Source organism: Curtobacterium sp. Csp1 (assembly GCF_013347185.1).
Genome location: NZ_CP054594.1, coordinates 3,959,374 through 4,015,621, shown reverse-complemented (window position 1 = coordinate 4,015,621; position 56,248 = coordinate 3,959,374). Strand labels below are relative to the sequence as shown.

53 protein-coding genes, 3 tRNA genes and 9 pseudogenes (2 of these 65 running past the window's edge) are annotated in these 56,248 nt (G+C 73.2%); 30 read left to right on the top strand and 35 right to left on the bottom strand.

Going from position 1 to position 56,248, the window contains the following annotated elements; genetic code table 11:
* Window positions 1-629 (top strand): annotated as a pseudogene (locus tag HUN58_RS19335) (amino acid ABC transporter ATP-binding protein) (it extends 123 nt beyond the left edge of the window).
* 209 nt (window positions 630-838) lie between these two features.
* Window positions 839-1,676, top strand: a pseudogene (locus tag HUN58_RS19330) (transporter substrate-binding domain-containing protein).
* A 396-nt stretch (window positions 1,677-2,072) separates the two neighbouring features.
* Here the strand turns inward: HUN58_RS19330 and HUN58_RS19325 are convergent.
* From HUN58_RS19325 to HUN58_RS19315, 3 genes are read right to left on the bottom strand one after another with little or no spacing between them, the layout of a single operon-like run.
* Window positions 2,073-3,200, bottom strand: coding sequence for an LLM class flavin-dependent oxidoreductase (locus HUN58_RS19325; RefSeq protein WP_180225197.1), 1,128 nt, complete (start codon window positions 3,198-3,200; stop codon window positions 2,073-2,075).
* On the bottom strand, window positions 3,197-4,561 hold the full coding sequence (locus HUN58_RS19320; RefSeq protein ID WP_141861304.1) for an NtaA/DmoA family FMN-dependent monooxygenase: 1,365 nt from the start codon (window positions 4,559-4,561) through the stop codon (window positions 3,197-3,199). The genes HUN58_RS19325 and HUN58_RS19320 overlap by 4 nt, the downstream gene beginning before the upstream one ends.
* Complete coding sequence (locus HUN58_RS19315; protein WP_180225196.1) at window positions 4,558-5,769, bottom strand: LLM class flavin-dependent oxidoreductase; 1,212 nt, start codon at window positions 5,767-5,769, stop codon at window positions 4,558-4,560. Before HUN58_RS19315 ends, HUN58_RS19320 begins: the two co-directional genes overlap by 4 nt.
* 287 nt (window positions 5,770-6,056) lie before the next feature.
* Here HUN58_RS19315 and HUN58_RS20360 point away from each other — a divergent pair.
* Window positions 6,057-6,341: pseudogene (locus HUN58_RS20360) on the top strand (histidine phosphatase family protein); the annotation flags it as partial.
* Between the two features lie 225 nt (window positions 6,342-6,566).
* Here the strand turns inward: HUN58_RS20360 and HUN58_RS21180 are convergent.
* Together HUN58_RS21180 and HUN58_RS19300 are read right to left on the bottom strand one after the other, a co-directional pair.
* Window positions 6,567-6,788, bottom strand: a pseudogene (locus HUN58_RS21180) (DUF1684 domain-containing protein); the annotation flags it as partial.
* Window positions 6,789-7,664: 876 nt separating this feature from the next.
* Complete coding sequence (locus HUN58_RS19300; RefSeq protein ID WP_208745675.1) at window positions 7,665-8,525, bottom strand: SDR family oxidoreductase; 861 nt, start codon at window positions 8,523-8,525, stop codon at window positions 7,665-7,667.
* Window positions 8,526-8,650: 125 nt separating this feature from the next.
* Between HUN58_RS19300 and HUN58_RS19295 the strand changes: the two genes are divergently transcribed.
* The 3 genes from HUN58_RS19295 (at window position 8,651) to HUN58_RS19285 (ending at window position 11,235) form a co-directional block, all read left to right on the top strand.
* Window positions 8,651-8,914 (top strand): hypothetical protein, encoded by a 264-nt coding sequence (locus HUN58_RS19295; protein ID WP_141861294.1) that lies wholly within the window; start codon window positions 8,651-8,653, stop codon window positions 8,912-8,914.
* Window positions 8,915-9,041: 127 nt separating this feature from the next.
* Window positions 9,042-10,280, top strand: coding sequence for a PP2C family protein-serine/threonine phosphatase (locus tag HUN58_RS19290; protein WP_208745674.1), 1,239 nt, complete (start codon window positions 9,042-9,044; stop codon window positions 10,278-10,280).
* Between the two features lie 169 nt (window positions 10,281-10,449).
* Entirely contained in the window at window positions 10,450-11,235 is a 786-nt protein-coding gene (locus tag HUN58_RS19285) for a family 16 glycosylhydrolase (RefSeq protein ID WP_254631557.1), read from the top strand.
* Between the two features lie 61 nt (window positions 11,236-11,296).
* Here the strand turns inward: HUN58_RS19285 and HUN58_RS19280 are convergent, their stop codons facing one another.
* Window positions 11,297-11,506, bottom strand: a complete 210-nt coding sequence (locus HUN58_RS19280) for a hypothetical protein (RefSeq protein ID WP_114850926.1) — start codon at window positions 11,504-11,506, stop codon at window positions 11,297-11,299.
* Window positions 11,507-11,529: 23 nt separating this feature from the next.
* Entirely contained in the window at window positions 11,530-11,871 is a 342-nt protein-coding gene (locus HUN58_RS19275) for a DUF3140 domain-containing protein (protein WP_058743218.1), read from the bottom strand.
* A gap of 151 nt (window positions 11,872-12,022) precedes the next feature.
* Here HUN58_RS19275 and HUN58_RS19270 point away from each other — a divergent pair, with 151 nt between their 5' ends.
* The 3 genes and pseudogenes from HUN58_RS19270 to HUN58_RS19260 all read left to right on the top strand — a co-directional run bounded on the left by HUN58_RS19270 (window position 12,023) and on the right by HUN58_RS19260 (window position 14,167).
* Window positions 12,023-13,246: a zinc-dependent alcohol dehydrogenase gene (locus tag HUN58_RS19270; RefSeq protein WP_058743217.1), complete on the top strand. Its 1,224-nt coding sequence runs from the start codon at window positions 12,023-12,025 to the stop codon at window positions 13,244-13,246.
* Window positions 13,243-13,965: pseudogene (locus HUN58_RS19265) on the top strand (SDR family oxidoreductase). The gene HUN58_RS19270 and the pseudogene HUN58_RS19265 overlap by 4 nt, the downstream one beginning before the upstream one ends.
* Before the next feature lie 61 nt (window positions 13,966-14,026).
* Window positions 14,027-14,167: a hypothetical protein gene (locus HUN58_RS19260; RefSeq protein ID WP_167510052.1), complete on the top strand. Its 141-nt coding sequence runs from the start codon at window positions 14,027-14,029 to the stop codon at window positions 14,165-14,167.
* 130 nt (window positions 14,168-14,297) lie between these two features.
* On the opposite strand, the gene HUN58_RS19255 is transcribed toward HUN58_RS19260, so the two are convergent.
* The 7 genes and pseudogenes from HUN58_RS19255 to HUN58_RS19225 all read right to left on the bottom strand — a co-directional run bounded on the left by HUN58_RS19255 (window position 14,298) and on the right by HUN58_RS19225 (window position 20,060).
* Window positions 14,298-14,711 carry a VOC family protein gene (locus tag HUN58_RS19255; protein WP_208745586.1) on the bottom strand — a complete coding sequence of 138 codons (414 nt, stop codon included), beginning with the start codon at window positions 14,709-14,711 and terminating at the stop codon, window positions 14,298-14,300.
* 98 nt (window positions 14,712-14,809) lie between these two features.
* Entirely contained in the window at window positions 14,810-15,367 is a 558-nt protein-coding gene (locus tag HUN58_RS19250) for an FAD:protein FMN transferase (protein ID WP_208745673.1), read from the bottom strand.
* Window positions 15,368-15,532: 165 nt separating this feature from the next.
* On the bottom strand, window positions 15,533-15,979 hold the full coding sequence (locus HUN58_RS19245) for an FMN-binding protein (RefSeq protein WP_254631556.1): 447 nt from the start codon (window positions 15,977-15,979) through the stop codon (window positions 15,533-15,535).
* The gene (locus HUN58_RS19240) at window positions 15,976-17,415 is read right to left on the bottom strand and encodes a ferric reductase-like transmembrane domain-containing protein (protein WP_208745585.1); all 1,440 of its coding nucleotides are present in this window, start codon (window positions 17,413-17,415) and stop codon (window positions 15,976-15,978) included. The genes HUN58_RS19245 and HUN58_RS19240 overlap by 4 nt, the downstream gene beginning before the upstream one ends.
* 136 nt (window positions 17,416-17,551) lie before the next feature.
* Window positions 17,552-18,898 (bottom strand): HAMP domain-containing sensor histidine kinase, encoded by a 1,347-nt coding sequence (locus HUN58_RS19235; RefSeq protein WP_208745672.1) that lies wholly within the window; start codon window positions 18,896-18,898, stop codon window positions 17,552-17,554.
* On the bottom strand, window positions 18,864-19,157 hold the full coding sequence (locus tag HUN58_RS20755; RefSeq protein ID WP_254631555.1) for a winged helix-turn-helix domain-containing protein: 294 nt from the start codon (window positions 19,155-19,157) through the stop codon (window positions 18,864-18,866). Before HUN58_RS20755 ends, HUN58_RS19235 begins: the two co-directional genes overlap by 35 nt.
* Before the next feature lie 266 nt (window positions 19,158-19,423).
* Window positions 19,424-20,060 (bottom strand): annotated as a pseudogene (locus HUN58_RS19225) (VIT1/CCC1 transporter family protein).
* 160 nt (window positions 20,061-20,220) lie between these two features.
* Between HUN58_RS19225 and HUN58_RS19220 the strand changes: the two are divergent.
* From HUN58_RS19220 to HUN58_RS19210, 3 genes are all read left to right on the top strand, one after another.
* Window positions 20,221-20,685, top strand: coding sequence for a DUF2231 domain-containing protein (locus tag HUN58_RS19220; RefSeq protein WP_058741366.1), 465 nt, complete (start codon window positions 20,221-20,223; stop codon window positions 20,683-20,685).
* 138 nt (window positions 20,686-20,823) lie between these two features.
* Window positions 20,824-23,202: a catalase/peroxidase HPI gene (gene katG, locus HUN58_RS19215; protein ID WP_254631522.1), complete on the top strand. Its 2,379-nt coding sequence runs from the start codon at window positions 20,824-20,826 to the stop codon at window positions 23,200-23,202.
* A 174-nt stretch (window positions 23,203-23,376) separates the two neighbouring features.
* Window positions 23,377-24,342 (top strand): helix-turn-helix domain-containing protein, encoded by a 966-nt coding sequence (locus tag HUN58_RS19210; protein WP_180225193.1) that lies wholly within the window; start codon window positions 23,377-23,379, stop codon window positions 24,340-24,342.
* Here the strand turns inward: HUN58_RS19210 and HUN58_RS19205 are convergent.
* The 5 genes from HUN58_RS19205 to HUN58_RS19185 all read right to left on the bottom strand — a co-directional run bounded on the left by HUN58_RS19205 (window position 24,327) and on the right by HUN58_RS19185 (window position 26,839).
* Window positions 24,327-24,464, bottom strand: coding sequence for a hypothetical protein (locus tag HUN58_RS19205; RefSeq protein WP_167510051.1), 138 nt, complete (start codon window positions 24,462-24,464; stop codon window positions 24,327-24,329). The two genes, HUN58_RS19210 and HUN58_RS19205, sit on opposite strands and share 16 nt — an antisense overlap.
* A 102-nt stretch (window positions 24,465-24,566) precedes the next feature.
* A complete protein-coding gene (locus HUN58_RS19200) occupies window positions 24,567-24,728 on the bottom strand; it encodes a hypothetical protein (RefSeq protein WP_167510050.1) in 162 nt (53 codons plus the stop codon).
* Window positions 24,725-24,871 (bottom strand): hypothetical protein, encoded by a 147-nt coding sequence (locus HUN58_RS19195; protein WP_167510049.1) that lies wholly within the window; start codon window positions 24,869-24,871, stop codon window positions 24,725-24,727. The genes HUN58_RS19200 and HUN58_RS19195 overlap by 4 nt, the downstream gene beginning before the upstream one ends.
* A gap of 257 nt (window positions 24,872-25,128) precedes the next feature.
* Window positions 25,129-25,201: transfer RNA gene (locus HUN58_RS19190), tRNA-Val, on the bottom strand.
* 42 nt (window positions 25,202-25,243) lie between these two features.
* On the bottom strand, window positions 25,244-26,839 hold the full coding sequence (locus HUN58_RS19185; RefSeq protein ID WP_141861267.1) for a long-chain fatty acid--CoA ligase: 1,596 nt from the start codon (window positions 26,837-26,839) through the stop codon (window positions 25,244-25,246).
* Window positions 26,840-27,035: 196 nt separating this feature from the next.
* Between HUN58_RS19185 and HUN58_RS19180 the strand changes: the two genes are divergently transcribed.
* The 3 genes from HUN58_RS19180 to HUN58_RS19170 all read left to right on the top strand — a co-directional run bounded on the left by HUN58_RS19180 (window position 27,036) and on the right by HUN58_RS19170 (window position 27,974).
* Window positions 27,036-27,578: a MarR family winged helix-turn-helix transcriptional regulator gene (locus HUN58_RS19180; RefSeq protein WP_141861265.1), complete on the top strand. Its 543-nt coding sequence runs from the start codon at window positions 27,036-27,038 to the stop codon at window positions 27,576-27,578.
* Window positions 27,579-27,657: 79 nt separating this feature from the next.
* The gene (locus HUN58_RS19175; protein ID WP_167510048.1) at window positions 27,658-27,807 is read left to right on the top strand and encodes a hypothetical protein; all 150 of its coding nucleotides are present in this window, start codon (window positions 27,658-27,660) and stop codon (window positions 27,805-27,807) included.
* A 5-nt stretch (window positions 27,808-27,812) separates the two neighbouring features.
* A complete protein-coding gene (locus HUN58_RS19170; protein WP_167510047.1) occupies window positions 27,813-27,974 on the top strand; it encodes a hypothetical protein in 162 nt (53 codons plus the stop codon).
* 72 nt (window positions 27,975-28,046) lie between these two features.
* On the opposite strand, the gene HUN58_RS19165 is transcribed toward HUN58_RS19170, so the two are convergent.
* Window positions 28,047-29,804 carry an AMP-binding protein gene (locus HUN58_RS19165; protein ID WP_180225192.1) on the bottom strand — a complete coding sequence of 586 codons (1,758 nt, stop codon included), beginning with the start codon at window positions 29,802-29,804 and terminating at the stop codon, window positions 28,047-28,049.
* A 70-nt stretch (window positions 29,805-29,874) separates the two neighbouring features.
* Between HUN58_RS19165 and HUN58_RS19160 the strand changes: the two genes are divergently transcribed.
* From HUN58_RS19160 to HUN58_RS19125, 8 genes are all read left to right on the top strand, one after another.
* Window positions 29,875-30,402: a hypothetical protein gene (locus HUN58_RS19160; protein ID WP_180225191.1), complete on the top strand. Its 528-nt coding sequence runs from the start codon at window positions 29,875-29,877 to the stop codon at window positions 30,400-30,402.
* Between the two features lie 111 nt (window positions 30,403-30,513).
* Entirely contained in the window at window positions 30,514-31,494 is a 981-nt protein-coding gene (locus tag HUN58_RS19155; protein WP_180225190.1) for an aldo/keto reductase, read from the top strand.
* On the top strand, window positions 31,491-32,105 hold the full coding sequence (locus HUN58_RS19150) for a hypothetical protein (RefSeq protein ID WP_180225189.1): 615 nt from the start codon (window positions 31,491-31,493) through the stop codon (window positions 32,103-32,105). Before HUN58_RS19155 ends, HUN58_RS19150 begins: the two co-directional genes overlap by 4 nt.
* A 50-nt stretch (window positions 32,106-32,155) precedes the next feature.
* Window positions 32,156-32,530: a holo-ACP synthase gene (locus tag HUN58_RS19145; protein ID WP_180225188.1), complete on the top strand. Its 375-nt coding sequence runs from the start codon at window positions 32,156-32,158 to the stop codon at window positions 32,528-32,530.
* 103 nt (window positions 32,531-32,633) lie between these two features.
* Window positions 32,634-32,954: an acyl carrier protein gene (locus HUN58_RS19140; RefSeq protein ID WP_180225187.1), complete on the top strand. Its 321-nt coding sequence runs from the start codon at window positions 32,634-32,636 to the stop codon at window positions 32,952-32,954.
* Window positions 32,951-34,207: an acyl-CoA dehydrogenase family protein gene (locus HUN58_RS19135; RefSeq protein WP_217488544.1), complete on the top strand. Its 1,257-nt coding sequence runs from the start codon at window positions 32,951-32,953 to the stop codon at window positions 34,205-34,207. Before HUN58_RS19140 ends, HUN58_RS19135 begins: the two co-directional genes overlap by 4 nt.
* A complete protein-coding gene (locus tag HUN58_RS19130; protein ID WP_217488543.1) occupies window positions 34,204-35,166 on the top strand; it encodes an amino acid--[acyl-carrier-protein] ligase in 963 nt (320 codons plus the stop codon). The genes HUN58_RS19135 and HUN58_RS19130 overlap by 4 nt, the downstream gene beginning before the upstream one ends.
* Complete coding sequence (locus HUN58_RS19125) at window positions 35,163-36,743, top strand: alpha/beta fold hydrolase (RefSeq protein ID WP_180225186.1); 1,581 nt, start codon at window positions 35,163-35,165, stop codon at window positions 36,741-36,743. The genes HUN58_RS19130 and HUN58_RS19125 overlap by 4 nt, the downstream gene beginning before the upstream one ends.
* Before the next feature lie 17 nt (window positions 36,744-36,760).
* Here HUN58_RS19125 and HUN58_RS19120 read toward each other — a convergent pair whose 3' ends face one another.
* Both HUN58_RS19120 and HUN58_RS19115 read right to left on the bottom strand, forming a co-directional pair.
* Window positions 36,761-37,630, bottom strand: coding sequence for an alpha/beta fold hydrolase (locus HUN58_RS19120; RefSeq protein WP_180225185.1), 870 nt, complete (start codon window positions 37,628-37,630; stop codon window positions 36,761-36,763).
* Window positions 37,631-37,673: 43 nt separating this feature from the next.
* Window positions 37,674-38,141, bottom strand: coding sequence for a peroxiredoxin (locus HUN58_RS19115; RefSeq protein ID WP_208745754.1), 468 nt, complete (start codon window positions 38,139-38,141; stop codon window positions 37,674-37,676).
* Between the two features lie 196 nt (window positions 38,142-38,337).
* On the opposite strand from HUN58_RS19115, the pseudogene aceE reads away from it, so the two are divergent.
* The 6 genes and pseudogenes from aceE to HUN58_RS19085 all read left to right on the top strand — a co-directional run bounded on the left by aceE (window position 38,338) and on the right by HUN58_RS19085 (window position 45,834).
* Window positions 38,338-40,919 (top strand): annotated as a pseudogene (gene aceE, locus HUN58_RS19110) (pyruvate dehydrogenase (acetyl-transferring), homodimeric type).
* Between the two features lie 34 nt (window positions 40,920-40,953).
* A pseudogene (locus HUN58_RS19105) lies at window positions 40,954-42,053 on the top strand (PucR family transcriptional regulator).
* A gap of 78 nt (window positions 42,054-42,131) precedes the next feature.
* Window positions 42,132-43,088 (top strand): ACP S-malonyltransferase, encoded by a 957-nt coding sequence (locus tag HUN58_RS19100; protein WP_180225183.1) that lies wholly within the window; start codon window positions 42,132-42,134, stop codon window positions 43,086-43,088.
* Window positions 43,085-44,140 carry a beta-ketoacyl-ACP synthase III gene (locus HUN58_RS19095; protein WP_254631521.1) on the top strand — a complete coding sequence of 352 codons (1,056 nt, stop codon included), beginning with the start codon at window positions 43,085-43,087 and terminating at the stop codon, window positions 44,138-44,140. Before HUN58_RS19100 ends, HUN58_RS19095 begins: the two co-directional genes overlap by 4 nt.
* 83 nt (window positions 44,141-44,223) lie before the next feature.
* Window positions 44,224-44,472, top strand: coding sequence for an acyl carrier protein (locus tag HUN58_RS19090; protein WP_058741348.1), 249 nt, complete (start codon window positions 44,224-44,226; stop codon window positions 44,470-44,472).
* Between the two features lie 117 nt (window positions 44,473-44,589).
* The gene (locus HUN58_RS19085) at window positions 44,590-45,834 is read left to right on the top strand and encodes a beta-ketoacyl synthase (RefSeq protein ID WP_114850950.1); all 1,245 of its coding nucleotides are present in this window, start codon (window positions 44,590-44,592) and stop codon (window positions 45,832-45,834) included.
* A 172-nt stretch (window positions 45,835-46,006) separates the two neighbouring features.
* On the opposite strand, the gene HUN58_RS19080 is transcribed toward HUN58_RS19085, so the two are convergent.
* The 8 genes from HUN58_RS19080 to HUN58_RS19055 all read right to left on the bottom strand — a co-directional run bounded on the left by HUN58_RS19080 (window position 46,007) and on the right by HUN58_RS19055 (window position 50,985).
* Complete coding sequence (locus tag HUN58_RS19080) at window positions 46,007-46,510, bottom strand: DUF3145 domain-containing protein (protein ID WP_231050759.1); 504 nt, start codon at window positions 46,508-46,510, stop codon at window positions 46,007-46,009.
* Between the two features lie 156 nt (window positions 46,511-46,666).
* Window positions 46,667-47,500: a DUF1684 domain-containing protein gene (locus tag HUN58_RS19075; protein ID WP_180225182.1), complete on the bottom strand. Its 834-nt coding sequence runs from the start codon at window positions 47,498-47,500 to the stop codon at window positions 46,667-46,669.
* The gene (locus tag HUN58_RS21175) at window positions 47,497-48,153 is read right to left on the bottom strand and encodes an AI-2E family transporter (protein ID WP_368075773.1); all 657 of its coding nucleotides are present in this window, start codon (window positions 48,151-48,153) and stop codon (window positions 47,497-47,499) included. Before HUN58_RS21175 ends, HUN58_RS19075 begins: the two co-directional genes overlap by 4 nt.
* On the bottom strand, window positions 48,066-48,578 hold the full coding sequence (locus HUN58_RS21170; RefSeq protein WP_368075772.1) for an AI-2E family transporter: 513 nt from the start codon (window positions 48,576-48,578) through the stop codon (window positions 48,066-48,068). The genes HUN58_RS21175 and HUN58_RS21170 overlap by 88 nt, the downstream gene beginning before the upstream one ends.
* A gap of 34 nt (window positions 48,579-48,612) precedes the next feature.
* Window positions 48,613-48,687 (bottom strand) — tRNA-Ile (locus tag HUN58_RS19065).
* 11 nt (window positions 48,688-48,698) lie between these two features.
* On the bottom strand, window positions 48,699-49,112 hold the full coding sequence (locus HUN58_RS21165) for a glycosyltransferase (protein ID WP_368075771.1): 414 nt from the start codon (window positions 49,110-49,112) through the stop codon (window positions 48,699-48,701).
* A 20-nt stretch (window positions 49,113-49,132) separates the two neighbouring features.
* Window positions 49,133-49,864 (bottom strand): glycosyltransferase, encoded by a 732-nt coding sequence (locus tag HUN58_RS21160; RefSeq protein WP_368075770.1) that lies wholly within the window; start codon window positions 49,862-49,864, stop codon window positions 49,133-49,135.
* Between the two features lie 209 nt (window positions 49,865-50,073).
* On the bottom strand, window positions 50,074-50,985 hold the full coding sequence (locus tag HUN58_RS19055) for a multidrug DMT transporter permease (RefSeq protein WP_180225180.1): 912 nt from the start codon (window positions 50,983-50,985) through the stop codon (window positions 50,074-50,076).
* Window positions 50,986-51,024: 39 nt separating this feature from the next.
* On the opposite strand from HUN58_RS19055, the gene def reads away from it, so the two are divergent.
* A complete protein-coding gene (gene def, locus HUN58_RS19050; protein WP_180225179.1) occupies window positions 51,025-51,600 on the top strand; it encodes a peptide deformylase in 576 nt (191 codons plus the stop codon).
* A 66-nt stretch (window positions 51,601-51,666) separates the two neighbouring features.
* Here def and HUN58_RS19045 read toward each other — a convergent pair whose 3' ends face one another.
* The 5 genes and pseudogenes from HUN58_RS19045 to HUN58_RS19025 form a co-directional block, all read right to left on the bottom strand.
* Window positions 51,667-52,155 carry a hypothetical protein gene (locus tag HUN58_RS19045; protein WP_180225178.1) on the bottom strand — a complete coding sequence of 163 codons (489 nt, stop codon included), beginning with the start codon at window positions 52,153-52,155 and terminating at the stop codon, window positions 51,667-51,669.
* Between the two features lie 257 nt (window positions 52,156-52,412).
* Window positions 52,413-52,485: transfer RNA gene (locus HUN58_RS19040), tRNA-Asn, on the bottom strand.
* Window positions 52,486-52,558: 73 nt separating this feature from the next.
* Window positions 52,559-53,572, bottom strand: coding sequence for a D-isomer specific 2-hydroxyacid dehydrogenase family protein (locus HUN58_RS19035; protein WP_180225177.1), 1,014 nt, complete (start codon window positions 53,570-53,572; stop codon window positions 52,559-52,561).
* A gap of 304 nt (window positions 53,573-53,876) precedes the next feature.
* Window positions 53,877-54,452: pseudogene (locus HUN58_RS19030) on the bottom strand (ATP-binding cassette domain-containing protein); the annotation flags it as partial.
* Window positions 54,453-54,598: 146 nt separating this feature from the next.
* Window positions 54,599-56,248, bottom strand: the 3' portion of a protein-coding gene (locus tag HUN58_RS19025) for an ABC transporter ATP-binding protein (RefSeq protein WP_180225176.1). It continues 36 nt past the right edge of the window; the window shows 1,650 of its 1,686 coding nt (coding positions 37-1,686); its start codon lies beyond the right edge, outside the window — the gene reads right to left on this strand; it ends in the stop codon at window positions 54,599-54,601.

The window sequence follows — 56,248 nt, the reverse complement described above, 5'->3', positions numbered from 1 at the left end:
GGCAAGTCCACGCTGCTGCGCGCGATCAACCACCTCGAACCGCTCGACCGCGGCGTCGTGACGGTCGGCGGCGAGCCCGTCGGCGTGCGGTTGCGGACCGGGCGGGACGGTACGACCCGCTGGAAGGAGCTGCCAGAACGGGTGATCCTGCGGCAGCGGTCCCGGATCGGCTAGCGATTCGAGCTGTTCCCGCACCTGACCGCGCCGAGGGGCCGATCGCCGCCGGAGTGGCTCGCCCGGTCGCGCTCCGTCGTGCCCAGGAGCTGCTCGAGCGCGTCGGGCTCGGCGACCGAGGGGCGTCCCGTCCACGGCAGTTGTCCGGCGGGCAGCAGCAGCGAGTGGCGATCGCCCGGGCGCTGGCGCTGGAGCCCGCGGTCGTGCTGCTCGACGAGCCGACCTCCGCGCTCGACCCCGAGCTCGTCGGCGAGGTCCTCGGCGTCATCCGGTCCCTGGCCGAGTCCGGCACGACCCTCGTCATCGTCACGCACGAGGTCGCGTTCGCCCGCGAGGTCGCCGACCACGTCGTCTTCCTCGACCACGGGCGCGTCGTCGAGCAGGGGCCGCCGCGCCAGGTCATCGATGCCCCGCAGCACCCCCGCACGCGCGACTTCCTGTCCCGCGTCCGCTGAGCCCTTCCTCCCGTTCCCCACCGTTCCCACCAGTCCCACCGTTCTCATCCGAGGAGTCCGCCTTGCCCACCACCGCTCTCTCCCGCTGGCGTCACCGCGCCGGAGCCCTCGTCCTCGCGGCCGGCGTCGTCGTCGCCCTGGCCGGGTGCGCCGCGAACGCCTCCGCCGCCGACGGCGCTGCCGGGTCCGCCGGGTCCGCTGACGGCACCGTGACGATCGGCGCCGCGTCCAACGGCGCCGCGACCGAGACGAAGGTCCGGGTCTCCGAGGACACGAAGCTGCACGACGCGCTCCCCGCCGACGTGAAGTCGTCCGGGAAGCTCACGATCGGCATCGGCGCGCTGCCTGCCGGATTCCCGCCGCTGGCCTTCACCGGGGACGACCAGAAGACGCTGACCGGTTCCGAGCCCGACCTCGGCCGGCTCGTCGCCGCGAAGCTCGGACTCCGGGCGGACGTGCAGAACGCCACCTGGGACAACCTGTTCGTCGGCATCGACGGCGGGAAGTACGACGCCGGGTTCTCGAACGTCACCGTGACCGAGCAGCGCAAGGAGAAGTACGACTTCGCGTCGTACCGGCAGGACAACCTCGCGCTTGCTCGCCGGCAAGACGATCGCCGTGAGCTCCGGCACGAACCAGGAGAAGATCCTGCTCGAGTGGAAGGCCGACCTCGAGAAGGACGGCAAGACCATCGGCGTCAAGTACTACCCGGACGGCAACGCCGTGAAGCTCGCGCTCGACTCCGGCAAGATCGACGGCTACTTCGGCCCGAACCCGACCATCGCGTACGCGAACAAGCAGAGCGTGGAGAGCGCGCACCCGACGAGGACCGCGGGGACGTACTCCGGTGCCGGCTCGACCCTGCAGGGACTCATCGCGGCGACCACGAAGAAGGACAGCGGTCTCGCGAAGCCGATCGCCGACGCGATCAACGAGCTCATCGCGGACGGGACGTACGCGAAGTGGCTCAAGGCGTACAACCTGTCGAACGAGGCCGTGCAGACCTCGCAGGTGAACCCGGAGGGGCTGCCGCTCGACAACAGCTGAGCACGTCCCCTGTCCGTCGACACCCCTGTGACCGTCGTGGTCGCGGGGGTGTCCGGCGTGCGCGGTGCGGCTCGGTCGGCCGCGGACGCCCAGAGCGCAGGACACGCCGCGCGTCGCTCGCGGCGAGGGCACGACACTCCGTCCGGCAGCGCCGAGGGTGCCAGATGTCGGCAACTCGGCGGGGCAACGCCGGCGCGCCCGACGCAGCGGGTCGCGTCGGCGCCTCCCCGCCCGACACGCCCGACCGCGGACGCCGAGAGCGCAGGACATGCCGCGCATCGCTCGCCCCGGGTGCACGACACGTCGTCCGGCAGCGCCGAGGGTGCCAGATGTCGGCATCTCGGCGAGGCGGCGCAGGCGGGGGCGGGCGCAGCGCGGCAGTGCGGCACGCCCGGGTCAGGCGGCCGGCGCCAGCGCCCGGCGCGCCCACTCGGCGGCGAGCAGCTCGTAGGAGCGGACGCGGGCGGCGTGGTCGTGCGTGATGGTCGTGACGAGCAGCTCGTCCGCCCCGGTCACACGGCGGAGCACCTCGAGCCGGTCGGCCACGTGCGCCGCGTCGCCGACGAACCGCGACACGAGCCGGTCCCGCACGGCGGCGGCCGCCTCGTCGGGGAGCGGTGTCGCACGGGCCGCGTCGGGCGTCGGGTACGGGATCGCCCCGACACCGGAGCGGATCGAGTGCACCCACTGGCCGTACCCGAGGGCGAGCTCCTCGGCCTCGGCAGCGGACCGCCCGACGACGACGTCGGCCGAGACCACCACCCGCGGCGCATCGAGCACCCCCGGGCGGAACGACGCACGGTACGCCTCGACCGACGCCAGCACGGTGCCCGGCGACGAGTGGTAGTTCGCGCCGTACGGCAGCCCGAGGGACCCGCCGACGCGGGCGCTCTCGCCGCCGGTCGACCCGTGGATCCACAGTTCGACTTCGGCGCCGGTCGCGGGCGGCGCCTCGACGACCTTCCCGCCGCGGGTCCAGGTGCCGGCGAAGAGGGCCCGGACGAGCGCGAGGTCGTCGTCGAAGCGCTCGACGTCGCCCGGCACGCGACCGAGCAGCTCGCCCTGCAGCGCGAACGTCGACCCCGGAGCGACCCGGAAGTCGAACGGTGCGGGGAGGAGCAGGCCGTCGACGACCTGGTCGGCACGAGGCGCGAGCGACGGCGGCTTCGGTGTCCCCGGCGCCGGGGCCCCGGACCGGCCGAGCCCGAGGTCGAACCGCGGTCCGTACAGCCCGGTGAGCGTCCCGAAGGTCTCCGCGATCTGCAAGCCGCGGACGTTCCCGACGAGCGTCGCGGCACTGCCGACCCGGATGCTGGACGTGACCGCGGCCACGGCACCGATCACCACGGTCGGCGCGCTGCCCGCGACGCCCGGGTTCAGGTGGTGCTCGGCGAGCCAGTAGCGGGCGTACCCGGCACGCTCGGCGGCGCGGGCCAGGTCGAGGGTGCGGTGCAGTGCGGTCGCCGACGACGACCCGGAGACGACCGGGACCAGGTCGAGGACCGAGAGCGGGACGGCGGTCACGCGGACACCGCCTGCCGGTCGCGGACGGCCCCGGAGAGGCCGAGGGTGTCGCGGAGCGTGGCGCCCTCGTCGTAGGACTCGCGGTACACCCCGCGCTCCTGCAGCAGCGGGACGACGCGGTCGACGAACTCGTCGAGGCCGTACGGGTTGGTGTGCGGGACGACGACGAACCCGTCCGACGCCCGCTCCTGCACGTACCGGTCGATCTCGGCGGCGATCGACGACGGCGTGCCGACGAACCCGCCGCGCGTCGAGACCTGGATGACGAGCTCGCGGATGGACAGGTGCTCGGCCGCGGCACGGTCGCGCCAGTCCTGCACCAGAGCGCGGGGGTCACGGACGTGGCGCACCCGTCCCCTGGTGATCGTCTCGGCGTCGACGTCCGGCTCGACGTCGGGCAGCGGACCGTCGACGTCGTACGACGACAGGTCCCGGTTCCAGACCTGCTCGAGGAACGCGATCGCCGTCGCCGGGCTGACCTGGGCGCGGCGGATCGCCCGCGAGTGCTCCTCGGCCTCGGCCTGGGTGTCCCCGAGCGTGAAGGTCGCCCCGGGCATCACGAGCAGTTCGGCCTCGGACCGTCCGACGCGCTCGAGCCGGGCGGTGACGTCGTCGTAGAAGGTGCGCGCGTCCTCGAACTCGGTGTGGAGCGAGAACACCACCTCGGCGTGCCGGGCGGCCAGGTCGCGGCCCTCGTCGGAGTCCCCGGCCTGGACGACCACCGGGTGTCGCTGCGGGCTCCGCGGGACGGGGAAGGTCCCGGTGACGTCGAACTGCGGTCCGTGGTGGTCGACGTCCCGGATGCGCGAGCGGTCGGCGAACCGTCCGGACGCCGGGTCCGCGACGACCGCGTCGGCTTCCCAGGAGTCCCAGAGCTCCCTCGCCGTCTCGACGAACTCCGCCGCCCGCGTGTACCGGTCGGCGTGGTCGAGGAACCCACCTCGGCGGAAGTTCGCCCCGTGGAACGCGTCCGAGCTCGTCACGACGTTCCAGCCCGCGCGGCCGTCGGTCAGGTGGTCGAGCGTGGCGAGCTGCTTCGCGAGCTCCACGGGCTCGTTGAAGGTGGTCTGCAGGGTGCCGACGAGACCGATGTGCGACGTGACCCCCGCCAGGGCAGCGAGGATCGCGAGGGTGTTCGGCCGCCCGACGACGTCGAGGTCGTGGATCCGCCCCTTCTGCTCGCGGAGCCGCAGTCCCTCGGCGAGGAACAGGTAGTCGAAGCACCCGCGCTCGGCGTTCCGGGCGAAGTGCTCGAAGGACGAGAACGCGATCTGGCTCTCGGCCCGCTCGTCGCTCCAGATCGTCGTGTTGTTGACGCCCGGGAAGTGGGCGGCGAGGTGGACCTGACGCTTCGTGCTCATGACGGGACCCCCTGGGTCGGGACGGCGTACCGGCTGACCGCCGGCGCGATGCCGAGCCGCGTGCGAAGGTCGACGGTGGGACGGGACGGCGGGTCGGCGCGCAGGCCGGCGGTGACGAGGGCGGGGACGAGCTGCCGGGCGACGGCCGTGCTGTCGGCGGACGTCCGCAGCGGGCGGAGCCGGACCCCGGCGTAGCCGATCGCACGGAGGTCCGCGATCCGGTCGACGAGGCCCGTCGCGGTGGTGACGAGCACGGCGGCGTCCGACGCAGCCGAGTACGGCGACCCGGACGCGGCGTCGAGAGCGGCGAGCTCGTCCTCGGCCTCGGCGACCGAGGACCCGAGGAGCACCGCGAGGTCCGCGAGGACCGGACGGACCGTGGCTGACCCGGCCGCCTGCTCGACGTGACGGACGCGTGCCAGCGCGCCCCGCGCCTCCAGGCCGACACCGCCGACTCCAGCCGACGGACCCGACGCGCCCGGTGTGACGAGCACCACGTCGGCCGTGTCGACCGCCAGGCGAGCCGCGTCGTCGTCGTGCGCGAGCGCGAACACGGGCGGCCGCCCCTGCGGCGACCGCGGGACGATCGACGCGCCGTGCACCGAGACGTGCTCGCCCACGAAACGGGCGTCGTGGATCCGGTCGCGGTCGATGAAGCGGCCCGTCGCGACGTCGCGGATGATCGCGTCGTCGTCCCAGCTGTCCCAGAGACGGGAGACGACCTCGGCGACCTCGCGGGCCTCCGCGGCGAGCGTCGCCGGGTCGTCACGGCCGGACCGACGGCCGAAGAGCGCGGCCTCGCGGGTCGTCGGGCTCACCTGGATCCGCCACCCGGCTCGCCCCGCGGAGACGTGGTCCAGGGTCTGGAGGCCCGTGGCCACGTGGAACGGCTCGGTGTGCGTGACCGAGACGGTCGGCACCAACCCCACCGAGCGGGTCGCGGGTGCGACCGCGCTCGCGACCAGGAGGGCGTCGAGCCGCCCCACGACGGTCCGGGTGTCGAGGTCGCCGTCGGCGTCGAGAGGACCCGCGGTGAAGGCGTCCTCGAGCGTGACGGCGTCGACGCCGGCGCGGTCCTGCTCGACGACGACGCGGCGCCAGTGCGCGAGACGCGTGGTGTCGCGGGCGGCTGCGGGGTCGGCGCGCCAGGCGGCCGGGTGCCAGCCGGCGCCGTGGAGGGCCGTGACGAGGATGGTTCGGTCGGGCATGGAGCCGACGCTACGGCCGCGACGGTCAGGCGACGACGGGTGTTGCGGAGGATGACCGGGCGTTGCGTCGTGTGACGTCTGCCAGGCTCGTCGGATGGTGTCCTGCTTCCTGACCCACGCCGAGGTGGTCGTCGACCCGGAGGTCCCGATCGAGTCGTGGGGGCTGTCCGCCGCCGGTCGACGCCGAGCCGCCGTGGCCCACCGCGTCGCGTGGTCGCCCGAGGTCCGACGGATCGTCTCGAGCGCGGAGCGGAAGGCCGAGGAGACCGCAGCGGTGCGAGCCCGCGCTCGGCGAGATCGACCGCAGCGCGACGGGCTACCTGCCACCGGCCGAGTTCGAGGCCGTCGTCGACGCGTTCTTCGCCCGTCCGGACGAGTCCGTCCGGGGGTGGGAGCGTGCGGTGGACGCGCAGGCCCGGATCGTCGCGGCCGTCCGGGCGCTGACCAGGACCGGGGACGTGACGATCGTGTCGCACGGTGCGGTCGGCGCGCTGCTCCTCGCCGACCTCCGCGGCGTGCCGATCAGTCGGGCGCTCGACCAGCCGGGGATGGGCAGCGTGTTCACGTTCGACCCGCGGCGGTGGCGCGCGACCCCGGCAGCGCGGGCGGCTCCGGCGGCGGTGACCTCGCGCCCGCCGTGGTGCGCACTGCCCCCGCACAACCGGAAGCTTGCCGCACCACGCGTTTCCGCGGTACGACGTGCTTCCCGTTGTGCAGAGCGCACCGCATCGCTCCCGCTCCCTCGCCTCGATCGCGACGTCGAGCCGGTTCTCCCGCGGGGGCAGCGGGCAGGTCGCGTGCGCGGTGTAGGCGCACGGCAGGTTCGTCGCCCGGGTGAAGTCGAGCCGCACGCGGCCGTCCGCACCGGGTGCTGGCACGTCGAGGCTCCGCGTGGCAGCGGTCGTCGTGCCGCTCGTCCGGTCGGTGAACAGCACGTGCAGCCCGTCGCCGTGCCCGTTGAACGCCAGGAGCGTCCGCGGTCCGTCGAGGTCGAACGACAGCGCGGACCCGACCGTCACCTCGCGCTGCACGTCGAAGGGCTCGAAGCGGGCCCCGACGACGAGCGTCCCGCGGTACGCCGTGCGCGTCGGGGTGGCCGGGTCGCGCGGACGGAGGAGGTCGCTGCCGCCGCGCCGGGCGATCTCGACGACGACGTCGCGGCCCTCCACGTGCCAGACGACGCGGGGCTCGGGACGGTCCTGCAGCCTGCCGAAGCGGTGGGTCCCGGTGACGGTCGCGCCGTCGACCTCGAGACCACGCCCCGGGGAGGTCGTCGAACCGCTCGGGCGTGGGCGTGAGCCAGCGCAGGCTCGTGATCGCGAGGAACCCGTGCTCGCTCGCCCGAGCGGCTTCGTGGGCGGCGTGCCACTCGGCCCACTCGGCCCAATCGGCGGCGGTGCTGGCGGCTGTCCCGGTCGTCGTGCTCATGCTCCGACCGTACGGTCTCGACGCAGGAGGCTGGACGCGGCCGGACGCGCGCGGTAACACGAGCGGGCGGAACACGTCGTGCGGACGCGACAGGAGTGACCGAGACGGCCCGTTCGCGGCGCGGGCGGCCGGGACGGCCCGCTCGCGACGGTGGCGACGGGTACCAGGGTGGCCACGGTCCGGACGGGAGCCGCGGAGCGGGCTGGTGCCGTGCCTCCCGTCCGGCTCTGCCGCCGACGCGACGTTCCTGCCCATCGCACGCGCGATGAGAGGCGGGACCGCGCATGGCAGGCCCGGAGGAACGACACACCACGAGCGGAACGGCTTCGCATGCGCGGATCGGCAAAGTACGCGCGGATGGGCAGGCGGACGGAACGGGTGAGCGGGCGGACTGCGCGAGCGAGCGGACGGGGCGGGGCCGGCTCAGCGGCGGCGGAGCAGCACCGTGCCGACGACCGCGACGACGCCTACCCAGAGCAGCGGGCGCGTGACCCGGCGGCGCTTCGCGACCCACCCGCCGTCGGTGGCGTTCGCGTGGTCCGCCGGGGCGTAGAGGTTGCCGTCGGTGGGGTCCTGGCGGCCGCGGAGGGCGAAGACCTCGACTGCGGGCCGGGTGATGCGGTGGAACAGGCCCGGCACGACGAACTCGGCAGGGCCTGGGCGACGACGGCCTTCGCAGCGCGCTGCACGGAGACGGTCGGCGGCAGCGGGTGCGAGGCCTTGCCGGTGTAGTTCGCGCCGTTCTGGTAGATCGGGGTGTCGATCGTCGAGGGCAGCACGGCGCCGAAACGGATCCGCGTGCCCTGGTGCTCGTCGGCGAGCACGTCCATCAGGCCGAGGGCCGCGTGCTTGCTCGTGACGTACGCCGACTGGTACGGCGCGGACAGGAGCGACTGGATCGACCCGACGAGGACGTAGGTGCCCTCGCCCCGCTGCTGCCAGTGCGGGAGCAGGGCCTTCACGGCGTGGACGTGCCCGTGCAGGTTCGTGTCGACGACGCGCTTGAAGGCCTCGGTGGGCGTCTGCTCGAACAGGCCGTAGACGAACAGCGCCGCGTTGCCGACGAAGACGTCGATCCGGCCGTACCGTGCGGTCGTGGTCGCGACGAGGTCGGCGACCTGGTGCTCCTCGGCGACGTCGGTGGGGATGGCGACGGCCTCGGCGCCGAGGTCCCGGCACTCCTGCGCCGCGTCCTCCAGGCTCTGCCGGCCCCGGGCGGCGAGCACGAGGGTCGCGCCCTGCCGGGCGAACTCGTGGGCGGCGGCCCTCCCGATGCCGCTCGATGCACCCGTGACGACGACGATCTTCCCGCGGAACCTGTGTGCCATGACCCTGGTCGTACCCGGTCACCGCTCCACCGTCCCCCAGGCGTCGCGGTCTGCGAGCACACGGACACCGGTCGGACGGCGGCACCACGCTTCCGCACGTCGGAGGGAGGTGCCACGATGGGCGCATGCCCCGTGACGACCTGACCGTCGAGGAAGCGACCGCGATCGCCGAGCACGCCCGCTCCGGGTCGCTGCCGCTCGACGACCCCGAGGTCCGCAAGGTCGTCGACCAGGCCAACCGGACCCTCGTGCGCGCGCAGATGTGGGGCGAGGACCGCAGCCCGAAGCTCCGACGCCGTCGTCGGTTCGTCGCGTTCGCGGCCCTGGCGATGGTCCTGGTCTGGGTCGTCGGGTTGCTCGGGCCGCTGCTGCTCCGTCTCGGCGTCTGACGGCGCACCATGCCCCGGACGACGTGGGCGGCGCAGCGGACGGGACGGTCGCCCTACCAGTCCGACCTGCACGACACCCCGGCACCAGGAGTTGCCGAGTGATGCTCGAACCGGTTGACTCGGGCGGGTGACGAGCACCACCGACCGGAACGGCGTGACGTCGTGGACGACATCCGTCCGTGACGACACCGGACCGATCGTGCTGACCGGCGTGCGGGCCTCGTGGGAACCCCTCGTCAAGCAGACCGTCGTCGCGGTCCTCGTCGTGGGGGCCGCGGTCGCGAGCGTCCTGACGCCCTGGCTCGAGGTCACCGACGCACCGCTGATGTGGGCCGCCGTCGGGCTGGTCCTCGTCGGGCTGCTCGGCGGTGGGCTGATGGCCCGCTGGCCGGCCGTGACCCGGGTGGAGCTCGTGCTCCCGGCCCTCGACTTCCTGGCCGTCGGCCTGCTCCGCTACGGCACCGGCGAGGCGCGGTCGGTGTTCCTGGCGATCGTCGTCCTGCCGGTGATCTGGATGGCGACGAACCCCGGACGCCGACACGTGGTCTACCCACTGCTCGGCACCGCCGCGACGCTGCTCCTGCCCTACGTCCTGGACCCCGAGGCCCCGCAGCCGAGCGAGCTGGTCCGGCTGGTGGTCGCGCTCCTCGTCTACGCCGCGGCCGCCGCGGTGACGAACGAGCTCGCCCGCCGTGCCGACCTGCAACTGAGCGCCGTGCAGCGGAAGCGCCGGGTGGCCGAGGGCGAGATCGACCGAGCAGCACTCGTCCAGCGTTCCCTCCGCCGGGCTGCCGGCGCGGTCGGGGTCTGCCTGCCGTCCCGCACGGTCGGCGGTGACTTCTACGACTGGTTCCCCACGGGAGAGGGCGCCGCGTTCACCCTCGGCGACGTGATGGGCAAGGGCGTCGGTGCCGGGATGATCGCCGCCGCCGTGCGGTCCCTGATCCGGAGCACCGTCGACGAGACGGACTCCGGGCTCGCGACCGGCGGCTCGGACCTGACGAGCGGCCAGTTCACGACCTGCCGGGACGGGCACGCGCGCTGGGTCGACGCCGGTCACGGACTGACCGTCCTGCGTCGGGCGGGCGGCTCCGTGCACCCGCTGCGCGCCGGGCACCTGCCGATCGGCGTGGGCACGATGTGGACCGCCGACACGACGTCCCTCGACCCCGGCGACGTGGTGGTGGCGGTGAGCGACGGCGTGCTCGACCTGTTCGGCGGCGACCTCGACGCGCTCGACCGGTTCGAGACCTGGGTGGCCTCGCGCTCGCACGCACAGGAGATCGTCGACGGGATCGCGGAACTCGCCGCGTCGGGCGACCACCCGGACGACGTCACCGTCCTCTGCGTCGCGTACCGCCCCTGACCGCGAGCACGGCAGCGCAGGACACAGCACCGCCGGCCGCCACGCGCCCACACGCGCACGCGGCGGGCCGTCCCCCGCAGGAGGGTCCGTCGAAGTGCGGACTGGTGTACCGTCCGCGTCCGGGCGATGATCCAGCGACCCGATCCGCCCGAACCCCAGGGACCCCGCGATGCCCCAGCACCAGACCCCCGCTGCTGCGCGCGCGCTCGACCGGCGCGGCGACCGCAGCCTTCGCCGCACCGGACGCTGCCGACGCAGCCACCCGCACCGCGGCCACCACGAGCACGACCACCCCGACCGAGCTGCTCGCCGCCGACGAGTTCGACGGCCCCGCCGGCAGCGCCCCGAACCCTGCCATCTGGCGCTTCGACACCGGCGCCGGCAGGAGCTCGAGACCTACACCGATTCCCGCCGCGAGCCCGACGGCACCTTCACCTCGGCCCGGCTGAAGACCGAGGGCACCTTCACCGCGCAGTACGGCCGCGTCGAGGCGCGCATCAAGATCCCCCGCGGGCAGGGCATCTGGCCCGCGTTCTGGATGCTCGGGGCCGACATCGGCCAGGTCGGCTGGCCCGCGTGCGGCGAGATCGACGTCATGGAGAACGTCGGGTACGAGCCGACGATCGTGCACGCCACGGTGCACGGCCCGGGGTACTCGGGCGCGAACGGCCTGTCCGCCGCGTGCACGAACCCGACCGGCGCCGCCTTCGCCGACGACTTCCACGTCTTCGGCGTCGACTGGCGCCCCGACTCGATCACCTGGCTGGTGGACGGCGTCGAACGCGGCACCGTCACCCGGGCCGCCGTGGGCACGAACCCGTGGGTCTTCGACAAGCCGTTCTTCGTCGTGCTCAACGTCGCCGTCGGTGGCACCTGGCCCGGGTCGCCGGACGCGACCACGCGGTTCCCGCAGCAGATGCTGGTCGACTGGGTGCGCGTCTGGCAGCTGGGCTGACGCCGGACAGCAGGCCCGTGGCGGGCGCCGCCACCTTCCTGGTGTCCGGTGGGTGGTCGCGTCAGCGACGCTGGCGCGCCAGCAACCAGAGATAGGTGCTGTGGCCCGCGAGGGCCAGGCCGAAGAACACGGCGGCGACTGCGTAGACGCGGTCGAGCTTGCCCTGGCCGATCACGAGCATGACGACGCAGAAGACGACCGCGGCGGCGAGCACGCCCACCTGGATGGTCGACCAGATGCGGCGGAAACGGGGCATGCCGGAGTCGCTCACGCCTCCATCCTGCCCCAGTCCGGTCACTTCTCGGGGTCGTGGCCCCAGTTCATGAGCGAGTACCGCCACTTCGAGTCGTGCGTGTCGCCCTTCGGCTCCTGCTTGCCGTGTCGGGCGACGTACCCGACGACCTTCCGCATGTGGGCGTAGTCGTCGTCGGTGTAGTCGGCCTGCTTCTTCTCGAGGATCCGGACGATGTGCCGGCCGCTCTCGTGCCCAGTCGACTCGCCGCCGCTCGCGGGCTTCTGGCCGACCTCCTTCGACTCGTCGGAGTCGAGCCACCGCTTCAGCTCCGACGCGGTCATGTTGACGGCGTCGGCGAAGTCGTCCCTTGTCTGCTGCTCGTCGTGCTGGTCATCGCTCATGGCCGTCACGCAACCCGCGCCGCCTGGGCGACGACGCAGGAGCGGTTGTCCCCCGATCCGGTGCGCACATCGGACGCCGCTGCAGGTGCTTCCAGGGCCGAACGGGTTGTGTGTCCCCCGAACCCACCACCGAGAAGGAAGCGAGAGCAGCATGCGCGCAGTGGTCTGGCACGGGATCGGCGACATCCGACTCGACGACGTCCCCGAGCCCACCATCCAGCACCCGGAGGACGCGATCGTCCGGATCACCCGGAGTGCGATCTGCGGCACGGACCTGCACTTCGTCCGCGGGACCATGGCCCCGATGGAGGAGGGCACGATCCTCGGCCACGAGGCCGTCGGCGTCGTCACCGAGGTCGGCGACGCGGTGCGCGGCTTCAGCCCCGGTGACCGCGTCGTGATCAACTCGACGATCTCCTGCGGCGCCTGCCGGTACTGCCGGATGGGCAAGACCGCCCAGTGCGACGTCGCGAACCCGAACGGTCCGCAGGCCGGCACGAGCTTCTTCGGCGGCCCGCAGTCGACCGGCCCGGTGAACGGTCTGCAGGCCGAGTACGTCCGGGTCCCGTACGCGCGGAACACCATGCACCCGCTGCCCGAGAACGTCAGCGACGAGCAGGCCATCCTGCTGTCGGACATCTTCCCGACCGGCTGGTTCGGCGCCGAGCTCGCCGGGGTCACCCGCGGGGACGTCGTCGTGGTCTTCGGCGCCGGCATCGTCGGGCAGTTCGCCGCGGCGTCGGCGTACAAGCTCGGCGCCGGTCGCGTGATCGTCGTCGACGGGGACGAGACCCGACTCGCGGCGGCCCTGGCGCAGCACTGCGAAGTGGTCGACTACAACCGCGAGGACCCCGTGCAGGCGATCATGGACCTGACCAACGGCATCGGCGCGGACGCCGTGATCGACGCCGTCGGGGTCGACGCCGAGCGCCCGAAGCGCGGCCCGGCGGCGGTGTCCGACGAGCAGGCCGCGCAGTTCGACGCCGAGGTCCAGCAGGTCGCGCCGGACGCGTCCCCGGACGGCTTCGGCGACCTCGAGCAGTGGAAGCCCGGCGACGGTCCGTCGCAGGTCGCGCAGTGGGCCGTGGCCTCGGTCGCGAAGTACGGCCGGATCGGCATCATCGGCGTGTACGGCCCGACGGCGGAGCGCTACCCGATCGGGCAGGCGATGAACAAGAACCTGACGATCCGGATGGGCAACTGCGACCACCACTCGGTGACGCCGCCGCTCATCGACCTCGTGGCGTCGGGGCAGTTCGACCCGACGGCGCTCATCACCGAGCACGAGCCGGTCGGTTCGGCGATCGAGGCGTACGAGGCCTTCGACCGTCGCGAGCCGGGCTGGGTCAAGGTCGAGCTGGAGGTCGCGGAGTGACCGGGCCGATCGACCAGTACGCGTTCGGGGACCCGCGGACGCGCTACCCGGACGTCTCGCCGGAGCCGCAGACCCAGGACGAGCCGGGCCTGCAGTCCGCGATGACGCCCGTGCCGGACCTCGGTGAGGACTCCTACCGGGGCACCGGACGCCTGGAGGGTCGCCGTGCGGTGCATCGGCCGACGTCGTCCTGGCCTACCTGCCCGAGGAGCAGTCGGACGCCGACCACGTGGTCGAGCAGGTCGAGGCGGCCGGTCGTCGTGCCGTGACGGTGCCCGGTGACCTCCGGGACAAGGCGTACGCCGCGCAGCTCGTCGAGCGGGCGGTCGCGGAGCTCGGCGGCATCGACACCGTCGTCAGCGTCGCGGGCAAGCAGCGCTGGCAGCCGGACCTGCTCGACATCACCGACGAGCAGTTCGAGGCGACGTTCGACGTCAACGTGTTCGGGTTGTTCCGGCTCGTCCCTCGAGCCCGGGTCGACGCCGCGCCGGACCGGCTCGACTACGCCGCGTCGAAGGGCGCGATCAACAACTTCTCGAAGGGGCTCTCGCAGCTCCTCGTGGAGCGCGGGATCCGCGTGAACGTCGTCGCTCCGGGGCCCACCTGGACCGTCCTGCAGCCGAGCGGTGGTGTCCGCCTACGTGTTCCTCGCCTCGCAGGAGTCGAGCTACGTCGTCGGCGAGACCCTCAACGTCAACGGCGGCATGGTCACCCCCTGACCGGGAATGCCGGAGCCCCCTCCGGCGTCGAACCACCCACCGACATGCGAAGGAGCACATCATGACCCTCGACCTCCACAAGGGGAACGGCGTCGACACCGAGCGCCGCTGGAACCCGACCACCACCACGCTGCGCGTGCTGCACGACGAGCCGCAGACGACCTTCGGTCGCTGGCTCGGCCAGATCAACGGACAGCACTGATCAACAGGCAGCACTGATCAAGGGCCAGCACTGACCGGCGGTCGGTACTGGACGACGGACGGGAGGCGCGGTGCCAGCTGGCACCGCGCCTCCCGTCCGTCTGCCGGTACCGCCTGCGGACCGGCGCGCGTCAGGCGGGGACGCCGCTGATGTTGACGAGCCAGGTGACCCCGAAGCGGTCGGTGAGCATCCCGAAGGTGTCGCCCCACGGGGCCTTCGTCAGCGGCTCGATGACGGTCGCGCCGTCCGACAGGCCCTCCCAGTAGCCGGTGAGCCGGGCCTCGTCGTCGCCGCTCAGCGAGACCGAGATGTTGCTCTCGGTCGGGGCGGGCATGCTCGACGGCGAGTCCGACGCCATGAGCGTCAGGTCGTCCGCCTCGATCTGGCCGTGCATGACCTTGTCGGCGTCCGCCGGGTCCTGGACCATGCCGCCCTCGGCGAAGGTCATCGTCTTGAGCTCGCCGCCGAAGACCGCGTGGTAGAAGCCGAGGGCGTCGCGGGCCTGGTCGCGGAAGCCGATGTACGGGTTGAGCGTGACGGACACGGGTGGTTCCCTCCGGGTCGGGCGGACGTCGTCGTCCGGTGGGCACCATGCTGGCAGGTCAGGGCCCGCGACGGAAGCCTCTCGGGCAGCGCCGTCGGTCAGGCTTCGGCGCCGGTGACGTACGCGGAGGCGCCGGGGGTCGCCCACACACAGCCGTCCACCCCGAAGGCCAGGACGTCGACCGAGCCGTCGGCGGTCACCGCGGCGAGGTCCTGCTCGTCGCCCGCGAGGACCGCGGTGGCCAGGACGTCCGCGGTGACGACGTCCGGCGCGACGACGGTGACCTGCCGGAACACCGGGTCGGCCCGGCGCCAGACGTGCTCGCCGCGCTCGGCCGTGCCGGAGGTCGCGACCGCCCGACGGTCGTCACCGAGCGGGACCACGCCGACGACCCGCTCGCGGTCGAGCGGGTCGACGATGCCGACCTGCCAGGGATCGTCCCCACAGGTCCCCCGCGCGAGCACGTCGCCGCCGGCCGCGAGCATCCAAGCGGCGGACCCCGCCCGGCACGCGCGGTCGAGGACGGCACCGGCGTCGCGGATCGCGAGGGCCTTCACGACCCCGGACAGGTCGAGCACGCGGTCCGGCCGGTGCGGGGTGAAGGCACCGTGCGTGCGCTCGCGCCATTCGAGGGCGAGCGCGTAGGTGTCGCGCACCTCCTGCGGCGCGTCCGCGAGCCGGAGCGTCCCGGCGGCGATGCGGCTGAGGTCGGAGTCGGACGGCCAAGGCGGTCGGGGCGTCGGCGCCGCGGAGGCTGACGACCGTGCCCATCGTCTCGAAGGTCCGCACGGCGGTCTCGGCCGCGGGACCGTCGACGCGGCTCACAGGCCCGCCTGGTCGAGGGCGGACTGCAGCGAGGTCGTGTAGCCCTCGCTCGTGTAGGTCGCACCGCTGACCGCCTGGATCGTCGCGGACTGCGCCTGCAGGGCCTCCTGCCGGAGGATCGGCGCGGCCTGGACGTCGGTCAGCTTCCCTCCGCTGACGGTCACCTGGACCTGTACGGGGCCGTAGCGGGTCGCGGCGGCGGTGCCGGTGAACGTGCCGGACGCGCTGCTGCCACCGGACGTGCTGCCGCCGGCGGACGGGGCGGTGGTGGCCGGGCTGGTCGCAGTCGTGCCGCCGGTCCCGGTGCTCCCGCCGGCCGTCCCGGCCGTGGTGCCCGAGGCGGCGACCTGGGCGGGCTGGCCGCCGAGCTGCCACCCGATGGCGAGCACCGCGACGGAGGACAGTGCGCCGATGACGACCCCGCGGGTCCGCACGGCGGTCACGAGGCGAACCGTTCCTGGTGGATGCGGTGCTCGGGGACGCCGGCCGCGCGGGCCTCGGCCACGACGAGGTCCGTCCAGACCTGCGGGCCGCAGACGTACAGGTCGGAGTCGAGCAGGTCGGGGAACACGCTGCGCAAGTGCACCCCGCGACGCAGGTCGTCCTCGGTCATCCAGCTCTCGGCCGACCGGGCACGCGGCCCGACCATGCCGTACACACGACTGCCGGTGCGACGGGCGAGCTCGGCGGTCTCGTCCCACAGGTACTGCTGGTCGCTGTCGGAGCCGCGGAGGAGCACCGTCGCCTCGCCCGGACGCAGGTCGGCGTCCTCGAGCAGGGCGCGGATCGGGGTGATGCCGATGCCCGAGGCCACGAGCGCGAGCTTCGGCGCGGACCGGGCCTGCTTCGTGAAGAGTCCGTACGGCCCCTCGAGCGAGACGGCCGTGCCCGGACGGATCCGACCGAGCCGCGCGGACCCCGCGCCGAGGTCGCGCACCGTGATGCGGGCGCCGTTCCGTCTCGGGACCGCGGAGAACGACACCGGGTGGGCGTGCCACCAGGTCTGCCGGCTCCAGAAGCGCCAGACGCCGTACTGACCACCGTGGGCACCGAGCACGTCGAGGTCGCGGCCGGCCATGTGGATGGAGACGACCCCCGGGGCGATCGGTTCGACGCCGACCACCCGGATGCGGTGCCGGAGGGTCACGACGACGGGCAGCACGAACCGGTACAGGGCGACGAGTCCGAACGCGGCGACGTACAGCGCGATCCAGTAGGCCCGCTGCCAGCTGCCCGCACCGAGGACGCTGCCGGTGGTCATGTGCGGGAACGCGACGAGCACCGCCGCGTAGCTGAGCAGGTGGATCACGTGCCAGGCCTCGTACGGCAGCCGACGGCGGACCGCGACGATCGAGGTGCCGACCACGACGACGAACAGGCCGATCGACAGGTAGGCCAGCGGCATGTCCTGCGAGCCGAACAGCGCGACGGTCTCGGCGATCGGGCCCGTGCCGTCGCCGATGCCGTAGCCGAGCGTCAGCAGTGCACCGTGCGCGAGCAGCAGGTACAGGACCGGCTTGCCGAGCGCCCGGTGGTGCGCGATCGCCACGTCCTGCCCGATCAGGCGGTCGATGGCCGGCACCCGTGCGGCCAGGACCAGCATGACGAGCACGAGGTCGGTCCCGATCAGTCCCGCGACGATCCCGCCGGCCTCGAGCCAGCCACCGATGCCGGCGACGGTGTGCGACCCCGGGGTCGCGAGCCAGAGCGTGACCGCCACGGCTGCGGACAGCCAGGTCAGCACGGTCAGCAGGTCGACCCCGCGCAGGCGTCGACGGGTGGCGGCACGGCGGCGCTCGGCCGCGACGGGCAGCGGTTCGGGGGCCGGCGGCCGGTCGAGCGGGGTGCGGCGGGTGGTCGGCCGCGCGGTGTCGATCATCGGGTCGCTCCTGTCCAGCGGGGGTTCGGGTCCCTCACAGCATCGGAGCGCGACCTCGCAGGGACCTCGGAACGGGACCCGGACTTCGTTCGAGATCTCGAGTGCTCTGAGAACGGCTGCGGGTCGGAGCTCCTGGTCAGCGCCGCGGCAGCCGCACCTCGGCCTCGGCACCGCCGGTCTCCCGGTTGCGCAGCGTCGCCGAACCGCCGGCGCGCTCGGCGGTGCCCCGGACGAGCGCGAGCCCGAGACCGCTGCCGCCCAGGGCGCTGTTCCGCGACGCGTCCGCCCGGGCGAACCGCTCGAAGGCGTGCGGCAGGAACGCGTCCGGCACACCGGGTCCGTCGTCGAGCACCCGGAGCACGAGCTCGTCGTCGCGCTGCGCGAGGTCGACCTGCACCGAGCCGCCCGTCGCCGCGGCGAGGGCGTTCGCGGTCAGGTTGTCGACCACCCGGGCGAACGCCGACCGACCGATGGCGTACCGGGCGTCGCCGTCCGGCACCGCGGTGACGAAGTCGACCTCGGTGGTGACCGCCTCGGGCAGGGCGCGGGCGCGGTCGACGGACGCCATCAGCTCGGAGACCAGCTCGTCCGCCGTCGAGGTCACGTGCTCATCGGCCCCGTCGTCGAGCCGGCTGAGCTCGAGGAGCGACGCGGCGAGCGCCGACAGTCGGGCGGCGTCGCGTTCGGCGGCGGTCAGGTCGCCCTCGAGGGCGGGCGCGTCCCCGCTGTGCCGGTGGGCGAGCTCGAGTCGCGCGGTGAGGGCGGCGAGCGGTGTGCGGAGCTCGTGGGCGGCATCGGAGACCATGCGGCGTTCCCGGGCGGCGTTCTCGTGCTGCCGGTCGACGAAGCGGTTGAGGGTCCGGGCGAGGGCGGCGAGTTCGTCCTCGGCGGGTCCGACGGGCAGGTGTCCGTCCGCTCCCCCGTCGCCGAGGTCCTCGGCGCGGCGGCGCATCCGGGCGACCGGACGGAGGGCGAGCCCGGTGAGGACCCAGGCGGTGCCGGCGAACGCGGCGACGGCGAGCAGGGTGCCGACGACGAGTGAGCGGTCGACGCGGCGGATGGTCTCCTGCCCGGGCGTGTCACCGACCTGCTGCCCGGCGACGACGTACGTGCGGCCGTCGGCGCGGACCTCGCGGGTCGCCACGCGGTCCCCGTCGCCCTGGGGCCGGCCGTCCGTGGGACCAGACGTGCCCGCGGTGGTGGGCAGTGCCTCCCGGACGCCACGCGGGAGCGTGTCGACCACCCAGCGGCCGTCGGCTCGGATGCCGACCAGCACGCCGCGTGTGGGTTCGTCGGGGAGTTCGTCCGGGTTCTGCCGGAGGTCCTGGACGAACGGTGCGAGGTCGCTCGCGGCGAGCGAGCGGTCGGTGTCCTCGGTGGCGGTCCGGACCTGGTGGTGCAGCGCGACGGAGGCGGCGGACAGGACGACGAGGCCGACCGCGAGCGCCTCACGGGTGGTGCACGTCCAGGGCGTAGCCGACACCGCGCACCGTGCGGATGGCGACGTCCGCATCGGCGGCGGCGGTCGGGTCGAAGTGCTCGGCGCTCCCCCAGACCTCCTCGAGCACGGCCGTACGGCTCCGGGGTTCCGGGCTGCCCTGGATGAGGAACCGGAGCAGGGAGAACTCCTTGACGCTGAGGGGCAGGTCGCGGCCGCGGACCGTCGCGCGCACGGCGACGGTGTCGAGCCGGACGGTGCCGGCCTGCGCCACGGTGGGGGTGCCGGCGGCGCGGCGGCGCATCGTCCGCGCCGGAGTCGAGCCCGAAGACGCGGTCGTCGACGGCGTCGCGGGCGGTGACGAGCACGACGGGCAGGTCCTTGCCGAGCTCGCGCAGTCGTCGGCAGACCTCGAAGCCGCTCATCTCGGGGCGGCGTTGCCGTCGCGGACCAGGGTGACGTCGTGGCCCTCGTCGGTGAGGCCGCGTTCGACGAGGGAGCCCATCTCGGGGTCGTCCTCGACCACCAGGATCTTCGCCATCGTGTGTCCTCTCCTGGGCGGTCCTGGGGTCAGACGACGCCGCTCGTGCCCAGGAGCGATCCGATCAGGAACGTGGCCGCCAGGGCGAGCGCCCCGCCGAGTGCCCCGGTGAGCGCGAGGGCGAGGAGCACGACGACGAAGGTGACCGGGACGCGGACGGCGTCGGGCGGCAGCAGGATCGCCAGGAGCGGCAGCAGGGCGCCGATCGAGAAGGCCGCGGCCGAGGCGCCGGCGGCGTGCCATGGGCTCACGACCTCGTCCTCGTCGATGCCGAGCTCCGTCGTCAGGTGCGCACGCAGGGCGTCCCGGTCGGTCAGCTCCGCGGCGACGCGCTCGGCGGTGTCCCGCTGGAGCCCGCGGTCCTGCCACAGGCGCGTGAGCTCCTCGAGCTCGGCGTCCGGGTCCTCGGCGAGCTTACTCGCCGAGGGCCATCGACACCGCACCGCCGACCAGGGCCGCGATGCCCGCGGTGGCGATCGCCGGCACGGACGTCGACGCACCGGCGACGCCCACGACGATCGACGCGGTGGACACGATGCCGTCGTTCGCGCCGAGGACACCGGCGCGGAGCCAGTTCAGCCGCGAGGACAGGTCACCGGTGTGGGCCTCGCCGGGGTGCGGCTCGGCGGCCGACGGCTCTGCAGCGCGGGGCTCGGGTTCGCTCATGGGTCCGAGTGAACCAGGTCCGGCGGCCCGCGTTCGTGTGTGGTTTCGAGTGATCGCGGAGTGCGCTGATCGGCCCGTCGGGCGGGCGGTGGGCGGACCCAGCCGGTTGCCTGAGAGCGAGGCGTCGGACGGCCCGGCGCGCGAACCGGAAGGCCCCCTCGTGAACTGGCAGTTCGACGGCGTCCCGCTGCACCCCCTCCTCGTCCACCTGACCACCGTCTCGGTCCCGGTCGCCGCCCTGAGCGCCATCGTGGTCGCCGCGTGGCCCGCCGCCCGACGGTGGCTCGCGGTCGGTGCGCCGATCATCGCGCTCGTCGCCCTGGTGTCGGTGCCCCTGGCGACGTCGTCCGGCGAGTGGCTCGAGCACCGCGAGAAGGAGACCGCCCTGCTCGAACGGCACACCGAGCTCGCGGACGGACTGCTGCCGTGGTCGATCGCGGTGTTCGTGCTCGTGACGCTGTGGTGGGGGTGGCACCGGTTCGCCGCACCGCGCGTGACGAACACCGGGCTCGTGCGGGCCGTCGGCGTCGTCGGTCCGGTGCTGCTCGTCGCCGCCGGGATCGGCTCGATCATCGAGGTCGTCGTGATCGGCCACGCCGGCGCCGTGTCGGTCTGGAAGGGCTGACAGCCACACGGCACGACCGGGGCGGTCTGGACGGGCTGACAGCCTCCGACCGCACCCCTCCCGTGCTCCTCCCAGGCGGGGAGCGAAGCGTGACCACCGGCCCCCGCGTTCCGCGGACAGCATCGAACAGGAGCAGCGTTGAGCGAGAACAGCACGACCAGCAGCAACGGCGACCCGGACCACCGCGACGCCGGGCACGGCGGCGCGGACCACCGCGACGCCGACGGCACCGACACCTGCAGCTTCCACATGGCCGGCTCCCTGCCGGCCGGCGGCGACCACCTGGGCGGCTCCTTCGGGCAGTCGCCGACCCTGGAGGCCTGGTACCCCCAGCGCCTCCGCGTCGAGCTCCTGCACCGCAACGGTGTCGACGCCGACCCGCTCGGTCCCGACTTCGACTACGCCGCGGCCTTCGCGACGATCGACCTCGAGGAACTCAAGCGCGACATCAAGACCCTCCTCACGACCTCGGTGGACTGGTGGCCCGCCGACTACGGCAACTACGGCCCGCAGATGATCCGGATGGCGTGGCACGCCGCCGGCACCTACCGCATCGCGGACGGCCGCGGCGGTGCGGGCACCGCGATGCAGCGGTTCGCCCCGATCGGCAGCTGGTGGGACAACGGCAACACCGACAAGTCCCGCCGCCTGCTCCAGCCGATCAAGCACAAGTACGGCAACGCCCTGTCCTGGGCGGACCTCATGGTCCTGACCGGCAACTGCTCCCTCGAGCTGATGGGTCTGCCGACGTACGGCTTCGGCGGCGGACGCCTCGACGCGTGGGAGCCGGACGACGGCACCTGGTGGGGCCCCGAGGTCTGGGACCCGCACGCCGTGACGAGCATGGACGAGATGGTCAGCCGTGACGAGCGCTGGCACGGGCAGAACGGCGACGCAGACTACGACCTGCAGAGCCCGCTGGCCGCGTCGCACCAGGCGCTCATCTACGTGAACCCCGAGGGCCCGTACGCGAACGGCGACCCGCTCGGCTCCGCCCGGGACATCCGGATCACGTTCACCCGGATGGCGATGAACGACGAGGAGACCGTCGCCCTGATCGCCGGTGGCCACGCCTTCGGCAAGAGTCACGGCATGGTGCCCGCTGCGAAGATCGGGCCGTCGCCGGAACTCGCACCCATCGAGTCGATGGGGCTCGGCTGGCACAACCCGCAGGGCGCCGGCAACGGCAACGACACCTCGACGAACGGCATCGAGGGCAGCTGGACGCAGGACCCCACCCGCTGGGACAACAGCTACCTCGAGAACCTGTTCGGCCACGAGTGGGAGCAGACCCGCAGCCCCGCCGGTGCCCTCCAGTGGACGCCCGTCGACGCGGACGCCCCGCGCACGCCGGACGCCCACGTGCCCGGCGAGACCCACGCGCTCATGATGATGACGTCGGACCTCGCGCTGAAGGTCGACCCGGCCTACCGCGAGGTCTGCGAGCGGTTCCTCGCCGACTTCGACCTGTTCACGACCGCGTTCTCGAAGGCCTGGTACAAGCTGACGCACCGCGACATGGGGCCGAAGCACCGCTACCTCGGCCCGGAGACGACGATCTCCGACGAGCTGCTCTGGCAGGACCCGCTCCCCGACGCGACGGGCGCGCCCCTCGGCGAGGCCGACCTCGACACGCTCCGCCAGGCGGTCCGCGACACCGGGATCTCCGCCTCGGACCTCGTCGTCACCGCGTACTCCGCCGCGTCGACCTACCGCGACAGCGACAAGCGCGGCGGTGCGAACGGCGGCCGGATCGCCCTCGCGCCGCAGAAGGACTGGCCGGTGAACCGCCGGACCGTCCCCGTCGTCGAGGCGCTCCGCGGCGTCCAGGCCGACTTCGCCCGCGGCGGTGGCCACGTGTCCCTCGCCGACCTCGTCGTCCTCGCCGGCTGCGTCGGTGTCGAGGACGCCGCACGCGCCGCCGGCGTCGAGGTCACCGTGCCCTTCACCCCGGGCCGGGTGGACGCGACGCAGGAGCAGACCGACGTCGAGATGTTCGAGTGGCTCCGCCCGGTCGCCGACGGGTTCCGCAACCACGTCTCGGAACGCTTCGCGGACTTCGCCCCCGGGGTCGCACCGGAGGCCGTCTTCCTCGACCGCGCGAACCTCATGACGCTCACCGCACCCGAGTGGACGGTCCTGACGGGCGGGCTCCGCGTCCTCGGGGCGAACTGGGACGGCTCGTCGACCGGTGTCCTGACCGACCGGGTCGGGGCGCTCACGACGGACTTCTTCGTGAACCTGACGGACACCGACCTGGTGTGGACGAAGACCGACGACACCGAGACGACGTTCACCGGCACGGTGCAGGGCACCGGTGAGGAGCGCTGGACGGCGTCCCGCGCCGACCTGCTCTTCGGCTCGAACGCGCAGCTGCGCTCGATCGTCGACGCCTACGCGGGCAGCGACGGGCACGAGCGGTTCGTCCGCGACTTCGTCGCGGCGTGGGACAAGGTCATGATGCTCGACCGGTACGACGTCAAGGGGCACCGCCGGTACGGACCGATGGCGGCGTGAGCCGTCGACGCAGCGGCGCGAGCCGGGCACGTGGCGCGACCGCGTGACGGACGGGAGGCGCGGTGCCAGCCGGCACCGCGCCTCCCGTCCGTCAGCCGGTCACCATCCACCGTCCGCACTCGCCCCCGGTGTGGGGCATCGACCGTCGGTGGAGACCGGCAGAATGTGGAGGGCATGCCCACCGATGCCGCGCTCCCGCACGACGTCGACCGCCGCAGTACCTCCATCGACGAGGCGGTCGCGTTCTACGAGCGCGTCTACGACAGCCCGGACATCAACGTGGGGCGCGCGGTGCCCGACGGGTTCTCCTGGCGCTACCGAGCCGTCGGCGACGACGAGGTCACGGTCGGCACCTCGTCCGTGGGCGCGAACCGCTGGGGCACGGTCGGGCAGGGCACTGGGTACGTGCTCGCCTGGGCGACGGCTCCCGGGCTGACGCTCGACTCGGCGTCCCGCGATCCCCTGCAGATGCAGCCCGGCGTCCCGGTGATGTACCCGGTCGGACGCGACTTCGCGTTCGAGGCGCTCCCCACCACGCAGCACCTCATCCGGTTCGACAGCGGCTTCCTCGAGTCCGTCGCCGCGGCCCGTCGCGCCACCGTGCCCGGCCCCCTGACGTTCACCAGCACGACGGACGCCGCGCACCTCGAACACCTCCGTGGCCTCATCCGTGCCGCCGCGCCGGAGCTCCTCGACCCCGGCACCGACCGGGACCGCCGTGCGGCCCTCAACATGCTCGTCGCCGAGTCGGTCGTCGACGCGTACGACGCCGCCCCGACGGTCGACGTCGCCCTGTTCGAGGGCCCGGCGACGATGCGGTTCGCACAGGAGTGGATGATCGCGAACGCACACCGTCCGATCACCGGGACCGACGTGGCCCGCGCTGCCGGGGTCAAGGCCCGCGCCCTGCAGGCGACCTTCCAACGGCACGCCGACACCACACCGATGGCGTTCCTCCGCCAGGTCCGGCTGCACCGGGTGCGGGCGCAGCTGGTGGCCGGCGACCCGACGTCCACGACGGTCGCGGCCACGGCGGGCGCGTGGGGGTTCGCGCACCTGGGCCGGTTCGCCGCGTTCTACGCGGAGTCGTTCGGGGAGCGACCGTCCGAGACGCTCCGACGGGTTCAGCGCTTCGGCTGACCGGGCTCCGCGTCCACCGGTCGGTCGTCCTCGAGGGCCTCGACCGGGGCGAGCGAGTTGACGAACTCGTCCACGAACCGCTGGTGGTCGTGGTCGTTCGGTCCGGGCTGCTGTGAGGGCACCGTGCCACCCTAGGCGAATTCGCTAGAGCGCCTAGCGATCGATCCGGTCCGCGCGGCGCGCGTGCTGCGCGTCGGGCGCGCCGTGCGTCGGGCGCGCTGCGTTCAGGGCGCGACGAAGAAGTCGCCGTAGGTCGGCTCCCGCGGGACGTCCTCACCGACCCGGCGGAGCACCATCGCCGCGATCTCGTCCGGGTGGCTCATCCCGCGGCGGTGCCACTCGACGGCCTGCGTCCGGGGGTCCTCGGCGTGCTCGTGTCCGGTCACGCCGGCACCAGGACGACGACGAGGACCGAGGCGGCAGCGGTGGCCAGGGCGAGCCCGAGCGCTGTGGCACCCGCGGCGACCAGACGCAGCCGTGGCAGGTCGCGGGGTGCGACGTGGATCGCGGGGATCGTCGTCGGTTCCATGTCGGGCCGCCTCACTGGTGCGCCGGGGAGCGCTCGTCACCAGCATGACGCCTCGAGGTTAGTTTGCCTAACTACGTTCGGGAACCGGATGGCGCCCGAGGCGGAGCGCAGGACGCGGACGGATCGGTGTCCCGCATCGCCGCCCACCGATCGGCCGGTTCCCGCACCGAGTCTCAGCCCCGGCGACGAGTTCCGCGTGCCCGGGTACGAGACTCGTCGCACCGCCCGAGACTCGGCCGGCGCCGGTCGCGCACCAGTGGGCCCTGCCGGGATCGAACCGACGACATCCACGGTGTAAACGTGGCGCTCTACCAGCTGAGCTAAAGGCCCCTGCCGTCGATCCTACCGGCACCGGTCGGCGCTGCCGATCCGTCAGGCGTCCCCGAACCGGTCGACGAGCTCCCGCTTGAGCACCTTCCCGCTCGGCCCGAGCGGCAGCGCTTCGAGGACGTGTACGACCCGCGGGTACTTGTAGACGGCGATCTCGTCAGCGACGAAGTGGATGAGCTCCTCCGGCGTGACGGTCGCCCCGTCGCGCAGGACCACGGCCGCGGCGACCTCCTGCCCGTGCACCTCGTGCGGGATCCCGAACACGGCGGCCATGGTCACGTCGGGGTGCGACGCGAGGACCTCCTCGACCTGCCGCGGGTACACGTTGTAGCCGTTCCGGATGATCATGTCCTTGGTGCGGTCGACGATCGTCAGGTACCCGTCGTCGCCCTTCGTGCCGAGGTCTCCGGTGCGGAACCATCCGTCCACCATCACGGCGGCGGTGTCCTCGGGGCGGTTCAGGTACCCGTTCATCAGGTTGTGCCCGCGGATCACGAGCTCGCCGATCTCGCCGTTCGGCAGGAACCGGACGGCGTCGGTGACCTCGGGGTCGGCGATCTCGATGTCGACGCCCCAGATCGGCGTCCCGATCGTCCCGGGGTGCGGCGCGGTGCCGACGTGGTTGAAGGACGCGACGGGCGAGGTCTCGGTCAGGCCGTAGCCCTCGTGGATCGGCGCGTCGTACACCTGCTGGAACTTCTCGAGCACGGCGAGCGGGAGCGACGCGCCCCCGGAGATCGCGTAGCGCAGGGCCGGGCGACCCTCGCTGCGGGTCGCCGCGTCGAGGAGCGCCATGTACATCGTGGGGACGCCCATGAAGATCTCGCAGCCGTGCTCGACCATGGCGGCGAGTGCGGCGTCACCGTCGAACTTCGGCAGCATCACGATCGTCGCGCCGGTGCGGAAGCCGGTGTTCATGGTGCAGGTCTGCCCGAAGGTGTGGAACAGCGGGAGCGCACCGAGCAGGACGTCGCCGCGGTGCATGTCGAACGTGCTCATCAGGTTCGTGTTGACCTGCTCGAGGAGCGCGAAGTGCGATCCCTCGGCGCCCTTGGGGCGCCCGGTCGTGCCGCTCGTGTACAGGATCGTGGCCGTGTCGAACGGGTCCCGGGGCACGTACGTGGTGAGGGGCTCGCTCGACCCGGCCAGTGCCTCCAGTCGGTCGTGGCCGTCCGCGGAGTCCGCCGGTGCGAGCACGGTGACCACGTCGACACCGGCGAGGTCGGCGCCGGCGGCGCCCTCGCCGAGGAGCGGGGCGGCGCAGACCAGCAGTCGCGCGCCGCTGTCGCGGAGCACGTACTCGATCTCCTTCCGCTTGAGCAGTGCGTGCACGGGGACGACGACCGCGCCGAGCGCGAGCGTGGCGTAGTAGACGCGGGCGAAGTCGGCGACGTTCGGGACGAGCATGGCGACGCGGTCGCCCTCGGCGACCCCGCGGGCACGGAGCGCACCGGCGTAGCCGAGCGTCTCAGCCCACAGCTCGGCGTAGGTGGTGCGGCGGTCGCCCACGATGACGGCGACGTCGTCGGGGTAGCGGCTCGCGGACTCGGCCAGGATCGCGGCGACGGACGCGGTCGCCTGCGTGGTGCGCGCTCCGGCGACGGTGCTGGACGCGGGGTGCTCGGTGGTGCTGGTCATGCCGACCTTCCGTCTCGTGTGACGACTGCTCACGACGGAGCCTACGTCCCGGCCGCGGGCGGCGTCCGTGCGCCCCGCCGCGAGGGCACGCCCGGCTCGGTCGGTGCCTGCCGGCTCCGACGGGGCCGTGCGCCTGTACCCCGGTGCAGGCGTGTCCCCCGGTATTGTTCGGCGCACCGCAACAGGAGGTTTGCTCGTGGCCGAAGGCGACACGTACGACGCGACGGGGTACTGGTACCCCGATCGGCCGTCCCGGTCCGGCGTCGAGGTCCTGACCCTGATGCGGCGATACCGCGCCGCCGAGGTCGCGATGCGCGAGCGGACGCGGCGGTCGATGAAGATGAACGCGACGGACATGGAGGCGGTCCGCTTCCTCCTGCGCGCCGGCGAGCGTGACGAGCAGGTCCGCCCAGGCGACCTCGCGACCCACCTCGGCATCACGTCCGCGTCGACCACCGCGGTGGTGAAGCGCCTCGTCGCCTCCGGGCACGCCGAGCGCCGCCCGGACCCCACGGACGGCCGGGGCGCGCTGCTCGTCGCGACGGGGCACACCGACGAGGAGGTCCGGACCGAGCTCACCGACGTGCACGCCCGGATGATCGCCGCCGCCGAGCGGCTGTCGCCGCAGACCGTCGACGAGATGGCCGGGTTCTTCACGGAGCTGATCGCCGCGATGGAGGACGACGGATCAGAGGCGCGTGACCCGCTGTCCCATATGCGTACGCATTCAGATCAGTAGTTAGACAAACTAGAGAAACCAGCGCATGCTGGACCCAGCCACCGAGACGGTGGTCTCCGACGACACGGAAGGGCCGGCCATGAGCACCATCGACGCGACGCACTCGCAGTTCTCCGAGGTCCGCGAGGCAGCAAGGGGCCGCCTGCTCGCCGCCGTCGCGACGAGCCTCGGCATCGTCGCCGTGACGGTCGCCACCGCCGCCGTGACCGTCGTCACCCTGGGGGCCTGAGCACGATGGGCCACCTCCGCGAACTCAGCGAACTCCAGCGCCACCCGCACGAGTGGCACCGCCGCGGCATGCGCCACCCGGACGAGATCGACGCCCTCGTGCACCACCGCACCATCGGCGACGTGCCGCAGGAACCGTCGTACGGGGACTTCTTCCGCGCGGTCTGAGGCCGCGACTGACCGACGCCGCGCGGTTCGGCACCGCGCAGCGGTCTGCTCGGCTCAGCGCCTCGCGTCGGCTCAGCTCCGCCGGTCGTCCGCCCGACGGCCCACCGAACGCAGCTCCGGGAACTGCTCGTCCCGCCACTCCCCCGCCACCGGCACCCCGTCTGCCACCGCGCGCTCCTCGCGCTCCCGCAGCTCGACCCGCCGGATCTTCCCCGAGATCGTCTTCGGCAGCTCTGCGAACTCGACCCGACGCACCCGGGCGTAGGCCGGCAGCGACGTCCGGGCGTGCCCGAGCACCGCGCGGGCGGTCTCGGCGGACGGCTCCCATCCCGCGGCGAGCGCCACGTAGGCCTTCACCACGTTGAGGCGGGCGTCGTCAGGAGCCGGCACGACCGCGCTCTCGGCCACGGCGGGGTGCTGCAGCAGGGCGCTCTCGACCTCGAACGGTGACACCTTGTAGTCCGAGGACTTGAACACGTCGTCGGTCCGCCCGATGAACGTCAACTGCCCGTCGGCGTCCCGGCTCGCGATGTCGCCGGTGTGGAAGGAACCGTCGCGCATCGCGTCGTCCGTGCGGGCCGGGTCGCCGAGGTACCCCGACATCAGGTTCGTCGGACGCTCGGTCAGGTCGAGGCAGACCTCGCCCTCGTCACCCGGCTCCCCGGTGAGCGGGTCGAGCAGCACGACGGAGACGCCGGGCAGCGGCTGCCCCATCGCCCCCGGGGTGACCGGGGAGCCGGGGACGTTGCCGATGATCGCGGTCGTCTCGGTCTGCCCGTAGCCGTCGCGGATGGTGAGCCCCCACGCCGCCTGGACCCGCGCGATGACCTCGGGGTTGAGCGGCTCGCCCGCCGAGACGACCTCGCGCAGCACCCGCGGCTTCGGTCCGAGGTCCGACTGCAGCAGCATCCGCCACGCGGTCGGCGGCGCGCAGAAGGTGTCGACGCCGTCCTGGTCGAGCCGGGCGAGGAGCCCCGCCGGGTCGAACCGCGGGGTGTCGTACACGTAGACGGTGGCCTCGGCGATCCACGGCGAGAAGAAGCAGCTCCACGCGTGCTTGCCCCATCCGGGCGAGCTGATCGCCAGGTGCACGTCACCGGGGCGGAGCCCCAGCCAGTGCATGGTGCTGAGGTGTCCGACCGGGTACGAGGTCTGCGAGTGCACGACCATCTTCGGCTTGGACGTCGTGCCCGAGGTGAAGTACACCAGGCACGGGTCGGTGGTCAGGGTCGTGACGACCGGTCGCTGCTCGTCGGCCGGTGCGGGCTCGCCGAGGTCCGTCGGGTACGAGCGCCACCCCTCCACGTCGCCGCCGATCACGATGCGGGACTCCGCCCCGGTCACGCCGTCGAACTTCGGCGTCTCGCCGCGGTTCGTCACGACGTGCGCGACGGCGCCGCGGTCGACGCGGTCCTGCAGGTCCGCGGTGTCGAGCATGGTGGAGGTCGGCAGGATCACGGCGCCGAGCTTGATGACGGCGAGCATGGTCTCCCACAGCTCGAGCTGGTTGCCGAGCATGACGAGCACGTGGTCGCCCTTCCGGACGCCCCACCGGTCCAGGTGCACCGCGAGCCGATCCGACCGCGCGGCCATCTCGGCGTAGGTCGTGCGGGATCCGCCGTCCCCGTCCACGATCCACAGCGCCACCCGGTCGTTGTCCCGCGCGACCACGTCGAACCAGTCGGTCGCCCAGTTGAAGGTCGGGCCGAGGTCCGGCCACCGGAACGTACGGCGAGCGGCGTCGGCGCGGACGGGGTCCTGCTCGTCGAGGACGGCGAGGAGCTCGTCCCGGGCGGCACGGTAGGCGGTGGTCGGGTTCGTGGAGGGCACCGGTCGATCATGCCCGATGCGGGCGGGGATGCGCAGCGCTCCCGCACCGGACGGGGGTACGGTCGCACGCGTGGACGGTGTCGGTGTGGTCGACGAGGCCGGGCGGCTGCGGCTGCTCGGCGCCGCCGTGGCGGGTGCCGCGTTCGGCGGGGTGCTCGCCGTGCTCCTCGCGTCGTCGTGGACGGCCGCGACCACCGGTCTGCTCGTCGGGGTCGGCGTCCCCGCCGGCGCGGTCGGCGCCGGGATCGGCGTGTGGTCGCAGCTCCGGAACTGGCGCACCGCCGGCGGCTACGAGCAGAGCGTCCGTGCCCAGCGGTGGGTCGCCGACGGCGCCGTGCCGCCCGGCGTCCCCGCCGAGACCTGGGTGCCGCTCCTGCAGGCGCAGGCGGACCGCGAGGGGGCCGGCTGGAGCAAGATCGTGCTCTGCGTCCTGTGGGGCCTCATGACGTGGTCGGCCGAGCCGCAGCACGGACCGGTCCTGACGGTCCTGCTCGTCGGCCTGTGGGTCGGGATCGGCGCCTGGTCGGCGCTCTGGGTGATCCCCCGGGCCCGCGCTGCGCGCGTGGTCCTCCGACGCGGGGTCACCACCGTCCCCTGACCAGGACGGCCTGGAGGCACGCCCCACTCCGCCCCGCTCGTCGCGGACACCGCGGGGCGGGGGACGGACAGACCGCGGCGACCCCACGGTGGCGTGACTACGCTCGGCCGCATGCAGAGTCGCACCCTCGGCCGTACCGGCCGCTCCGTGTCCGTCGTCGGTCTCGGCACCTGGCAGTTCGGCGGTGACTGGGGTCCCGTCAGCGAGCAGGACGCGAACGCCGTGATGGACGCCTCCGTCGAGGCCGGCGTGACCCTGTTCGACACCGCCGACGTGTACGGCGACGGGCGGAGCGAGCAGCTCATCGGCGCCTGGCGCCAGGACCACCCCGACGTCCCGCTGACCGTCACGACGAAGATGGGCCGCCGTGCCGAGCAGGTCCCGTCGAACTACGTCGCCGCGCACTTCCGCGAGTGGGTCGACCGCTCCCGGGAGAACCTGCGGCAGGACACCCTCGACCTGGTCCAGCTGCACTGCCCGCCGACGCCTGTCTACGAGGACGACGCCGTGTACGACGCCCTCGACGCCCTCGTCGCCGACGGGTCCGTCGCCGCCTACGGTGTCTCGGTCGAGACCGCCGACCAGGCGCTCACGGCGATCGCCCGACCGAACGTGGCGACCGTGCAGGTCATCCTCAACGCCTTCCGCCTGAAGCCGCTGGACCGGGTGCTCCCCGCGGCGCGCGGAGCGGGTGTCGGCATCCTCGCCCGCGTCCCGCTCGCGTCGGGACTGCTCTCCGGCAAGTACACGACGGACACGACCTTCCCGGAGCAGGACCACCGCAACTACAACCGGCACGGCGAGGCCTTCGACCAGGGCGAGACCTTCAGCGGCGTCGACTTCGCCGACGGGGTGCAGGCCGCGCAGGCCTTCGCCGCGGCGCTCCCGGAGGGCATGTCGGTCCCGCAGGCCGCGCTCGCGTGGATCATCGCGCAGGAGGGTGTCACGGCAGCGATCCCCGGGGCGCGCAACCCGGAGCAGGCCCGCTCGAACGCCGGCGCGGCGGACCTCGGCGAGGTGCCGGGGCTCGACGCCACGGTGCACGAGCTCTACGACCGGTGGTTCCGCGCCGCCGTGCACGACCGGTGGTGACGACCACACGACCCGGCCGGGCCGGGGACCGCGCCCGAGGCGCCCGGCCGACGGCGCCCCGCGCCGTCGTCGTGACGCTCGTCGCGGCGGTCGCCGTCCTGCTGCTGGCCGTCTGCACGGCGCCGGCGGCGGGGACGACCCGCACCGTGCCTCCCTGGCCGGCGCCCACCGACCTGCAGACGCGAGCCGACGCGGCGGGCCTGCACGACGTGTGGGGCGAGCCGCTGGCGGAGCACGTGCACACCCACCTCACCATCCTGGACGGCGACGTGCCGGTGACGGTGCCGGCGAACGTCGGCCACTCCGACCGCGAACGGTTCGCCGCGGAGCTGCACACCCACGACACGTCGGGCATCCTGCACGTCGAGTCCCCCGAGCGACGGACGTTCACGCTCGGCCAGTTCTTCGACGAGTGGGACGTGTCGCTCGGCGCCGGGCACGTCGGCGGGCTGCGGGGTGAACTCACCGTCTGGGTCGACGGCCACCGGTACCTCGGCAACCCGCGCTCGATCGCGCTGACCGACCGCCGGCAGATCGTTCTCGCCGTGACCGGGATCGGGCAGGTCCCGCACCTGCCGCAACCGTTCGACTGGCCGCCGCAGTACCGCTGAGCCGTGCGGACGACCAGGGGCGCGCCCCCACGCCGTACGCTCGCACCGTGATGGCCATCCGCACCGGCACCGACCTCGCCGCCGTCGACGACGTCGTCGCGGCCGTCGCCGCACACGGCGAGCGCTACCTGTCCCGCGTCTTCACCGACCGGGAACGTGCCGACGCCGGGGACGACCCGGAACGCCTGACCGCCCGGTTCGCCGGGAAGGAGGCGGTGCTCAAGCTGCTCCGCCCCGCTCGCGACGAGGCGGTCCCGCTCCGCGACGTCGCGATCGTGCTCGACGCGGACGGCGCCCCCACGGTGGAGCTGTCCGGCCGGGCCGCAGCGCTCGCGGACGCCATCGACTGCGGTGCGATCGCGGTGTCGCTGTCCCACGAACGGGGACTCGCGGTCGCGACCGCGGTCGCGCTGACCCAGCGCTGACGACGGCCGGTCCCGCGTCGGGGCTGGTCGGGCCCGGAGGCGTGCGGTTTCCCGCACCCGCACGGCGGCTTCCCGAGGCCCGGTCGTCCCTATGGTGGCGGGCATGGACCAGGACCCGAACCCCGTCGCCACCGCTGTCGCACCCGACGCCAGCGAGGTCGAGCAGGTCGTGCGCGGCGCCCTGGCGGACCACGGCCGGCTCGCCGTGGACGCCCGGGACGTCGCCTCGATCGCGGACCTCTACACGCTCGGTCTGACCTCGCACGCATCGGTGACCGTGATGCTCGCGATCGAGGACGACCTCGACACCGAGTTCCCGGACGCGCTGCTGCACCGCTCCACCTTCGCCACGGTCGAGGCCCTCGTCGCCGCGGCCACCACGGCACTCGTCGGCGCCGGCACCCCGACGGGGGCGGCAGCGTGAGCGCCCCCGTGCTCGACCGCCCCGCCGGGTCCGGCCCGGGTGTTCCGGCCGTCGCGAGCGCACCGGCCGTCGCGGCTGCACCCGCCGCCGCGGCCGAAGGGGCTCCCGCGGACCGCTTCGCCGAACGTGCTGCCCGGGTCGCCGAGGTCGCCGCCCGCCACGCGGACGAGGTCGACCGGGACGCCCGACCCCCGCGCGAGGCCATCGCCGCGATGCGCGAGCACGGCCTGCTCGCCGCCGCGGTGCCCGTCCGGCTCGGTGGCGAGGGCGCGACCCTCGCCGAGCTCTCCCGCGTCGCGACCACCCTCGGCCGCTCGTGCGCCGCCACCGGCATGGTGTTCGCGATGCACCACGGCCAGGCGATGGCCCTCTGGCGGCACGGCGGCCCCTCGGCCGGGATCGCCCGCACGGTCGACGCCGTCCGCGACGGGGCGCTCGTCGCGTCCGCGACCACCGAGCGCGGCGTCGGCGGCGACACCCGCCGCAGCACCTGCGCCGTCGAGACCACCGCTGACGGCCGCGTGCACCTGCACAAGGACGCGCCGGTGATCTCCTACGCCACCGAGGCCGACGCGGTCCTCGTCACCGCGCGCCGCTCCCCCGACGCGGCACCGTCCGACCAGCGTCTCGTCGTCTGCCTGCCGTCGGACACCACGCTGACGCAGACGTCGACGTGGGACACCCTCGGCCTCCGCGGGACCTGCAGCCACGGCTGGGTGCTCGACGCCGACACGGACGCCGACCTCGTGCTCCCCGAGGACTACGCCACGATCTCCGCGACGACGGTCCTGCCGGTGTCGCACGTCCTCTGGGCCTCGGTCTGGCTCGGCATCGCCGCCGACGCCGCCGACCGTGCCCGCGCCGCCGTCCGGAAGCAGGCCCGCGCCTCGCTCGGCACGACCCCGCCGTCCGCCCTCCGCCTCGCCGAGCTGCTCGTCGACCTGCAGGCGCTCGGCGACACCGTCCGCCGGTCGGCCGACCGCTTCGACGAGGCCGCCGACGACCCGGAGACCCTCGGGTCGCCCGCCCACGCCCTCGCCGCGAACGCCCTCAAGGTGGGCGCCTCCGAGCGCGCCACCGACCTCGTCACCCGGGCGCTCCGCATCGTCGGGATCGCCGGGTACGCCGCGAGCGGCCAGACCAGCCTCGGCCGCCACCTCCGCGACGCGCACGGCGCCGCGGTGATGGTGGCCAACGACCGACTCCTCGCCGCCGACGCCGACCTCGCCCTCATGACGGGAGCACTGCTGTGACCATCACCCAGCCCGGGACCCAGCCCGACACCGACCAGGACCTCTCCGCGCTCGACGCGGCCCGCGCCGACCTCCGCGGGCGGCTGCTCGCCGACGGGGTCCTGCTCGACCTCGGCTCCCCCGGTCTCTACGGCCGCACGGGCGTCTTCGAGCGCGTGTACGCCGCCGTCGACGCAGCGGCGGTCCGGAGCCAGGCCGACCTCGACGCCGATGTCCTGCGCTTCCCGCCCGTCGAGCCCCTCGCCGCCTTCGAGCGCACCGACTACATCGCGTCCTTCCCCGACCTCGCCGCCGCCGTGTCCGGCTTCACGGGCGACGACCGCGCCCACCGCGCACTCCTGGCGGCCCGCGACCGCGGCGAGCGCTGGGAGTCGTTCCTCGAGCCCGCCGACCTCATGCTGACCCCGGCGGTCTGCCACCCCGTCTACGGGCTGATCGGCGACGTCGTGCCCGCCGGCGGCCGGAACCTCGACGTCCTCGGTGACTCGTTCCGCCGCGAACCGTCCCTCGACCCGATGCGGCTGCAGGCCTTCCACATGCACGAGTTCGTGCACGTCGGCACGCCCGCGTCCGCCCGGGCGCACCGTGACGACCGCATCCCGGGCATGCGCGCGCTGCTCGAGTCCTTCGGTCTCGGCATCGACGTCGTCCCCGCGAACGACCCGTTCTTCGGACGGGTGGGGCAGGTCCTCGCCCGCAACCAGGTCGAGCAGTCGCTCAAGTTCGAGTTCGTCACGCACGTGTACGGCCCGGACCTGCCCGAGACGGCGATCAGCTCGGCGAACCTGCACGAGGACCACTTCGGCACGTCGTTCGGCCTCCGCACCGAGGACGGCGCGGTCGCGCACAGCGCCTGCCTGGCCTTCGGCCTCGAGCGCATCACGATCGCCCTGTTCGCGCTGCACGGCACCGCCCCGGACCGTTGGGACGGCGACGTCCGCGCGGCCCTCGGCCTGTGAGCACGCACCACGGCTGGTCCGGTCGCCCCGCGATGCGGGTCGCCGTCCAGCTCCCCGACGCCGCGCGCGCTGGCGTCGTCCTCTGCCCGCCGCTCGGCCAGGAGGGCGTGATCGCGTACCGCACGCTCCGCCTGCTGGCGGACGGCCTGGAGGATCGTGGCGTGGCCTCGGTGCGCTACGACCCGTCCGGACGTGGCGACTCCGCCGACGACGCGGCTCCGGACGCGCAGGTGCGTTCCGCCCGGTGCGCGGCGGCGCTGCTCCGCCGCGCGGGCGTCGAGCGCATCGCCTTCGTGGGACTGGCGTCGGCCGCGCTCGTCGCGGCGGCCGCCGCGACGGACGACGACGCGCTCGTCGTCTGGGACGCCCCGGCATCCGGCCGAGCATGGCTCCGGGGCCAGCGTGCCCTCGCGGCCGTGTCGGTCAGCGGCGCACTCACGGTGGACGGGGTCGAGTCGCTCGTCGGCATCGACCTCCCGCCGGCCGAGGTCGCGGTCGTCGAGGCACTGACCTACTCGGCGCGCAGCGGTCCGACGATCGCGGTCGTCCGGCCGGGCTCCCGCGCACCCCGGGCCCTCGGGTCGGCCGAGGTGCTCGAGGTTCCGGGCACCGCGGAGCTGCTCGACGGCACGAGCATCGACGCGCGGATCCCCGGGGCAGCGGTCGCCAGGATCGTCGACCGGCTGGACGCCTGGGCACCCGCGGTCGCGACGTCGACCACGGCGCCGGCGCTCGACGAGGTCCTCGACGTCGACGACCGCGTCGCCGAGCGCATCCTCCGGATCGGCCCGCACGGGCTGTTCGCCGTCGAGACGGTGTCGTCGGCGCAGGACGAGGACGCCCCCGTCGTCGTCCTGCACAACGGCGGTGCCGAACACCGCACGGGCGCCACCGACTACCAGGTCGACCTCGCCCGGGCCCTGGCCCGCGACGGCGTCCGGGTGGTCCGGGTCGACCGCCGTGGCACGGGCGAGAGCTCACCGGTGCACGCGGACGAGCAGGCGTTCCTGTTCGCCCAGGAGTGGCTGGACGACCAGCGAGCCGTCGTGGCCGCGTTGCGCGTGCCCGCCGAGCGACTGGCGATCGTCGGGATGTGCGCCGGCGCCTGGCTCGCCGGCCGGGCGGTCGAGGAGCACCCGCGGCTCGTCGTCGAGATCAGCCCGAACGACTACCGCCGCACCCCGGCCGCGCCGGGGTCGTACGCCGAGACCGCACAGGGGGTCGCGGACGCCTCCCCGCTTCGCCGTTGGCTGCGTGGTCCGTACAACCGCTGGGTCCCGGCCGGTCTCCGTGACCGCATCGCCCGTCGGGGTGCCCTGGGCAGCGTGGTCGGTCACCTCGGACCCGTCCTCGACCGCGGCACCGACGTCGTGGTCGTGGCCACCCCCGAGGACGTCGCACTGTTCGACCGGTTCGGCGGGCGCCGTGCGGTCCGACGGTGGGGCGCCCGGCTGACCGTCGTCGAGGTCCCGGACGGCGACCACGCGCTCTTCTCCCCCGGGATGCGCCGGACCGTCGTCGCCGAGGTGCGGTCGCGGGTCGCCGAGACGTTCCCCGCACGGGCGCTGTCCCGCTGAACGCGTCAGGACGTCCGTCAGGGAGTCGGCAGCAGCCCGGTGAACCGCGCGACGGCCGCGGGGTGCTCGACGTGCGCGAAGTGCCCGCAGTCCTCGAGCACCGCCGTGCGCACGGCGGGCAGGAGTGCGCGCAGGTCGTCGAGGTCGGACGGTCGGGCGAACACGTCCCCGCGCCCGACGACCGCCGCGACCGGCACGGTGACCGTCCGCCAGCCGTCGACGTCGTACCCCGCGGCGGCTCGGGCGGTCAGGGCGAACAGCTCCGGGCGGAACTCCTGCACGAACGCGTCGAGCACGCTCCGGTCGAGCCGCCGCACGTGGGCGAACACCGGGGCGGCCAGCAGCGGCAGCAGCCCGACCCGGGCGAGCCCGCGGAGCATGCCGCGTGCTGCTCCACCCGTGACGAGCACCCCCGCGCGGAGCAGCGTGAACGCCGGCAGGGTCCGGAGCGCGCGGAACGGGTGGGCGGCGGCCCGGACCGTCGCCGTCGTGGTCCCGGAGACCAGCCCGAGCGAGCGCACGCGGTCCGGGGCCGTCCGGGCCAGGTGGAGCCCGACGAACGCGCCCATCGAGTGCCCGACGACGTCCGCGGCGGCCACCCCGAGCGCGTCGAGCACGTCCACGACCACCCGGGCTCCCGCGTCGACGTCCACCGGGCGCTCCGGCGGCGGCGACGCACCCCAGCCCGGCAGGTCGAGGAGCACGAGCCCCCGGCCGTCGACGCCGTCAGCGGCCCGGAGCACCGGCGTCCAGGTCGTCCACGACCCCGCGACGCCGTGCAGCAGCACGACGGGACGCGGACCCGGTCGGTGGTGCACCACGACCGGTCCGACGCCGGTCCGGACGACCGTACGACGCAGCGACCACGTGGTCGGGTCGGCCGTCACCGGGTACGGCGCGTAGTCCTCGTCCAGTCGACCGGGGACGGGGTCAGCCGACCGGGACGGGCGCGGTACAGGCGGCGAGCCGGTCGAGCGCCGCGCGGTACTCGGCGACGTCGCGCTGCAGACCGGGCTCGGTGATGATCGACGCCTTGATGCGGCCCTGCACGTCGATGACGAAGGTCGCGCGGGTGGCGAAGCCCTTCTTCTCGAGGAAGACGCCGTACTCCTTCGACACGGCGCCGTGCGGCCAGAAGTCGGCGAGCAGCTCGAAGTCGTAGCCGTGCTGCTCCGCGAACGACCGCAGCGTGGCCTTCGAGTCGACGGAGACCCCGATGAGCTCGACCCGCTGGTCCTCGAACATCGCGATGTTGTCCTGCAGGGTGCACAGCTCGTTGGTGCAGCCCGACGAGAACGCGAGGGGGAAGAAGACGAGGGCGACCGGGCGGACGCCGCGGAAGTCGCTGAGGCGGACGTGCTCACCGAACTGGTTCGGGAGTTCGAAGTCCGGCGCGATCGGTGGGGTGTGCCCGTGTCGCGTGTGCAGGCGCGGGTCGCGCGTGCACGATCGGCAATGGTACGCCGACGGCACCCGAATGCAAGCGCGTGTCCACCTGCGCGTCACCATCAGGCTGCCGGTCGGTGGTGGGGCCTAGAGTGGTGTGGGTTTCCCCGCCGGTCGTGACCCGATCCGAACGGGAACCACCATGTCCGTGACGGTGAACGACCAGGACCCGCGCAGCACCGCAGGGACCGACCAGGACCCGTGAATCGCTCGACGGTCTCGTCGCGACGCACGGCCACCAGCGGGCCCGCGAGATCATGCAGAGCCTGCTGAAGCGCTCGAACGAGCTGCACCTCGGCGTGCCGATGGTCCCGACGACCGACTACGTCAACACGATCGCGCCGGACCGGTGGATCCGCTGGAACGCCGCGATCACCGTGCACCGCGCGCAGCGCCCCGGCATCGCCGTCGGCGGCCACATCTCGACGTACGCGTCGAGCGCCGCGATGTACGAGGTCGGCTACAACCACTTCTTCCGCGCGCAGGACCACGCGTCCGGCGGCGACCAGGTGTTCTTCCAGGGCCACGCCTCCCCCGGCATGTACGCCCGCGCCTACATGGAAGGCCGCCTCAGCGAGGACCAGCTCGACGGCTTCCGCCAGGAGAAGTCGCACGCCGGTGGCGGCCTGTCGTCGTACCCGCACCCGCGCCTCATGCCGCACTTCTGGCAGTTCCCGACCGTGTCGATGGGCATCGGCCCGATCAACGCGATCTACCAGGCCCAGCAGGCCAAGTACCTCACCAACCGCGGCATCAAGGACGCCGGCGACCAGCAGGTCTGGGCGTTCCTCGGCGACGGCGAGATGGACGAGGTCGAGTCGCGCGGTCAGCTGCAGGTCGCGGCGAACGACGGGCTCGACAACCTGAACTTCGTCATCAACTGCAACCTCCAGCGCCTCGACGGCCCGGTGCGCGGCAACGGCAAGATCATCCAGGAGCTCGAGGCGTTCTTCCGCGGTGCCGGCTGGAACGTCATCAAGGTCGTGTGGGGCCGCGAGTGGGACGACCTGCTCGCGCGTGACACCGACGGCGCGCTGCTCAACCTGATGAACGCCACGCCGGACGGCGACTACCAGACGTACAAGGCCGAGAACGGCGCCTACGTCCGCGAGAACTTCTTCGGGCGCGACCCGAAGGCGCTCGAGCTGGTCAAGGACTACTCGGACGACCAGATCTGGAACCTCAAGCGCGGTGGCCACGACTACCGCAAGGTCTACGCCGCGTTCAAGGCCGCGACCGAGCACAAGGGCCAGCCGACCGTCATCCTCGCGAAGACCGTCAAGGGCTACGGCCTCGGCCCGAGCTTCGAGGGCCGCAACGCGACCCACCAGATGAAGAAGCTCACGCTCGACAACCTCAAGCAGTTCCGCGACGAGATGCGCATCCCGATCTCCGACGCGCAGCTCGAGGAGAACCCCTACACGCCGCCGTACTACCACCCGGGCAACGACGACGAGGCGATCCAGTACATGCACGAGCGTCGCCGCGAGCTCGGCGGCTACGTGCCGGAGCGCCGGACGAAGTACACGCAGTTCACCCTCCCCGAGGACGCGAAGTACCAGGTCGTGAAGAAGGGCTCCGGCAAGCAGGAGGTCGCCACGACCATGGCGTTCGCGCGCCTGCTCAAGGACCTGCTCCGTTCCCCGGACTTCGGCGACCGCGTGGTCCCGATCATCCCGGACGAAGCACGCACGTTCGGCATGGACGCGTACTTCCCGACCGCCAACTCCTCCTGGCCTACAAGGAGAGCCCGCAGGGCCAGATCGTCCACGTCGGCATCAACGAGGCGGGCGCACTCGCGGCGTTCACCGCGATCGGCACCTCGTACTCGACGCAGGGCGAACCGCTCATCCCGGTCTACGTCTTCTACTCGCAGTTCGGGTTCCAGCGCACCGGCGACGCCATTTGGGCGGCGGGCGACCAGATGGCGAGGGCCTGCAGCACGCCGACGGCCACTCGCTGCTCCTCGCGGCGACGAACCCGGCGGTCGTGTCCTACGACCCGGCGTACGGCTACGAGATCGGGCACATCGTCCGCTCCGGTCTCGAGCGCATGTACGGCACGAACGAGGACGGCTCGCCGAAGCACGCCGACCCGAACGTCATGTACTACCTGACGGTCTACAACGAGCCGCTCGTGCAGCCGGCCGAGCCCGAGGGCGTCGACGTCGAGGGCATCGTCAAGGGCATGTACCTGCTCAAGCCGAGCGAGCACGACGGCCCCAAGGCCCAGCTGCTCGCGTCCGGTGTCGCGGTGCCGTGGATCCTCGAGGCGCAGCAGCTCCTCGCCGAGGACTGGGGCGTGTCCGCCGACGTCTGGAGCGTCACGAGCTGGGGTGAGCTGTACCGCGACGGTCTCGACGCGGAGCAGCACGCGTTCCTCAACCCGAACGAGCAGCCGCGCACCCCGTACGTGACCGAGCGCCTGCTCGGCACCGAGGGTCCGGTCGTCGCCGTGAGCGACTTCATGCACCAGGTGCAGGAGCAGATCCGCCCGTTCGTGCCGACCGACTACGCGACCCTCGGCGCCGACGGCTTCGGCTTTTCGGACACGCGTCCGGCCGCCCGCCGCTTCTTCCACATCGACGGCCCCTCGGTCGTCGTGCGGACGCTGCAGCAGCTCGCCCGCCAGGGCAAGGTCGACCAGGCCGTCGTCCAGCAGGCGATCGACCGCTACCGCCTGCACGACGTCACCGCCGGCACGACCGGCAGCGCTGGCGGCGAGAGCTGATCAGCAGGTGAGCACCCCCCGCACCGACACCGCCGTGGGCCGGGAGAGCGATCGTGACCGCGCGCTCTCCTGGCTCCGGCAGGTGTCGGGCGAACTCTCGACCGCGACGATCAAGCGGCTCGAGGACACCCTCCCGTGGTACAGCGAGATGCCCCCTGGGCGCTGGCTCGAGGGCAGCGCGTCGACGCCGTGGATCGCGGCCGCCGACGTCTTCGGCTCCGCGCCGCGCGAGCTCCTGCGCTCGGTGAGCCTGCAGCAGACCCTGCAGCTCATCCGCGTGGTGGTCACCGTCGTCGAGGAACGTGCCAAGGACGACGAGATGCTGCAGGAGGCGATCCTGAAGTACTCGCGGGACATCGGGACGCCCGGCTCGAGGCCCTCGTCGTCGACTCCATCCTGTCCGGCGAGTACGACGACGAACTCCCCTCCCGCATCGCGGCGCTCGGCTGGCACGGCCACGGCGAGGTCGCGGTCCTGGTCGGCAACGCCCCGAAGCAGCTCGAGGTCGACCAGATCCGGCGGACCGCACGGCACATGGACGCCGACGTGCTCATCGGCGTCCAGGGATCGCGGCTCGTGGTCGTCATCGGCCGCGCCACCCCGCGGGACGACGTCCCCGAGGGCGAGGAGCCCGTCTCCTTCACCGCCATCGCGCAGGCCCTCGAACCGTCCTTCGGCGAGGGCCACCTGGTCCTCGGCAACGAGGTCCCCGGGGTCGTCGACGCCTCGACCAGCGCGAAGGGCGCCCTCGCCGGGTTCGCCGTCGCGCGGGCCTGGCGCGGCGCCCCACGCCCGGCGCTGGCGGACGACCTGCTGCCCGAACGGGCCCTCGCCGGCGACCCGCTGGCCCGGTCCGCCCTCGTCCAGCGCATCTACGTGCCGCTCAAGGACCAGTCCACCGAGCTCCTCCAGACGCTCTGGTGCTACCTGGACACCGGCCGGTCGCTCGAGGCCACGGCCCGCGAGCTCTTCGTGCACCCGAACACCGTGCGCTACCGGCTCCGCCGCGTCGCCGACGTCATCGGGTGGGACGCCACGCACGCCCGCGACGCCCTCATCGTGCAGTCGGCGCTCATCCTCGGCGCCATGTCCGAGTCGAACACCGGCCGCCGGCGGCCTGCCGCGCGACGATAGGGATCGCACAAGGTCTCCGGCGGATCGCTGTCGGAAGTCCACACGCTCCTCGGCCGCCGCGGCAGGAAGGATCGATGGGTGATCGTCGTCGTCGCGCCCGGACAGGGCTCCCAGACCCCCGGCTTCCTCGCTCCCTGGCTCGAGGACGCCGCCGTCCGTGACCGCGTGGGCGCGTGGTCCGACGCGATCGGCGTCGACCTCGTGCACCACGGCACCGAGTCCGACGCCGACACCATCAAGGACACCGCGCTCGCGCAGCCGCTCATCGTGGCCGCGGGCCTGGTCACCGCCGACGCCCTGCTCGCCGACGGCCGTCGTGCCCTCGTCGGCGGGGTCGCCGGCCACTCCGTCGGCGAGTTCACCGCCGCAGCCGTGGCCGGGATCCTCGAGCCGACCGACGCCGTGTCGCTCGTCGCCGAGCGCGGCCGGGCCATGGCCGACGCAGCCGCCCTCGAACCGACCTCGATGGCCGCCGTCCTGGGGGGCGACCCGGACGCGGTCGCCGCGGCGCTCGAGCAGCACGGCCTCGTCCCCGCGAACCACAACGGCGGCGGCCAGACCGTCGTCGCCGGTCCGGCCGACGGCATCGCCGCCCTCGCCTCGGAGCCGCCCGCCAAGGCCCGCGTGGTCCCGCTCGCGGTCGCCGGCGCCTTCCACACGCGGTACATGGCCCCCGCCGTCGCCCGTGTCGCCCCGGTCGCGGCCGCCGCCACCGCGCACGACCCGAGCCTGCCGATCTGGACGAACGCCGACGGCTCCCGCGTCGACGACGGCCGCCGTTTCGTCGACCTCATGGTCCAGCAGATCGAGAACCCCGTGCACTGGGACGCCGTGATGGAGTCCTTCGCCGCCGCCGGCGTCACCGGCATCATCGAACTGGCCCCGGCCGGTGCCCTGGTCGGCCTCGCGAAGCGCGGCCTCCGCGGCACCCCGACCGTGGCGATCAAGACCCCCGACGACCTGCCCGCCGCCGTCGAGCTCCTGGAGCGCGACCGCGACCAGTCCGCAGGCCAGGAAGCAGACGCAACCGCATGACCGACGCGACCACGCCGTCCCCCGCCACCGACGGGACGGCCGCTCCCCGTGCCTCCCGTCCGCTGCTGCAGCAGCGTCGCGGCCACGAGTTCACCCGCATCCTCGCGTTCGGCGCCGCCCGCGGCGAGAACGTCGTCCCGAACGACGACCTCGTCGGCCCGATCGACTCCTCCGACGAGTGGATCCGGCAGCGCACCGGCATCGTGACCCGCAAGCGCGCGGGCGCCGACGTCGAAGCGGTCGACCTCGCCGAGGCCGCCGCGCGCGAGGCGATCGCGAAGGCCGGCATCGAGCCGTCGCAGATCGGCGTCGTGCTGGTGAGCACCGTCACGCACACCGTGGCGACCCCGTCGATGGCGTCCCTGCTCGCCGAGCGCATCGGCGCCACCCCGGCCGCGGCGTACGACGTCAGCGCCGCGTGCGCCGGCTACGCGTACGGCATCGCCCAGGCCGACTCGTTCATCAAGTCCGGTCTCGCCGACCACGTGCTCGTCGTCGGCGCCGAGAAGCTCAGCGACGTCGTCGACCCGACCGACCGTTCCATCTCGTTCCTCCTCGGTGACGGGGCGGGCGCGGCCGTGGTCGGCCCGAGCGACTTCCCCGGCATCGCCCCGACGATCTGGGGCTCGGACGGCTCGAAGTGGGACGCGATCGGCATGACCGCGACCTACAACGAGTGGGCCGCCGGCGCACCCCGACCGACCATGCGCCAGGCCGGACAGACGGTGTTCCGCTGGGCCGTGTGGGAGATGGTCAAGGTCGCCCGCCAGGCACTCGAGACCGCCGGGGTCCGCCCCGAGGACCTCGCCGCCTTCGTGCCGCACCAGGCGAACATCCGCATCATCGACGAGTTCGCCAAGCAGCTCGGCCTGCCGGACACCGTGACGATCGCCCGCGACATCACCACGACCGGCAACACCTCCGCCGCGAGCATCCCCCTCGCCACGCACCGCCTGCTCGAGGAGCACCCGGACCTGTCGGGCGGCCTCGCCCTGCAGATCGGCTTCGGCGCCGGACTCGTGTTCGGTGCGCAGGTGGTCGTCCTCCCCTAGTCCCCCGCGCCTCCGCGCACGGATCGAGCCCGTGCCCTAGGCTGTCCCACGGTCAAACGACACCCCCCTCAAGGAGAACCCTCATGGCCCTGTCCAACGAAGAAGTCCTCGCCGGCCTGGCCGAGCTGATCAACGACGAGACCGGCATCGCGACCGACACCGTCGCCGCCGACAAGTCGTTCACCGACGACCTCGACATCGACTCGATCTCGATGATGACCATCGTCGTGAACGCCGAGGAGAAGTTCGACGTGAAGATCCCGGACGAAGAGGTCAAGAACCTCAAGACCGTGGGCGACGCCGTCGACTTCATCGTCAAGGCGCAGGCCTGACGCGAGCTTCCTGAGCGCCGCGGCCCCGGCGGAACTGCCGCGGGCCGCGGCGCTCGTCTCGTCCACCCCCGGCTCCCCACGCGAGCCAGCTCGTCCAACGAAAGAACACGTCGTTCCATGACCAACAAGACCGTCGTCGTCACCGGGATCGGTGCCATCACGCCCCTCGCCGCGACCGCCCCGGAGACGTGGGAGGCGCTGCTCGCCGGCAAGTCCGGCATCACCCGCATCGAGGACCCGCGCTACGCCGAGCTCGAACTCCCCGTCGAGTTCGCCGGCCAGGGCCGCCGGTTCCTCACCGACCAGCTCACCCGCCCGGAGACGAAGCGCCTCGACCCGTCGTCGCAGCTGTCGCTCGTCGCCGCGCGCGAAGCCTGGGCCGACGCCGGCATCGACCCGGAGACCGTCGTCCCCGAGCGCCTCATCGTCGACTGGGCGACCGGCATCGGCGGCGTCAACACGCTGCTCGACGCCTGGGACACCCTGCGCGAGAAGGGCCCGCGCCGCGTCATGCCGATGACGGTGCCGATGCTCATGGCGAACGGCCCCGCCGCCGCCATCGAGATGGAGTTCGGCGCCCGCGGCGGAGCCCGCACGTACCTCTCGGCCTGCGCGTCCTCGACCGAGTCCCTCGCCGAGGCCTACCGCCACGTCGCATCGGGCGAGGCCGACATCGTCATCACCGGCGGCGCCGAGGCCGCGCTGCACCCGCTGCCCCTCGCCGCGTTCGCCGCGATGCAGGCCCTGTCGCGCCGCAACGACTCCCCGGAGACCGCCTCGCGGCCGTACGACGTGACGCGTGACGGCTTCGTCCTCGGTGACGGCGCTGCGGCGCTGATCCTCGAGACCAAGGAGCACGCCGAGGCCCGCGGCGCGAAGATCTACGCCGAGGTCGCCGGTGCCGGCATCACCTCGGACGCGTTCCACATCACCGCCCCGGACCCCGAGGGCAGCGCCGCCGCCCGCGCGGTCATCACGGCGCTCGAGCACGCCGGCGCCGCCCGCGAGGACGTCGTCCACGTCAACGCGCACGCGACCTCCACCCCGGTGGGCGACGTGGCCGAGTACCACGCCATGCGTCGCGTCTTCGGCGACCACCTGGACAACGTGGTCGTCTCGGCGACCAAGGCGTCCACGGGGCACCTGCTCGGCGGTGCCGGCGCGATCGAGGCCGCGTTCACCGTCCTCGCCCTGCACGAGCGCGTCGCCCCGCCGACGATCAACCTCACGCAGCAGGACCCGGAGATCGTCATGGACGTCGCCACCGCGCCGCGCGAGCTGCCGGCGGGCGACCTGCTGGCGGTCAGCAACTCGTTCGGCTTCGGCGGGCACAACGCCGTGGTCGCGTTCCGCTCGGTCTGACCCCCGGTCACGGCCTGGAGGCCCGTCCTGCGTCCGCAGGGCGGGCCTCCGTCGCGTCGTGGCCGGCCCCGGCACGCCCGGCGACCACCGGGAACGACGGACGCCGCCCGCTCCGGAGGGAGCGGACGGCGTCCGGGGTGCGGGAGGAACCGGGCGGGCGGAACCGTGCGGGTCAGCCGACGCGGTGCAGCCAGACGACGGGGTTGCCCTCGGCGGCGTGGCGGAAGGGCTCGAGTTCGTCGTCCCAGGCCTGCCCGAGGGCGAGCCGGAGCTCCCGGTGCAGCTCGAGGGCGTTGCTCCCGGCGAGCTCCATGGCGTAGCGGACCCGGTCCTCGGGGACGACCATGTTGCCGGACACGTCAGTCTGCGCGAAGAAGACGCCGAGGTCCGGCGTGTGCATCCAGCGGCCGCCGTCGGACTCCGCCGTCGGTTCCTCGGTGACCTCGAAGCGCAGGTGCTCCCAGCCGCGCAGGGCAGAGGCGATCGCCGCGCCGGTGCCGACCTGCCCGGTCCAGGTGAACTCCGTCCGACGGGAGCCGTCGAGCGCGGGCTGGTCGAGCCACGAGAAGTTCACGGCGCGGCTCATCGCGCGACCTGCCGCCCATTCGACGTGCGGGCAGAGCGCGCGTGGTGAGGAGTGCACGTAGAGCACTCCTGTCGTCGTTCCGTTCACGATTCCTCCGCTTCGTCAGGTGCGACTTCCCCATCGACCTGTGGTGCGGAGTCCCGGAACGGGACATCGGTATCCGATTGTGATGTCCTTGCGGACACGCCCATTATGCATGTCACCGGCTGCGAACGCCACACCCGGGCCGCACGGATCGCGGCGACGTCAGTGCATGACGGCTCCGGTTGCGTCGACCGGGTGGCGCTCCCCCGCGCGGAGCGGGACCGGGATCCGGTTCTGCTCGGGTGGGATCGGGCAGGCGAACTGGAACGAGAACGCGCACGGCGGCAGGACGAGGCGGTCCCAGTCGAGCAGCACCTCGGCACCGGAGTCGTCGGCGGCGAGGGCATCGGCGCCGGGGTCGTCGAGGTACAGGAAGCGGCCCATCGAGTACGAGCTGCCGGGGTCGTCCTCGGGCAGGGCGCTCGTGGCGTCCTGCACGATGAGCTGCAGGCGGGCGACACCGTGGTGGACCGCGGAACGCACCGCCAGGAGCTCCAGGGGGGCGCCGTCGACCTCGGTCGAGACGGTGCCGGCGACCACGAGCGGATCGCCGGCGGCGTCGACGACGCTGCCACGATCCTCCTGGCCGGTGGTCGCCCGGAACCTGCCGGAGGTGACGTGCGACGGCGACGCGTCGAAGCGCGCGATCGTCGCGAAACGGGTGACCGCGTCGCTCGCCGGGTCCCACACCCGCAGCGTGTGCCCGTGCACCGTCGCTGCCGTGCCGTCCGCGAAGGCGACCGTCGAGGGGACGACCGCCTGGTCGCCGGCGACGAGCACCGCCCCGTCGACCGGGACCCCGTCGACGACGATGCCGTCCGCAGCCTCGGCCGTGACCGTCAGTCCACCGGGTGCCGGCGCCCACCGCCCCGGCACGGGCCAGACCGGCTGGGGCTGCTCGACGAGCTGCGTCGTCACCAGCGCGAGCGGTCCCCGCGCGCTGCGGGCCCAGCGGTCGCGCTCGGCGACGTGGTCCGCCAGGGACCGCTCGGTCACGACTGCTCCTGGCGGGGGTAGATGACCTTCTGGACGATGATGATCACCGAGGCGGCGAACGGCACGGCCACGAGCGCGCCGAGGACTCCGCCGATCGTGCCGCCGGCCACCGCCGCGATCACCACGAGGGCGCCGGGGACCTGCACCGCACGGGACATGATGCGCGGCGAGATGAGGTAGGCCTCGACCTGCATGTAGACGAGGTAGTAGATCGCCGCGGCCAGTGCGGTCGCGGGCGAGGCGAACAGGCACAGCAGCGAGATGATGATCGCCGCGGCCAGCGTGCCGACGAGCGGGATGAGCGACCCGAGGAACGCGAAGGTCGCCAGGAGCACCGGCAGCGGCGCCCCGATGATGAGCAGGAACACGAGGCTGAGGATGCCGTTGATGAGCGCTTGGCTGATCTGCCCGACGACGTAGCGACCGACCGCCTGGGTGATCTGCTCGCTGACGTCGATGAAGTTCTCGCGCCGGGTGGCCGGGACGAACCGGTACGCCATCGACTTGAGGCCGCGCATCGACGCCAGGAAGTACAGCATCAGGATGATGACGATCACGGCACCGGTCAGGCCGGAGAGGATCCCGCCGCCGACCGCCAGGATGCCGCCGCCCAGGCTGAGCAGGTTGCCCGGGTCCTCGACGAAGGACTGCACGACAGGTCCTGCACCCACTCCTGCCGCGAGATGTCCTGCACGATCTCGGGGAAGTTCTGGATGAGGTTCGTCGCCTGCTGGATGAGGATCGGGACGACCGCGAACACGACCCCGGCGAAGGCCGCGAGGACCCCGACGACCACGATCGTGATCGCCGACCACCGCGGGATGTACCGCTCGAGGAACGACACCAGCGGGTCGATGCCGAGCGACAGGAACAGGGCGACGCCGATGTAGACGAGGACCGTGCTCAGCTCGCTGACGATCGTGCCCACGAGCAGGGCGATCAGGACGCCGAGCGCCCCCGTGAAGCCGATCCGGAAGGCATTGACCCGGACCCCGGTGCCGGCCTGGGTCCTCTCGAACGTCACGTTCGGGGTCGGGCCGTGCTCCTCCGACTCGTCGTGCTTGCGCTTGAACTGCATGGGAGACGGGTCAGCCTTCCTCGGGCGTTTCGCGTAGGGCGGGCGGGACTTGAACCCGCGGATCGTTCGGTTATGAGCCGACTGCCTTGACCAGCTTGGCTACCGCCCCTCGGAGGCCGTTCAGGCCACCGCTTCCCCACGATACAGCGACTCGAACGTCGACAGCGTGCGGTTGATGTCGTGTGCCTCGATCATCGCCAGGCTGCGCTCGCGCATCGTCGTGTAGTCCTCGTCCGACGCGGTCAGCACCGTCGTGAGCTTCGCCGCGAGGTCGGCGGCGTCGCCCGGGGTGAAGAGGTACCCGTTGCCGTCGATCAGGTGCGGCAGCGCCATCGAGTCGGCCGCCACGACGGGCAGCCCGGAGGCCATCGCCTCGAGCGAGGAGATGCTCTGCAGCTCGGCCGTCGACGGCATCGCGAACACGGTGCCGTTCGTCAGGGCCTGCCGCTTCGCCTCGTCCGTGACGAAGCCCGCGAACCGCACCCGGTCGTCGAGGCCGAGCTCGTGCACGAGCGCCGTCAGCTTCGGGATCATCTCGCCGCCGCCGACGATGGTCAGGTGGGCCTGCAGCTCGGGGGGGCGACGCGGCCGACGAAGACGATCTCGTTCGTGGCCGGTCGTCCCGGTCGCGCGGTGTAGCGGGAGGCGTCGATGCCGCACGAGATCGCGAGGACCTGCTGCCCGGCGATCGCCTTGCGCAGGTAGTCGGCGGCGAGCACCGTCGGCGTCGTGATCGCGTCGGCCAGCCGGTAGGTCTTGGCGGCGTCGTTCCAGGCGATCTTGAGCGCGATCGGCAGCGTGAACCGACCGAACGGCGTGTACTCGAGCAGGTTCTCGGGCATGAAGTGGTTGGTGCCGACGACGCGGATGCCGCGCTCGTGGGCCTCCTGCACGATCCCGCGCCCGATGACGATGTGGGACTGGATGTGCACGACGTCCGGCTGCACGGCGTCGAGGATCGGGCCGGTCCACTTGCGGACGCTCCAGGGCCAGACGAAGCGGAGCCACGCGTGCCACGGCCACTTGTACGACTTCAGCCGGTGTACCGTGAGGGTGACGCCGCGGTGCTCCTCGTCGAAGGTGCCGTGGTGGGCGCTCGACGCCGGGGCGACGACGTGGACCTCGTGCCCGCGTTCCGCGAGGCCGACGGCGAGCTGCTCGGCGAACGTGGCGGCGCCGTTGACGTCCGGCGGGAAGGTGTCCGCGGCGATCAGGACACGGAGCGGTCGGGAGCCGCCCGTCGCACCCGTCGGTTCGGCGGTGGCGGTGGTGGCGTCCTCTGACACGGCTGGCGTCGTCCTCTCGTGGGCGGGTGCTGGTCGGTCCTCGACGGTACCGCACGCTCCCGGAGGGACGCGTCCGCCTCGCGGCGGACCCGGGCTGCGGTCAGGCGGGCAGGCGGCAGCGCGCAGCACAGCGCCGCTGGTCAGCTCCGCACAGCGCCGCTGGTCAGCTCCGCACAGCGCCGCTGGTCAGCTCCGCACAGCGCCGCCGGTCAGCTCCGCGACTCCGGGTGGTGCTTGGCGAGCAGGAAGACCCCGGTGATCGCGACGACCGCGGCGACGAGGAACCCGAGCACGGCGAACCAGGGCGCCCCCTCGGCCTCGCCGAGCACCAGGACACCGATGCCGACCGCCACGATCGGGTCGATCACCGTGAGCCCGGCGATGACCAGGTCGGCCGACCCGCTCGAGTACGCGTTCTGCACGAAGTACCCGCCGAGCGCCGCCGCGACGACGACCCCGACGATCGCGAGCACCGTGAGCCAGTCGAACGTGCCGGCGACGAACCGGTTGAGCACGACCTTCGCGAGCGTCGCGACGAAGCCGTAGAGGACGCCCGCCGCGACGATGTAGTACAGCGCGACCTGGTGCTTCGCGGCGAACCGGAACGAGACGAGCACGACCGCCAGCACCACGACCAGGATGAGCAGGATCGTCGTCAGCTGGGCGGCGTCGATCGCGCTCTCCCGACCGACGAAGGCTGCGATCGCGACGAAGATCCCGACGCCGACGATGCACGTCCAGACGGCGCGACGGGCTTGCTGCCCGAGCGGCCGGCCGCTCGACCGCGACGAGAACCACGTGGTGATGACGAGGGCCACCGCCCCGAGCGGCTGCACGACGATGAGCGGCGCGTTCGTGATGCTGAAGAGCTGCAGGACGACCGCGAGCCCGAGCATGAGCGTGCCGAGCACCCAGTACCCGCTGCCGAGCAGCGCGAGCACGTGCCGGACCGAGAGCCCCTCGGACTGCCGGCCGAGCTTGGCCTCGACCCGCTGGACTCCGCGGCTCTGGAACTGCGCGCCGAGCGACAGGAAGACCGCACCGACGAGGGCGACGGGGATCATCAGGGCCTGGAAGGGTGTCAGGTTCACCGCATCCGGGATCGGGAGGTCCGTCGTCACGCGATGAGGCTACCGGTCACCGCCGGATAACCTGGGTGAATGGCCGTTCTCCCCATCCGCATCACCGGCGAACCCGTCCTGCACGAGCGCGCAGCCGAGGTCACCGTCTTCGACGACGACCTGCGCACCCTGGTCGACGACATGTTCGAGACCATGGACCTGGCCCCGGGGGTGGGCCTGGCCGGCCCGCAGGTCGGCGTCGGGAAGCGGCTCTTCGTGTACGCATGGACCGATGATGACGAGGTCCTGCACCGCGGCGTCGCGGTGAACCCCGTGCTGTGGACGAGCCCCCTCGTGCCCGAGGCCGTGGAGGAACTCGACGAGGACGACGAGTCCGAGGGCTGCCTCTCGATCCCGGGCGAACGCTTCCCGCTGCGCCGCGCCGAGGGGGTCCTGCTCCGCGCCGTCGACGCCGAGGGCACCCCGTTCGAGGTCGAGGCCCACGGCTGGCTCGCCCGGATCTTCCAGCACGAGTACGACCACCTCGACGGCTACCTGTACGCCGACCGCCTCGGGCACCCCTACGCCAAGCAGGCGGCGAAGGCCGTCCGCAAGAGCAGCTGGGGCGTCCCGGGCAAGTCCTGGCTCCCCGGCCGCGACCACCCCGAGGGCTGACGCAGCGCGGCCCGGTGCGGTCCGCCGCGGTCCGGCGCGCTCACCGGACCGGCCTGGAGGCGCGGGTCACCCCCGGTGGGCGAGCAGCGCCTCCTGCAGGCGGTCCCGGTCCGGGTGGCCGGGGCAGTACTCGAGGAGCCCGGCAGCGACGCGCGCCTGGTCGTCCGTCTCGACGGCAGCCGTCCACGGTGCGACCCCGCGCTCCGCGCAGGTCGCCGCGAGGTCGCGCAGGTCGACGGTGTCGTCCGCTGCGCGGACCGCGGCCTGCTGCTGCGCGGACATCTCGGTCCCGGTGATCGGCTTCGCCGTGCAGTCCGTCCGGTCCGCCTCCCACGCGGCGGCGTAGGTCGTGTAGGTCTCCGTCGCGTCGCCCTGCCCCGTGCGGCACACGAACGCGAAGACGATCGGCGCGCTGCCGGAGGCGGCGACCTCGGCCCCGGAGGTGGCGTCGACCGAGCCGTCCAGCTCGGGCTCGACACCGGCCGTGCACCCCGCGAGGCCGAGCGCCGCGGCGACGATGACCGTCGTGGCGAGGGCGCGGCGCAGGGTGGTCACCTGTGAACGCTAACAGCTTCCGTCCGGACGCGACCTGCGAACCCGGCGCAGCCAGCCCAGCCCGCCCCAGCCGGCCGCCCCGAGACTCGGCTCGGCGGACAAGACTCGCGGCCCGCAACGCGCGTCTCGTCCGCCAGCGCGAGACTCGGCGCACCCGACCACCGCGCCCGCGCAACCATCCCGCGCACGGGCCCCGCACGCGGGACTCGCCCCGGAACGCGAGAAGGCCCCCACCGCGAACGGTGAGGGCCTGCCTGCTCCCCGAGTTGGACTCGAACCAACAACCTGCCGGTTAACAGCCGGCTGCTCTGCCAATTGAGCTATCGAGGATCACTGCCCGCTGAGGTGAACCCCCTGCGAACAACGGGTACCAGCATAGCAGGACGCAGCGGCCCGCGCGCGGTCAGTACCCGGCGGCGGGGTCGACCACCCCGACGAACCCCTCGCCCGCTCCGCCCAGGAACGCGGTCGTGTTCGTGCGCACGCGCTCGGCGAGGAGCGCCGCCACCATCTCCGGCGTGTCCGCCTGGTGCGGCGTGATGACGACCCCTGGTGTGGTCCACAGCGGGTGTCCGTCCGGCAGCGGCTCGGGATCCGTGACGTCCAGCCCGGCGCCGGCGACCTCGCCGTCGTGCAGCGCGGCCACCAGGGCGTCCGTGTCGACCAGACCGCCGCGGGCGATGTTCACGATCCGGGCGCTCGGCTTCATGCGGGCGAACTGCGGTGCCCCGAGGAGCTTCGCGGTGCCGCTCGTCATCGCCGCGGCGACCATCACGACATCGGCGTCCGGCAGCACGGCGTCGAGCTCGTCGGTCGTGACGGTGCGGTCGGCGCCCGGGACGGGGTCGCTCGAGCGCCGCACCACGGTCACCGACACCTCGAACGGTGCGAGCAGTCGGATGTACTCGAGCGCGATGCCCCCGGCGCCGATGACCACGACGTTCCGGCCGTACAGCGAGACGCCCTCGGGCTCGGTCGCCCACGAGGCCGCCCGCGCACGCTTCGGCAGGACCCGCAGCGTCGCGAGCGTCAGGGCCAGGGCGTGCTCGGCGACCGGTTCGGCGTACGCGCCCTTGGCCGAGGTGAAGAGCACCCGGTCCCCGTGCTCCTCGATGAGGTGGGCGAACGCGTCCACCCCCGCGAACGGCAGCTGCACCCACCCGACGCCCGGCGCCCGGTCGAGCGCCGCGGCGAGCCCGTCGGGGTCGCGCGCGTCGAGCCAGACGACCGCGCGGGTGTCCTCGTCGAGCGGCGCGACCGTCCCGCCGGCGTCGGTGACCGCTGCGACGTGCAGGTCGGCCGGCGACGGCAGGATCGCGACCGGTCCGGCGGTGGGCGGCGCCACCGGGAGGGGTGCGCCGGCGTCGGTCACGACGGCACGGTGGCCGCGGGTGGGGGTCCCGGTGGTGGTCGTCATGCCGACGGGGTACGGCGGACCGTGCCCCGGAAGCGGTGGCGGGTCGGCGCTTGACCGGCCGGGACGCCGTCGCCGCCAGGGTCTTGACGTACGGGTCGACGGGGTTGTCGAGGACCTCGTCGAAGGTGCCGAGCCCGACCACACGGCCGTCGGCCATGACGGCGACGCGGTCGGCCAGGGCACGGGCCTCGCGGAGGTCGCTCGACACGACCACGGCGGAGAACTGCCGACCCCGCTGCAGGTTCGTGAGCGCCTCGAGCACGGACTGCCGCACGAGCACGTCGACACCGCGGGCCGGCTCGTCGGCGACGAGGAGCTGCGGTTCGAGGACCAGCGCGCGGGCGAGGGCGACGCGCTGCCGCTGGCCGCTCGAGAGCTCCCAGGTGTTCAGTCGCATGACGCCGAGCGGCAGGTGCACGGCGTCGACCAGGCGGGCCACGATGAGCCCGGCCTCCTTCCGGTCGAAGCGACGGTCGCGCACGTAGATCGGTTCGGCGATCGCCTCGCCGACGGTCAGGTCCGGGCTCAGCCGGTCGGCGCCGTCCTGCGGCAGGTACCCGATCCGACCGGTCAGCCGGGCGGCCTTGCGCGACGTCGGTCGGAGCCCGCGCACCTTCTGCCCGAGCACGGTGAGCTCGCCACCGGTGATGTGCCGTCGGTGCGCCCCCTCGCCCTCGCCGGTCGCGCCGAGCTGGCCGGCGATCGCCGCGGCGAACGTGGACTTGCCCGAGCCGGACTCGCCGAGCACGGCGAGGATCTCCCCCTGTCGGACGGTCAGGCTCACCCCGTCGACGGCCCGGATCGCGGCTGCGCCGCGAGCCCCCCGGTACTCGATCGAGACGTCGTCTGCGACGACCGCCGGGCCGTTCACCGCGATCATGGATCCCCTTCCGCGGCGCCCCTGACTGCGACCGCGCCTGTCGGTCGCGACGGTGCGGTCACGACGTGGTGCGGTGGAGGTGACCGCCTGGAGGCGCGACCCGCGTCGCGGACGCGGGTCGCGCCTCCAGGCTGGTCGCCACCGGATCAGGACCCGGCGTGCTCCAGTTCGACCAGCGTACGCCGTCGCTCGGCCTGCTCGGCCGGGTCCGGGACCGGCAGCGACGCGAGGAGCCGCTGCGTGTACGGGTGCTGCGGCGCGCCGAGCACCTCGGCGGTCGTGCCGGTCTCCACGAGGTCGCCACGGTAGAGGACCGCGATGCGGTCAGACAGCGCCCCCACGACCGCCAGGTCGTGGCTGATGAACAGCGAGGCGAAGCCGAGGTCCTGCTGGAGCTCGAGGAACAGCTCGAGCACGCGAGCCTGCACGGACACGTCGAGCGCGCTCGTCGGCTCGTCGGCGATGAGCAGCTTCGGCCGGAGCGCGAGCGACCGGGCGAGCGACGCGCGCTGCCGCTGGCCGCCGGAGAGCTCGTGCGGGTAGCGGTCGCCGTACGCGGCGGGCAGCTGCACCGCCTCGAGCAGCTCGTCGACGCGCTTCCGGGCGTCTCGGGGGTTCCGGACCTCGCCGTGCACGACGAGGGGTTCGGCGACGCACTCCGCGATCGTCAGCAGCGGGTTGAACGAGGTCGCCGGGTCCTGGAAGACGAACCCGATGTCCTTCCGGTGCCGCTTGAAGTCCCGTTCGCGGTACCCCAGCATCTCGGTCCCGAGGACGTTCAGCGACCCGCCCGTGATCCGGGTGAGTCCCGCGATGGCCCGGCCGATGGTGGTCTTGCCGGAGCCGGACTCCCCCACCAGGCCGAGGACCTCGCCGGGACGGATCGCCAGGTCGACGCCCTTCACCGCGCGGAACGCCGGCGAGCCGAGCCGGCCCGGGTACTCGATCTCCAGCCCGCGGGCCGACACGAGCGGCTCGACGTCCTCGGTGATCGCGGCACGACGGGCGGTCCCGGTCGAGGCCTCGAGCCGGGGCACGGCGGCGAGGAGCTTCTTCGTGTAGTCGGCCTGCGGCGCCGCGAAGAGCTCGGCGACCGGGGCCTCCTCGACCACCTCGCCCTGGTACATCACGGCGACGCGGTCGGCCAGGTCGGCGACGACGCCCATGTTGTGCGTGATGATGACGATCGCCGCGCCGAACTCGTCGCGGCAGCGGCGGAGCAGGTCGAGGATCTCCGCCTGCACCGTCACGTCGAGCGCGGTGGTCGGCTCGTCGGCGATGATGACGCTCGGCTCGAGGGCCAGGGCGGACGCGATGACGACGCGCTGCTTCTGCCCGCCGGAGAACTGGTGCGGGTAGTGGTCGACGCGCTGCTCCGGGTCGGGGATGCCCACCCGCCGCAGGTAGTCGACCGCCTTAGCCCGCGCCTCCTTCTTCGAGACGCCGCCGTGCGCCCGGAGGCCCTCGGAGATCTGCCACCCGACCGTGAAGACCGGGTTGAGCGCCGTGGACGGCTCCTGGAACACCATCGCACCGGCGGTCCCGCGGAGCTCCCGCAGCTTCGCCGGGCCGACGCTGACGACGTCGGTCCCGTCGAGGTACACCGCGCCGCCGAGCGTCGCCGTCTCCGGCATGAGGCGGAGCATGCTCCGGGCCGTGACGGACTTGCCCGATCCGGACTCGCCGACCAGGGCCAGGACCTCGCCGGGACGGACGTCCAGGCTGACACCCTTCACGGCGTCGACGGCGCCGCCGTCGGTCGCGAAGGTGACGGTCAGGTCGTCGACGACCGCGAC

Coding starts and splice junctions, on each gene's coding strand:
- HUN58_RS19320 (WP_141861304.1), bottom strand. CDS start 4,561: ATGAGCACGAAGCGTCAGGTCCACCTCGCCGCCCACTTCCCGGGCGTC.
- HUN58_RS19315 (WP_180225196.1), bottom strand. CDS start 5,769: ATGCCCGACCGAACCATCCTCGTCACGGCCCTCCACGGCGCCGGCTGG.
- HUN58_RS19300 (WP_208745675.1), bottom strand. CDS start 8,525: ATGGCACACAGGTTCCGCGGGAAGATCGTCGTCGTCACGGGTGCATCG.
- HUN58_RS19295 (WP_141861294.1), top strand. CDS start 8,651: ATGCCCCGTGACGACCTGACCGTCGAGGAAGCGACCGCGATCGCCGAG.
- HUN58_RS19285 (WP_254631557.1), top strand. CDS start 10,450: ATGCCCCAGCACCAGACCCCCGCTGCTGCGCGCGCGCTCGACCGGCGC.
- HUN58_RS19275 (WP_058743218.1), bottom strand. CDS start 11,871: ATGAGCGATGACCAGCACGACGAGCAGCAGACAAGGGACGACTTCGCC.
- HUN58_RS19270 (WP_058743217.1), top strand. CDS start 12,023: ATGCGCGCAGTGGTCTGGCACGGGATCGGCGACATCCGACTCGACGAC.
- HUN58_RS19260 (WP_167510052.1), top strand. CDS start 14,027: ATGACCCTCGACCTCCACAAGGGGAACGGCGTCGACACCGAGCGCCGC.
- HUN58_RS19240 (WP_208745585.1), bottom strand. CDS start 17,415: ATGATCGACACCGCGCGGCCGACCACCCGCCGCACCCCGCTCGACCGG.
- HUN58_RS20755 (WP_254631555.1), bottom strand. CDS start 19,157: ATGCGCCGCCGCGCCGCCGGCACCCCCACCGTGGCGCAGGCCGGCACC.
- HUN58_RS19210 (WP_180225193.1), top strand. CDS start 23,377: ATGCCCACCGATGCCGCGCTCCCGCACGACGTCGACCGCCGCAGTACC.
- HUN58_RS19195 (WP_167510049.1), bottom strand. CDS start 24,871: ATGGAACCGACGACGATCCCCGCGATCCACGTCGCACCCCGCGACCTG.
- HUN58_RS19185 (WP_141861267.1), bottom strand. CDS start 26,839: ATGACCAGCACCACCGAGCACCCCGCGTCCAGCACCGTCGCCGGAGCG.
- HUN58_RS19175 (WP_167510048.1), top strand. CDS start 27,658: ATGAGCACCATCGACGCGACGCACTCGCAGTTCTCCGAGGTCCGCGAG.
- HUN58_RS19170 (WP_167510047.1), top strand. CDS start 27,813: ATGGGCCACCTCCGCGAACTCAGCGAACTCCAGCGCCACCCGCACGAG.
- HUN58_RS19155 (WP_180225190.1), top strand. CDS start 30,514: ATGCAGAGTCGCACCCTCGGCCGTACCGGCCGCTCCGTGTCCGTCGTC.
- HUN58_RS19145 (WP_180225188.1), top strand. CDS start 32,156: ATGGCCATCCGCACCGGCACCGACCTCGCCGCCGTCGACGACGTCGTC.
- HUN58_RS19140 (WP_180225187.1), top strand. CDS start 32,634: ATGGACCAGGACCCGAACCCCGTCGCCACCGCTGTCGCACCCGACGCC.
- HUN58_RS19095 (WP_254631521.1), top strand. CDS start 43,085: ATGACCGACGCGACCACGCCGTCCCCCGCCACCGACGGGACGGCCGCT.
- HUN58_RS19090 (WP_058741348.1), top strand. CDS start 44,224: ATGGCCCTGTCCAACGAAGAAGTCCTCGCCGGCCTGGCCGAGCTGATC.
- HUN58_RS19085 (WP_114850950.1), top strand. CDS start 44,590: ATGACCAACAAGACCGTCGTCGTCACCGGGATCGGTGCCATCACGCCC.
- HUN58_RS21170 (WP_368075772.1), bottom strand. CDS start 48,578: ATGCAGTTCAAGCGCAAGCACGACGAGTCGGAGGAGCACGGCCCGACC.
- HUN58_RS21165 (WP_368075771.1), bottom strand. CDS start 49,112: ATGATCCCGAAGCTGACGGCGCTCGTGCACGAGCTCGGCCTCGACGAC.
- def (WP_180225179.1), top strand. CDS start 51,025: ATGGCCGTTCTCCCCATCCGCATCACCGGCGAACCCGTCCTGCACGAG.
- HUN58_RS19035 (WP_180225177.1), bottom strand. CDS start 53,572: ATGACGACCACCACCGGGACCCCCACCCGCGGCCACCGTGCCGTCGTG.